This window comes from Vibrio sp. OPT41, assembly GCF_015163595.1.
Lineage (GTDB): Bacteria > Pseudomonadota > Gammaproteobacteria > Enterobacterales > Vibrionaceae > Vibrio > Vibrio alginolyticus.
The window spans coordinates 228,502-286,172 of the sequence record NZ_JADDYH010000016.1 but is presented as its reverse complement, the minus strand read 5'-3'; the positions used below and the strand labels follow the sequence as shown (position 1 = coordinate 286,172).

53 protein-coding genes and 1 other RNA gene (2 of these 54 only partly in view) are annotated in these 57,671 nt (G+C 45.2%); 18 read left to right on the top strand and 36 right to left on the bottom strand.

The window, feature by feature from the left end; translation table 11 throughout:
• The 7 genes from IQP38_RS10130 to IQP38_RS10100 all read left to right on the top strand — a co-directional run.
• Positions 1–793 carry the 3' portion of an FAD-dependent oxidoreductase gene (locus tag IQP38_RS10130; protein ID WP_005381833.1) on the top strand. The gene continues 620 nt to the left of window position 1, outside the view, so only the last 793 of its 1,413 coding nucleotides appear in the window; its start codon lies beyond the left edge, outside the window; it ends in the stop codon at positions 791–793.
• Positions 794–884: 91 nt separating this feature from the next.
• Entirely contained in the window at positions 885–1,313 is a 429-nt protein-coding gene (locus IQP38_RS10125) for a DUF1499 domain-containing protein (protein ID WP_017633627.1), read from the top strand.
• 63 nt (positions 1,314–1,376) lie between these two features.
• Positions 1,377–2,072 (top strand): 5'-methylthioadenosine/S-adenosylhomocysteine nucleosidase, encoded by a 696-nt coding sequence (gene mtnN, locus IQP38_RS10120; protein ID WP_193837550.1) that lies wholly within the window; start codon positions 1,377–1,379, stop codon positions 2,070–2,072.
• A gap of 11 nt (positions 2,073–2,083) precedes the next feature.
• Positions 2,084–3,037: a cobalamin biosynthesis family protein gene (locus IQP38_RS10115; protein WP_017633626.1), complete on the top strand. Its 954-nt coding sequence runs from the start codon at positions 2,084–2,086 to the stop codon at positions 3,035–3,037.
• Entirely contained in the window at positions 3,037–3,858 is an 822-nt protein-coding gene (gene btuF / locus IQP38_RS10110) for a vitamin B12 ABC transporter substrate-binding protein BtuF (RefSeq protein WP_017633625.1), read from the top strand. The genes IQP38_RS10115 and btuF overlap by 1 nt, the downstream gene beginning before the upstream one ends.
• A 69-nt stretch (positions 3,859–3,927) precedes the next feature.
• Positions 3,928–4,548 (top strand): TRIC cation channel family protein, encoded by a 621-nt coding sequence (locus IQP38_RS10105; protein ID WP_005387377.1) that lies wholly within the window; start codon positions 3,928–3,930, stop codon positions 4,546–4,548.
• 128 nt (positions 4,549–4,676) lie between these two features.
• Complete coding sequence (locus IQP38_RS10100) at positions 4,677–5,531, top strand: LysR family transcriptional regulator (protein WP_025998535.1); 855 nt, start codon at positions 4,677–4,679, stop codon at positions 5,529–5,531.
• Here the strand turns inward: IQP38_RS10100 and IQP38_RS10095 are convergent.
• Complete coding sequence (locus IQP38_RS10095) at positions 5,473–6,252, bottom strand: TSUP family transporter (RefSeq protein WP_017633623.1); 780 nt, start codon at positions 6,250–6,252, stop codon at positions 5,473–5,475. The genes IQP38_RS10100 and IQP38_RS10095 overlap by 59 nt on opposite strands.
• Before the next feature lie 304 nt (positions 6,253–6,556).
• Between IQP38_RS10095 and IQP38_RS10090 the strand changes: the two genes are divergently transcribed.
• Both IQP38_RS10090 and IQP38_RS10085 read left to right on the top strand, forming a co-directional pair.
• Positions 6,557–7,426 (top strand): hypothetical protein, encoded by an 870-nt coding sequence (locus IQP38_RS10090; protein WP_017633622.1) that lies wholly within the window; start codon positions 6,557–6,559, stop codon positions 7,424–7,426.
• Entirely contained in the window at positions 7,423–7,848 is a 426-nt protein-coding gene (locus IQP38_RS10085) for a hypothetical protein (protein WP_017633621.1), read from the top strand. The genes IQP38_RS10090 and IQP38_RS10085 overlap by 4 nt, the downstream gene beginning before the upstream one ends.
• 323 nt (positions 7,849–8,171) lie before the next feature.
• On the opposite strand, the gene carB is transcribed toward IQP38_RS10085, so the two are convergent.
• The 5 genes from carB to secA form a co-directional block, all read right to left on the bottom strand.
• Positions 8,172–11,405 (bottom strand): carbamoyl-phosphate synthase large subunit, encoded by a 3,234-nt coding sequence (gene carB / locus IQP38_RS10080; RefSeq protein WP_005381854.1) that lies wholly within the window; start codon positions 11,403–11,405, stop codon positions 8,172–8,174.
• 16 nt (positions 11,406–11,421) lie between these two features.
• Positions 11,422–12,561 (bottom strand): glutamine-hydrolyzing carbamoyl-phosphate synthase small subunit, encoded by a 1,140-nt coding sequence (gene carA / locus IQP38_RS10075; RefSeq protein WP_017633620.1) that lies wholly within the window; start codon positions 12,559–12,561, stop codon positions 11,422–11,424.
• 481 nt (positions 12,562–13,042) lie between these two features.
• The gene (gene dapB / locus IQP38_RS10070; RefSeq protein ID WP_005381860.1) at positions 13,043–13,852 is read right to left on the bottom strand and encodes a 4-hydroxy-tetrahydrodipicolinate reductase; all 810 of its coding nucleotides are present in this window, start codon (positions 13,850–13,852) and stop codon (positions 13,043–13,045) included.
• Between the two features lie 110 nt (positions 13,853–13,962).
• Positions 13,963–14,361: an 8-oxo-dGTP diphosphatase MutT gene (gene mutT, locus IQP38_RS10065; protein WP_005387387.1), complete on the bottom strand. Its 399-nt coding sequence runs from the start codon at positions 14,359–14,361 to the stop codon at positions 13,963–13,965.
• Between the two features lie 155 nt (positions 14,362–14,516).
• The gene (secA, locus tag IQP38_RS10060; protein WP_193837549.1) at positions 14,517–17,246 is read right to left on the bottom strand and encodes a preprotein translocase subunit SecA; all 2,730 of its coding nucleotides are present in this window, start codon (positions 17,244–17,246) and stop codon (positions 14,517–14,519) included.
• A gap of 407 nt (positions 17,247–17,653) precedes the next feature.
• Here secA and IQP38_RS10055 point away from each other — a divergent pair, with 407 nt between their 5' ends.
• A complete protein-coding gene (locus IQP38_RS10055; protein WP_033906094.1) occupies positions 17,654–18,112 on the top strand; it encodes a DUF721 domain-containing protein in 459 nt (152 codons plus the stop codon).
• A 113-nt stretch (positions 18,113–18,225) separates the two neighbouring features.
• On the opposite strand, the gene lpxC is transcribed toward IQP38_RS10055, so the two are convergent.
• From lpxC to rsmI, 16 genes are all read right to left on the bottom strand, one after another.
• On the bottom strand, positions 18,226–19,143 hold the full coding sequence (gene lpxC / locus IQP38_RS10050) for a UDP-3-O-acyl-N-acetylglucosamine deacetylase (protein ID WP_005381871.1): 918 nt from the start codon (positions 19,141–19,143) through the stop codon (positions 18,226–18,228).
• A gap of 101 nt (positions 19,144–19,244) precedes the next feature.
• Positions 19,245–20,483 carry a cell division protein FtsZ gene (ftsZ, locus tag IQP38_RS10045; RefSeq protein ID WP_017633617.1) on the bottom strand — a complete coding sequence of 413 codons (1,239 nt, stop codon included), beginning with the start codon at positions 20,481–20,483 and terminating at the stop codon, positions 19,245–19,247.
• 30 nt (positions 20,484–20,513) lie between these two features.
• Complete coding sequence (gene ftsA, locus IQP38_RS10040; protein WP_005372946.1) at positions 20,514–21,776, bottom strand: cell division protein FtsA; 1,263 nt, start codon at positions 21,774–21,776, stop codon at positions 20,514–20,516.
• Positions 21,769–22,551, bottom strand: coding sequence for a cell division protein FtsQ/DivIB (locus IQP38_RS10035; protein ID WP_005387393.1), 783 nt, complete (start codon positions 22,549–22,551; stop codon positions 21,769–21,771). The genes ftsA and IQP38_RS10035 overlap by 8 nt, the downstream gene beginning before the upstream one ends.
• A 192-nt stretch (positions 22,552–22,743) precedes the next feature.
• Positions 22,744–24,201 (bottom strand): UDP-N-acetylmuramate--L-alanine ligase, encoded by a 1,458-nt coding sequence (gene murC, locus IQP38_RS10030; protein WP_005387395.1) that lies wholly within the window; start codon positions 24,199–24,201, stop codon positions 22,744–22,746.
• Between the two features lie 23 nt (positions 24,202–24,224).
• On the bottom strand, positions 24,225–25,292 hold the full coding sequence (gene murG, locus IQP38_RS10025; RefSeq protein WP_047102003.1) for an undecaprenyldiphospho-muramoylpentapeptide beta-N-acetylglucosaminyltransferase: 1,068 nt from the start codon (positions 25,290–25,292) through the stop codon (positions 24,225–24,227).
• Positions 25,279–26,487: a cell division protein FtsW gene (gene ftsW / locus IQP38_RS10020; protein ID WP_193837548.1), complete on the bottom strand. Its 1,209-nt coding sequence runs from the start codon at positions 26,485–26,487 to the stop codon at positions 25,279–25,281. The genes murG and ftsW overlap by 14 nt, the downstream gene beginning before the upstream one ends.
• A gap of 18 nt (positions 26,488–26,505) precedes the next feature.
• Positions 26,506–27,819: a UDP-N-acetylmuramoyl-L-alanine--D-glutamate ligase gene (murD, locus tag IQP38_RS10015; protein ID WP_033906092.1), complete on the bottom strand. Its 1,314-nt coding sequence runs from the start codon at positions 27,817–27,819 to the stop codon at positions 26,506–26,508.
• 39 nt (positions 27,820–27,858) lie between these two features.
• Positions 27,859–28,941: a phospho-N-acetylmuramoyl-pentapeptide-transferase gene (gene mraY / locus IQP38_RS10010; protein WP_005372931.1), complete on the bottom strand. Its 1,083-nt coding sequence runs from the start codon at positions 28,939–28,941 to the stop codon at positions 27,859–27,861.
• Positions 28,941–30,305 (bottom strand): UDP-N-acetylmuramoyl-tripeptide--D-alanyl-D-alanine ligase, encoded by a 1,365-nt coding sequence (locus IQP38_RS10005; protein ID WP_172563375.1) that lies wholly within the window; start codon positions 30,303–30,305, stop codon positions 28,941–28,943. Before IQP38_RS10005 ends, mraY begins: the two co-directional genes overlap by 1 nt.
• Positions 30,302–31,783: a UDP-N-acetylmuramoyl-L-alanyl-D-glutamate--2,6-diaminopimelate ligase gene (gene murE, locus IQP38_RS10000; RefSeq protein ID WP_171344379.1), complete on the bottom strand. Its 1,482-nt coding sequence runs from the start codon at positions 31,781–31,783 to the stop codon at positions 30,302–30,304. Before murE ends, IQP38_RS10005 begins: the two co-directional genes overlap by 4 nt.
• 62 nt (positions 31,784–31,845) lie before the next feature.
• Positions 31,846–33,639: a penicillin-binding transpeptidase domain-containing protein gene (locus IQP38_RS09995; protein WP_086046525.1), complete on the bottom strand. Its 1,794-nt coding sequence runs from the start codon at positions 33,637–33,639 to the stop codon at positions 31,846–31,848.
• A complete protein-coding gene (ftsL, locus tag IQP38_RS09990) occupies positions 33,636–33,953 on the bottom strand; it encodes a cell division protein FtsL (protein ID WP_005372920.1) in 318 nt (105 codons plus the stop codon). The genes IQP38_RS09995 and ftsL overlap by 4 nt, the downstream gene beginning before the upstream one ends.
• 5 nt (positions 33,954–33,958) lie before the next feature.
• The gene (gene rsmH, locus IQP38_RS09985; protein ID WP_005372918.1) at positions 33,959–34,909 is read right to left on the bottom strand and encodes a 16S rRNA (cytosine(1402)-N(4))-methyltransferase RsmH; all 951 of its coding nucleotides are present in this window, start codon (positions 34,907–34,909) and stop codon (positions 33,959–33,961) included.
• Positions 34,910–35,084: 175 nt separating this feature from the next.
• An RNA gene (rnpB, locus tag IQP38_RS09980) (RNase P RNA component class A) lies at positions 35,085–35,515 on the bottom strand.
• A gap of 167 nt (positions 35,516–35,682) precedes the next feature.
• The gene (gene rsmI / locus IQP38_RS09975) at positions 35,683–36,546 is read right to left on the bottom strand and encodes a 16S rRNA (cytidine(1402)-2'-O)-methyltransferase (protein ID WP_005372907.1); all 864 of its coding nucleotides are present in this window, start codon (positions 36,544–36,546) and stop codon (positions 35,683–35,685) included.
• Positions 36,547–36,614: 68 nt separating this feature from the next.
• Between rsmI and IQP38_RS09970 the strand changes: the two genes are divergently transcribed.
• The 4 genes from IQP38_RS09970 to IQP38_RS09955 are packed head-to-tail and all read left to right on the top strand — an operon-like array spanning position 36,615 to position 40,065.
• Positions 36,615–38,426 (top strand): penicillin-binding protein activator, encoded by a 1,812-nt coding sequence (locus tag IQP38_RS09970; protein WP_005372905.1) that lies wholly within the window; start codon positions 36,615–36,617, stop codon positions 38,424–38,426.
• Positions 38,413–38,781, top strand: a complete 369-nt coding sequence (locus IQP38_RS09965) for a YraN family protein (RefSeq protein ID WP_005372903.1) — start codon at positions 38,413–38,415, stop codon at positions 38,779–38,781. Before IQP38_RS09970 ends, IQP38_RS09965 begins: the two co-directional genes overlap by 14 nt.
• Before the next feature lie 3 nt (positions 38,782–38,784).
• Positions 38,785–39,375 (top strand): phosphoheptose isomerase, encoded by a 591-nt coding sequence (locus tag IQP38_RS09960; RefSeq protein WP_005372901.1) that lies wholly within the window; start codon positions 38,785–38,787, stop codon positions 39,373–39,375.
• A 21-nt stretch (positions 39,376–39,396) separates the two neighbouring features.
• Positions 39,397–40,065 (top strand): BON domain-containing protein, encoded by a 669-nt coding sequence (locus tag IQP38_RS09955; RefSeq protein ID WP_017633609.1) that lies wholly within the window; start codon positions 39,397–39,399, stop codon positions 40,063–40,065.
• Positions 40,066–40,136: 71 nt separating this feature from the next.
• Here IQP38_RS09955 and sspB read toward each other — a convergent pair whose 3' ends face one another.
• The 8 genes from sspB to zapE all read right to left on the bottom strand — a co-directional run bounded on the left by sspB (position 40,137) and on the right by zapE (position 46,827).
• On the bottom strand, positions 40,137–40,622 hold the full coding sequence (sspB, locus tag IQP38_RS09950; protein WP_005387408.1) for a ClpXP protease specificity-enhancing factor: 486 nt from the start codon (positions 40,620–40,622) through the stop codon (positions 40,137–40,139).
• A 17-nt stretch (positions 40,623–40,639) separates the two neighbouring features.
• Complete coding sequence (gene sspA, locus IQP38_RS09945; RefSeq protein ID WP_005372897.1) at positions 40,640–41,275, bottom strand: stringent starvation protein SspA; 636 nt, start codon at positions 41,273–41,275, stop codon at positions 40,640–40,642.
• Positions 41,276–41,371: 96 nt separating this feature from the next.
• Entirely contained in the window at positions 41,372–42,109 is a 738-nt protein-coding gene (locus IQP38_RS09940; RefSeq protein WP_005372881.1) for a cytochrome c1, read from the bottom strand.
• The gene (locus tag IQP38_RS09935; protein WP_005372880.1) at positions 42,106–43,371 is read right to left on the bottom strand and encodes a cytochrome b; all 1,266 of its coding nucleotides are present in this window, start codon (positions 43,369–43,371) and stop codon (positions 42,106–42,108) included. Before IQP38_RS09935 ends, IQP38_RS09940 begins: the two co-directional genes overlap by 4 nt.
• The gene (gene petA / locus IQP38_RS09930) at positions 43,371–43,961 is read right to left on the bottom strand and encodes a ubiquinol-cytochrome c reductase iron-sulfur subunit (RefSeq protein ID WP_005372877.1); all 591 of its coding nucleotides are present in this window, start codon (positions 43,959–43,961) and stop codon (positions 43,371–43,373) included. The genes IQP38_RS09935 and petA overlap by 1 nt, the downstream gene beginning before the upstream one ends.
• 674 nt (positions 43,962–44,635) lie before the next feature.
• On the bottom strand, positions 44,636–45,028 hold the full coding sequence (rpsI, locus tag IQP38_RS09925) for a 30S ribosomal protein S9 (protein WP_005372876.1): 393 nt from the start codon (positions 45,026–45,028) through the stop codon (positions 44,636–44,638).
• Between the two features lie 15 nt (positions 45,029–45,043).
• A complete protein-coding gene (rplM, locus tag IQP38_RS09920) occupies positions 45,044–45,472 on the bottom strand; it encodes a 50S ribosomal protein L13 (protein ID WP_005372872.1) in 429 nt (142 codons plus the stop codon).
• Positions 45,473–45,723: 251 nt separating this feature from the next.
• Positions 45,724–46,827 (bottom strand): cell division protein ZapE, encoded by a 1,104-nt coding sequence (zapE, locus tag IQP38_RS09915; RefSeq protein ID WP_137281704.1) that lies wholly within the window; start codon positions 46,825–46,827, stop codon positions 45,724–45,726.
• A 195-nt stretch (positions 46,828–47,022) separates the two neighbouring features.
• Here zapE and zapG point away from each other — a divergent pair, with 195 nt between their 5' ends.
• The 3 genes from zapG to degS all read left to right on the top strand — a co-directional run bounded on the left by zapG (position 47,023) and on the right by degS (position 50,289).
• Positions 47,023–47,466, top strand: a complete 444-nt coding sequence (zapG, locus tag IQP38_RS09910) for a Z-ring associated protein ZapG (RefSeq protein ID WP_005379861.1) — start codon at positions 47,023–47,025, stop codon at positions 47,464–47,466.
• 200 nt (positions 47,467–47,666) lie between these two features.
• Positions 47,667–49,034: a Do family serine endopeptidase gene (locus IQP38_RS09905; RefSeq protein WP_025768400.1), complete on the top strand. Its 1,368-nt coding sequence runs from the start codon at positions 47,667–47,669 to the stop codon at positions 49,032–49,034.
• A 190-nt stretch (positions 49,035–49,224) separates the two neighbouring features.
• Positions 49,225–50,289 carry an outer membrane-stress sensor serine endopeptidase DegS gene (degS, locus tag IQP38_RS09900; RefSeq protein WP_017633606.1) on the top strand — a complete coding sequence of 355 codons (1,065 nt, stop codon included), beginning with the start codon at positions 49,225–49,227 and terminating at the stop codon, positions 50,287–50,289.
• 37 nt (positions 50,290–50,326) lie between these two features.
• Here degS and parC read toward each other — a convergent pair whose 3' ends face one another.
• The 6 genes from parC to nudF form a co-directional block, all read right to left on the bottom strand.
• Complete coding sequence (gene parC / locus IQP38_RS09895; RefSeq protein ID WP_130544765.1) at positions 50,327–52,612, bottom strand: DNA topoisomerase IV subunit A; 2,286 nt, start codon at positions 52,610–52,612, stop codon at positions 50,327–50,329.
• Between the two features lie 3 nt (positions 52,613–52,615).
• A complete protein-coding gene (gene parE, locus IQP38_RS09890; RefSeq protein WP_005387417.1) occupies positions 52,616–54,496 on the bottom strand; it encodes a DNA topoisomerase IV subunit B in 1,881 nt (626 codons plus the stop codon).
• Between the two features lie 249 nt (positions 54,497–54,745).
• Entirely contained in the window at positions 54,746–55,330 is a 585-nt protein-coding gene (gene yqiA / locus IQP38_RS09885; protein ID WP_161440773.1) for an esterase YqiA, read from the bottom strand.
• Positions 55,331–55,377: 47 nt separating this feature from the next.
• Complete coding sequence (cpdA, locus tag IQP38_RS09880; RefSeq protein WP_005387419.1) at positions 55,378–56,184, bottom strand: 3',5'-cyclic-AMP phosphodiesterase; 807 nt, start codon at positions 56,182–56,184, stop codon at positions 55,378–55,380.
• 61 nt (positions 56,185–56,245) lie between these two features.
• A complete protein-coding gene (locus IQP38_RS09875; RefSeq protein WP_017633603.1) occupies positions 56,246–56,689 on the bottom strand; it encodes a DUF1249 family protein in 444 nt (147 codons plus the stop codon).
• A complete protein-coding gene (gene nudF, locus IQP38_RS09870) occupies positions 56,689–57,339 on the bottom strand; it encodes an ADP-ribose diphosphatase (protein WP_017633602.1) in 651 nt (216 codons plus the stop codon). Before nudF ends, IQP38_RS09875 begins: the two co-directional genes overlap by 1 nt.
• 229 nt (positions 57,340–57,568) lie before the next feature.
• On the opposite strand from nudF, the gene tolC reads away from it, so the two are divergent.
• A protein-coding gene (gene tolC, locus IQP38_RS09865; protein ID WP_005379884.1) for an outer membrane channel protein TolC crosses the window boundary here: on the top strand, positions 57,569–57,671 show its beginning. The gene runs 1,226 nt beyond the window's last position; the window shows 103 of its 1,329 coding nt (coding positions 1–103); the start codon lies at positions 57,569–57,571; the stop codon falls past the right edge of the window.

The window sequence follows — 57,671 nt, the reverse complement described above, 5'->3', positions numbered from 1 at the left end:
TGAAATGGGCGTCGAGTTCCGCATGAACATGGAAGTAGGCAAAGATGTCCAAATGCAAGAGCTGCTTGATGAATACGATGCTGTTTTCTTGGGCGTTGGCACCTATAAATACATGCGTGCAGGTCTAGATAATGAAGATGCGCCGGGTGTGTATGACGCGCTGCCATTTTTAGTTTCGAACACCTACAAAGTCATGGATCTTGAGAGTAACCAACCCTTTATCGATATGGCAGGAAAGAAAGTCGTCGTACTGGGTGGTGGTGATACAGCAATGGACTGCGTTCGTACCTCAATTCGCCAAGGTGCCTCCAACGTAGTTTGTGCTTATCGTCGTGATGAGGCCAACATGCCGGGCTCTCGTCGCGAGGTAAAAAACGCAAAGGAAGAAGGCGTGAAGTTCATGTTCAACCTTCAGCCTTTGGGAGTTGAAGTGGATGCGTCAGGCAAAGTCTCGGGGGTCAAAGTGGTGAAAACCGCACTTGGTGAACCTGATGAAGCGGGTCGCCGACGCCCAGAGCCCGTTGAAGGCAGCGAGCACGTTCTACCAGCAGACGTTGTTATCATGGCGTTTGGTTTCCAGCCGCACAAAATGGACTGGTTAGCACCGTTTGATGTCGATTTGGATCAGTGGGGTCGTATCAAAGCCCCAGCTAAGCAAGAGTTCCAGTTCCAGACCAGCAACGAAAAGATCTTCGCGGGTGGCGATGCGGTACGAGGTTCTGATCTTGTCGTAACCGCAATTGATGAAGGACGAAAAGCGGCAGAAGGCATTCTCGATTACCTCGAAGTTTAATCACTGTTAACGTCTCAAAAAGGATCCTACTATTGGATCCTTTTTTCTTTTATTACATATAATTAAATTCCTATGATAAGGGATAAAACCAATGAAAAAAGCCGCTCTCCTTTCCATTACTTTGCTCGGCTTAACCGCTTGTAGCCAAGGAGTCAAAACCATGACGGATCGTTCTCAATCACCTTGTGGTGACAAACCAAACTGCGTCTCCACCCAAGACACGCGAGAAAAATACAACCTAACGCCATTCATCTTAGTGGATTCAGCGAACATCGACGCTATTGAGCAAGTCGCGCTTGAACTGCCAGGCGCGAAAACCGCGGTGAAAGAAAGCAACTACCTTCGTATCGAGTGCACATCTAAAATCATGCGCTTCGTGGATGACCTCGAACTAAAAATAGCAGGAGACCAACTGATTGTGCGCTCGGAATCTCGTGTGGGCTACTCTGACTTTGGCGTAAACAGAAAGCGCGCCGATCAATTACGAGAAAAGCTCACTCAAGCTAAGCTCATCAAATAGAAAACTGCCAACGGGGAGTGCTATACTCTCGGCCAACTAAAATATTTACCTAAAGAGAGTGTTATGAAAGTTGGTATCATCGGTGCGATGGAACAAGAAGTGACCATCCTGAAGCAAGCAATTACAAACTGCAAAACTGTAAATAAAGCAGGTTGTACGTTTTTCTCTGGTCAAATTAACGATGTCGAAGTCGTCGTACTACAATCGGGCATCGGTAAAGTTGCAGCAGCAGTGGGCACGACAATCCTTCTTGATGAATACCAACCAGACGTTGTGATTAACACAGGCTCTGCTGGCGGTTTCGATTCAAGCTTAAACCTTGGCGATGTAGTTATCTCTACAGAAGTTCGTCATCATGATGCAGACGTAACCGCTTTTGGTTATGAGATTGGCCAAATGGCCGGTCAACCAGCTGCATTCAAAGCGGATGACAAGCTAATGGACTTAGCCGAAAAAGCCCTAGCACAAATGGAAAACACTCATGCGGTTCGCGGCCTAATTTGTACTGGCGATGCGTTTGTTTGTACTGCTGAGCGTCAAGAGTTTATTCGTAAACACTTCCCGTCAGTTATCGCTGTAGAAATGGAAGCATCTGCTATCGCTCAAACTTGTCACCAATTCAACACACCGTTTGTTGTTGTGCGTGCAATCTCTGATGTCGCTGATAAAGAATCACCAATGAGCTTTGATGAGTTCCTGCTTCTAGCAGCAAAAAGCTCTTCCGAAATGGTATTCAAAATGCTGGAACTCATTAAGTAAACGACTCATTCATGGAAGAAGTTTTTCAGTCATTTTATGCCAACGGTGCGCTCCTCATTATGTGGGGTGCACTGATCTTGCACCTTTTAGTGCCAATCCCCCATTCAGCGCACCCCATCACTTTATGGCGAAAGCTAGCAGAGCAGCTAGCTAACAAAGTGAACAATAATCACAATTACTCACAGAGTGTAATCTCAGGCAGTCTTGCATTAGGCTTGATGCTGTTTCCTTGCTTGATATTACTGATTGCAGTAAAGCCATTTGTTTGGCAAATCCCTTTATATGAACTGGTTCTATTGATCATTGCGCTAGACTGGCGTAACAGCGAAACGTTAACGAAACAGCTCATCACAAGTATCTCTTCGGAAGACAAAGCTCAGTGTCGAGCATTACTGAGACCATATCTTAATCGCGATACTGGTAACCTCTCGATCGTTGGCATAGGTAAAGCTGGCTCAGAAACCCTGATTATGGGATACAGCCGCAACGTGATCGGCGTGCTATTTTGGTACGCACTAACAGGTGGTATTGGTGCGTTAATGTATCGACTCACAACAGAATTAGCGCGAGTGTGGTCCCCTAGCCGACGCCAATATTTGCCCTTTGGTAAACCTGTGATTCAACTGGTTGCTACTCTGGATATTATTCCACTTCGTCTCTTTGCCATACTTTTAGCTGCCGGAAAGAATACAAGTAATGTGCTCTCTGGAATACAACAGCAAGCGAAGTCTTGGCCCTTACCAGGACCTAGCTGGGTGTTATGTACTATCGGACACAAACTACAACTGTCTTTATGCGGCCCTGCTATCTATCAAGGTGTGCGTGCAGAGCGCGCAAAAATCGGTGGGCGCATTGCGCCATCGGCTATTCACCTTTCACAAATACATACGCTGCTCGTTTGGCGCGTCCTGGCTTGGATCGCAATCCAAAGTTTGCTTTTAGGAATAATTTATCAAGGATTATGATGAATAAATTATGCTTCGCATTAACGCTGTTTGTTTCGACAGCGACCTTCGCTCAACCCGCTCAACGCATTATAAGTTTAGCTCCACATGCCACCGAAATTGCCTTTGCAGCAGGGCTAGGAGAGCAGCTTGTTGCTGTCAGCGAAATGAGCGATTATCCAGAACAGGCAAAGCAGCTAGAAAGAGTCTCAAATTATCAAGGAATTAAATTAGAGCGCATTATTGCTCTTCAGCCGGACTTAGTGATTGCTTGGCCAGCCGGAAACCCTGCTAAAGAGTTGGAGAAAATTAAACAGTTCGGTATTCCTATCTATTACTCCACTACAGGTTCATTAGAAGATATCGCCAATAATATCGAGCAACTCAGCCAATACAGCGAAACTCCACAAGTAGGAAAAAAGGCCGCTGAAGATTTTAGAACGCAACTGAGTACACTAAAAGAACAGTACAACACGAACGAGAAAGTTAGTTACTTTTATCAGTTGAGTGAAAAGCCTATCATCACTGTCGCCGGAAAGAACTGGCCAAGTGAAGTCTTTACTTTTTGCGGTGGTGAGAACATTTTCGCCGCATCTAGCGCGCCTTATCCTCAAGTTAGCATCGAGCAAGTCATTACTCGCCAGCCAGAGGTTATTTTTACTTCTCGTCACGCAATGAGTAACGATGGTATGTGGGCTGAGTGGAGTAATGAGCTTCTTGCTCTTAAAAACAAACACATCTGGTCCCTAAACTCTGATTGGATTAACCGTCCCACACCACGCACATTGAACGCGATCAAGGAAGTGTGTGAGCACTTTAAAAGCGTTCGTCAAAAACGCTAACGATTTCGTGGCAAATACCGTACAATTTCCGCCCATTTTTTCTCACACTATTTAAAGGTACTAAGTAACATGGACTCCATGCTGCTTTATATGATCGATTTGTTCGGTACCGCTGTTTTCGCTATCTCTGGCGTATTACTGGCGGGCCGTTTAAAAATGGATCCATTCGGCGTTATCGTGCTCGGCAGTGTGACTGCTATAGGTGGCGGAACAATCCGAGACATGGCGCTTGGTGCCACTCCCGTATTTTGGATAACAGATACGACTTACTTATGGGTGATATTTGTTACGTGTCTACTAACCATGCTTGTTATTCGAAGACCCAAGCGACTCTCATGGTGGGTATTACCCGTTTGTGATGCCATCGGTCTCGCTGTATTTGTAGGAATAGGAGTAGAAAAGGCACTCGCCTACAATGCTTCTGGGATGGTCGCGGTGATAATGGGGGTTATTACTGGCTGTGGCGGTGGCATTATACGAGACGTGCTGGCTCGCGAAGTTCCTATGGTATTAAGAAGTGAAGTCTATGCTACGGCATGTATTATTGGCGGCATCTTCCATACGATGGCGGTAAACATGGGTTATGACCACTCAACGGCTTTACTCGCTGGTGTAATCTCAACGCTCATTATACGTCTCGGTGCGATTCGTTGGCATCTATCCCTGCCAACTTTCGCCATTAACCGTTAAACACCAACAACATCACTCATCATGGAGTCGACCAAGTGTCGGCTCCTCTCATTTATGCTCATTTGATTCGCCAATTCTTGGGCAATTCGCTAAATTATCTCAACCATTCCTAACTTTCATTAATCATTATGTTGCTTGAAGGTATTGAAACGTTACTTGTCCTCAGTAAAGAAAAAACCATGAGCCGCACGGGCAGTCAACTCTATATTAGTCAGTCTGCCGTGAGTAAACGTATTTCAAATCTAGAGAAGAAGTTAGGAAAAAAATTGATAGAGCCAAATGGTCGGCACATAAAGCTGACCTCCGATGGCCTTGCGCTCATCAACACGATCGAGCCAACGTTCAATGAGTTAAGAGGAAAAATCTACGATCAACAACAAATAGAAGATACTTCTTTGATCAAGATAGACTGCTCTGAAACCTTAGTCGCTGGATACCTCAGCATGATCATGGCAGAACACTTTGCCCATGATCAGTACATACGAATATCGACCAATCATACGCCACGCATTATTGAGAATGTGAAATCAGGCAAAGCAACATTGGGATTTTGCGCTGGCTATCTACCACCTCATCATGGATTAATGAGCCTTCACCTCGCCGATGAACCTTTCTCAATTGTCAGTCGACATTCACTTTCACAACTACCTAAAGCTATTTTGACCAATGACCTAACTAACCCTGCCAACACATATCAACAAGCTATTTTATCCATACACGGAATCGAACCTTTGATGGAAATGGATTCGTATACTGCGGCAGCACAACTGGCTTTGGGAGGTATGGCTCCCGCTTTAATCCCTAAATCTATCCTAACGACACTTAATATCACATCTAAGTTCTGCTATGACTTTGAAGAGCTAGATCAGTTAGTTCGACCAATACATATCTGCTTACGTCACAGCACATATCGTAGCGAACGAGTTAAAGCACTGACAGAATCCATTGCTGATGTTGTTGCCAAAGAAGTTTCGTTGCCATGAGCATCGACATTACTATAACTAGAGGACGAATCCATTTTTGCCCTTTACTTACCACGACCTTCGCCCCTAACTGAGCACCAAGAAAACCGCCAACAGCCATAGTTAAGCCAAGCTTCCACACTGGCAACCCAGCTAAGATAAAAAAGAGTAGTGCCGCTATGTTTGACGTGAAATTGAGGATTTTGGTTCTAGCTGTGGCTTCGACCAAAGAAAAGTGACCTAGTGCAACAAAACAAACAGTAAAAATAGATCCAGTCCCAGGGCCAAAAAAGCCATCATAGAAGCCGATCCCAGCACCAATGCATAGCGCAAACATCGCTTCAGATAACTTTGGTTCTCCATCGATTTTTCGCGTACTTGGCGCGAGTAAAAAATAGAGGGAAATGGCTATCAAAAGAACAGGGATCAAACTGGTGAGTACGCTAGCATCAATAAACTGCACAGCCTCGGCACCGATTGCAGCACCTATAAAAGTGCAGAGTATCGCAAAACGCATTTCCTTTAAGCTGACAATACCGTTACGCACGAAATACCAGCTAGCAGAGAAACTGCCAAACGAACTTTGTAACTTATTGGTTGCTAGAGCTTGAGTCGGACTCAACCCCGCAGCCAAAAGCGCAGGGAGCGTAATGAGCCCTCCCCCACCAGCCATCGCATCAATAAAGCCTGCGGCAGTCGCAACCAAAAATAAGGCCAACAAAATCTCAACCGTGATTTCCACTACACTTCCTTTTTGAAGAGGTATCAAAGAGGAAGAAACGGTAGCACTTATTCACAAAACTACCAATGGAAAGTCAAGACACCAATCTATTCCTAATTTTCATAGAATTAATGCTTAAACTTGACTCCAAACTTTTACATAAAATTTAGTTGTCAGAAAGAATTGAATCACTGTCACAAATCTATTCCTGATAATGAGATCAAACGCTTACCTTTAAATATAAAACTAGACGAGTATGAAAGATCTGTTCAGCATGTAGAGTTTACATTGTCAGCGCTCAAGGCCCGATATCTGAGGAAAATACATGACTAGCAACTACCCTTTATCACGACATCAATCCTCAAAAAATAGTGGTAGTATAAGCACCTACCCACTTTATAAATCAAATCATCAACATCGAAATCAAGAAACCATTATCTTATCTATCGAGAGCTTCGATATCGTTGTCAAGAACAATGTAAAAGATAAAGCGAAATTAGAACGTTGGGAAAAGATAAAGGGAATGTTTGAAAATACAGCAAACTATTATGCTACAGGACAGGACTTAGTTTTTATAACCAACTTATCAAACTATTTGTACGGAAATAATAGCTCTGTTATCGTTAAAAATTATTCTGGAGCTCCACATATCATACTCACAGGCTCCCCTGCTATGCACTCAAAGCTTTCTGGATTAGGAAAATTTCTTCCCACTCCAACTGTGGCAAAGTTCGCTGTTGGACCAGAAGGGGCATTACAATCCATTAGAAGTGGGGGCATAATAACAATTATCTTAATATCCACATACAGAGTGATTGACTTTTTCCTCAATGACCGTCAAACCTTAGCCAAACTATTTGGTACTTTAGCTAGTGATATAATCACTATCGGGCTATCGTCAGCTGCAGCAGCTATATTTGTAAACTTTGCCGCAGCAGTGGGTGGCAGTGTTGTAACTTTAAGTGCTGGCCCATTATTAGGGGCTATTTTGATAAGCTCGGCTGTAGGTCTTTTATTGAATAGAGAAAATGATAAACGAGGTTTAACACAGAAGTTAATAGCCTCTATAGATATTTACTTAAAGCAAAGAGATATAGAAGCAAAGAGAAGAGCAAAAGAAGAATATAATGAGATTCAACGTAAAACTCAAAGTATGATTTTCTCGCAAGAAATACAGCGAGGTTTGTTACGATGAAAAAAGGGAGTTACGACCGAACGCAAGTGTTTTTTTATTTAATAATTTTATTAGCATCAGCAATATCACTGTTAATATATGGTTTTGATGGATTGTCAGACTTTTATCTTAACATCTATAATAATGAAAGTTATTCATCTTTTGATCAGGCTGATATTTTGATTATAGGCTCTAGTTTGATCTTATTTGAATGCTCTAGAATGTCCGTAAAAACATTAAAATCAAATAATTTCCTAACTAAAAGTGAGTTTAAAAGCTCTAGTAAGATATTCCTAACTATATCGGTAACTAGTTTTTTTCTTCTTTATCCCTCGCTACTAGCAGCAGATGTTTTTGCAAAAAGTAACGGATACTCTCTTGATACTGAAGAATCAACTTATAACTTAGTCTTAGAAAAAAGAACCTATCGAAGCACTCCATAGTTAGTATGTTTTTAAGCTCGACACTGCTTATTTTAACTTTTTCTAATTACCTATCTGCTTAAAGAGTTATGGTCGGCTTAATACCTCAGTCCTACAGCATTAATTTTGTTGCAGCAAGTGGTAGTACTATTTCTTCATCTTTGGGTACATCGCTTGCCATCATTAGCTTGATGATCTTCAAAAGCGAAGCATACCAATCGTTCCTAGCACACTTTAATGCTCTTCATTTTAGAAAAACCTCGATATAAAAAAGCCCGCTCAAATGAGCGGGCAATGAGGTTGTCATGTAAGCCCTGATTAATGAGCTTACTGATTTTTATCTGTTACGCGTCTAGGCTCGCTTTCACTTTAGCGTGTAACTCTTGAACCGAAGTTACTGACGCTTTTGCGTCTGCAGTATGAGACATACATGTAGCGAACGCTGCATTCAGTGTCGTTGTGTAGTTCACTTTTTCTGCCAGTGCACCACGTCGTAGAACTTTCGAATCTTCAATCGCTTGACGACCAGCAGCCGTGTTTACGATGTAGGTGTATTCGTTGTTCTTGATGCGGTCAAGAATGTGTGGACGACCTTCGTGTACTTTGTTTACCAAACGTGGGTTAATACCCGCTTCGCCCAGAATTACAGCAGTACCGTGTGTCGCATCCAACTGGTAACCCAGTTTCACTAACTTAGAAGCTAGGTCAACAACACGCTCTTTATCACCTTCACGTACAGACAGTAGCGCACGACCACCTTCAGGATAAACCGCACCACAACCTAGCTCTGCTTTAGCGTAAGCTTCTGCGAACGTTGCACCCACACCCATTACTTCACCTGTTGAGCGCATTTCAGGGCCCAATAGAGGGTCAACACCAGGGAATTTGTTGAACGGCAGAACCACTTCTTTCACTGAGTAGTAAGGAGGGATAATCTCTTTAGTAAAGCCTTGTGACTCTAGAGATTGACCCGCCATTACACGTGCAGCGATTTTCGCTAGAGGAGCGCCTGTCGCTTTCGATACGAATGGTACCGTACGAGCAGCACGAGGGTTCACTTCAATTAGATAAACGTCGTTATCTTTCACAGCAAACTGCGTGTTCATCAAACCGCGTACACCGAGTTCGAATGCTAACTTCTCAACTTGCTCACGCATCTTGTCTTGAATTTCCTGACTTAGCGTGTACGCAGGCAGTGAACATGCAGAGTCACCAGAGTGAACACCCGCTTGTTCGATGTGCTCCATGATACCGCCGATAACGACGCGTTCACCGTCACAGATAGCATCAATATCAACTTCGGTTGCATCATCCAAGAAACGGTCTAGCAGAACTGGAGACTCGTTCGATACGCTTACTGCTTCGTTGAAGTAGCGACGCAGGTCTTGCTCGTCGTATACGATTTCCATCGCACGACCACCGAGTACATAAGATGGACGAACAACTAATGGGAAGCCAATTTCTTTCGATTTCTCAACCGCTTGCTCCATCGTTGTTACTGTCGCGTTTTCTGGCTGAAGTAGACCTAAACGGTCAACAGCGGCTTGGAAGCGTTCACGGTCTTCCGCACGGTCGATAGCATCTGGGCTAGTACCAATGATTGGCACACCAGCCGCTTCTAGAGCACGAGCCAGTTTAAGTGGCGTTTGACCACCGTACTGAACAATCACACCTTTTGGTTTTTCAACGCGAGCGATAGACAGTACATCTTCCAGAGTTACTGGCTCGAAGTACAGACGATCAGACGTATCGTAGTCAGTAGATACCGTTTCTGGGTTACAGTTAACCATAATGGTTTCGTAACCGTCTTCACGCAGCGCAAGTGATGCATGAACACAACAGTAATCGAATTCGATACCTTGGCCGATACGGTTTGGACCGCCACCAAGAACCATGATCTTATCTTTGTCTGTTGGGTTTGCTTCACATTCTTCATCGTAAGATGAGTACATGTAAGCCGTGTCAGAAGAAAACTCTGCTGCACATGTATCCACACGTTTGTAAACCGGATGAATATCAAACTGCTCACGAGCACGGCGAATTTCACTTTCAGCGACACCAAGCAATTTAGACAAGCGAGCATCAGAGAAGCCTTTGCGTTTCATCTGACGAAGCACTTCTTTGGTCAAACCTGCGTAGCCGCCCGCCTTGACTTGTTCTTCGAGTTTTACAATTTCTTCGATTTGAACCAGGAACCAGCGGTCGATTTGAGTCAAGTTGAACACACCGTCGACTGACATACCCGCTCGGAATGCATCGGCGATGTACCAGATACGCTCTGCACCTGCTTCTTTAAGTTCGTGACGAATCTTAGTCAGTGCATCTGGCGCTTCCAGATCGACCATCTCATCAAAACCAGTTGCGCCAACTTCTAGGCCACGCAGTGCTTTGTGAAGAGATTCTTGTTGGTTACGACCAATCGCCATTACCTCACCAACCGATTTCATCTGAGTTGTCAGACGATCGTTTGCACCAGCAAATTTCTCGAAGTTAAAGCGAGGGATCTTAGTTACGACGTAGTCGATAGTTGGTTCAAATGACGCAGGTGTTGCACCACCTGTGATGTCGTTTTGTAGTTCGTCTAGCGTAAAGCCAACAGCCAGTTTCGCTGCAATTTTCGCGATTGGGAAGCCTGTTGCTTTTGATGCTAGCGCAGAAGAGCGAGATACACGCGGGTTCATCTCGATGATGACCATACGACCATCTTTCGGGTTGATACCAAACTGTACGTTTGAACCACCTGTTTCAACACCAATCTCACGTAGAACGGCTAGCGATGCATTACGCATAAGCTGGTATTCTTTGTCAGTCAGTGTTTGTGCTGGAGCAACCGTGATTGAGTCACCCGTATGGATGCCCATTGGGTCAAAGTTCTCGATTGAACATACGATGATACAGTTGTCCGCTTTGTCACGAACGACTTCCATTTCGTACTCTTTCCAACCGATGAGTGACTCATCGATAAGAAGTTCGTTGGTCGGAGATAAGTCCAGACCGCGACGACAGATTTCTTCGAACTCTTCTTTGTTGTACGCGATACCACCACCAGTGCCACCCATGGTGAACGATGGACGAATGATACAAGGGAAGCCAACCATATCTAAAACTTTGTAAGCTTCTTCCATGCTCTTCGCTGTATCTGCGCGAGGACACTCAAGGCCGATAGACTTCATCGCTTTATCAAAACGAGAACGGTCTTCCGCTTTGTCGATTGCATCAGCCGTTGCACCAATCATCTCTACGCCAAACTCTGCGAGAACGCCGTGCTTCTCTAAATCTAACGCACAGTTAAGTGCTGTCTGACCACCCATAGTTGGCAGAACTGCATCAGGACGTTCTTTCTCGATGATCTTGCGTACAACTTCCCACTGAATCGGCTCAATGTAAGTCGCATCTGCCATCTCTGGGTCAGTCATGATGGTTGCTGGGTTAGAGTTAACCAGGATAACTCGGTAGCCTTCTTCGCGAAGAGCTTTACACGCTTGTGCGCCAGAGTAGTCAAACTCACATGCCTGACCGATAACAATCGGACCAGCACCAAGAATTAGAATACTTTGAATGTCAGTACGTTTTGGCATTATCTACTACTCCGAATTAAGCGCTGTGTTTTTTGATTAGTTCGATAAAGTGGTCAAATAGCGGTGCCGCGTCATGTGGACCTGGGCTCGCTTCTGGGTGACCTTGGAAGCTAAATGCTGGCTTGTCTGTGCGGTGGATACCTTGCAAAGAGCCATCAAATAGCGATACGTGAGTAGCACGTAAGTTTTCCGGTAATGTTGCTTCATCTGCCGCAAAGCCGTGGTTTTGCGAAGTGATCATCACAACGTTACGCTCTAAATCTTTTACTGGGTGGTTTGCACCGTGGTGACCAAACTTCATTTTCACCGTTTGCGCACCTGATGCTAGCGCCAGAATTTGGTGACCTAGACAAATACCAAAAATTGGCAAGCCTTTTTCTAGGAACACTTTGGTTGCTTCAATCGCGTAAGTACATGGTTCTGGGTCACCAGGGCCGTTCGATAAGAATACGCCATCTGGATTTAGTGCCAGAACTTCTTCCGCTGACGTTTCTGCAGGTACAACCGTTAAGCGGCAGCCGCGGTCAACCAACATTCGTAAGATGTTGCGTTTTGCGCCAAAGTCGTAAGCGACAACGTGGTATGGCAGCTCGCTGTCATCTTTCGCCTCTGGAAGTCCACCTTCAAGCGTCCACGAACCTTGCTTCCATTGATACGCTTCTTTTGTTGTAACTTCTTTCGCAAGGTCCATTCCTTTTAAGCCTGGGAATTCTTTTGCTTTCGCTAGTGCCAAAGCTTCGTCTAGGTTGTTGCCCGCAACAATACAGCCGTTTTGAGCACCTTTTTCACGCAGGATACGAGTGAGCTTACGAGTATCGATATTAGCGATGCCAACGATATTTTGAGACTTAAGATAATCAGAGAGGGATTGTTCGTTACGGAAGTTAGAAGCGATTAGAGGAAGATCGCGAATCACAAGGCCTTGTGCATGAATGGAAGAGGATTCTTCATCTTCGGAAGTGGTTCCGGTATTGCCAATGTGAGGATAAGTGAGAGTGACGATTTGCTGAGAATAGGAAGGATCAGTGAGGATTTCTTGATACCCCGTCATCGAGGTATTAAAAACGACTTCACCAACGGAAAGACCATCTGCCCCTATGGACACTCCGCGGAACACTGTCCCATCTTCTAGGACCAACAGTGCTAATTTACCCAAGACAACCTCCAGAATAAAAATGCAAAAAAAATAAATCAAACTGCAAACATGCCTTCCTTTACCTATAAAATCTACATAAATAGGTATTTCAGACAAATTGGCGGTATTCTAAAGTTGGACTCGAAACCTGTCAACCTACAATCAAAAATAAATGATTAATTTCTAGCGAGTAAGGTCATTTTGAATCAGTAAGGCCCAAAAAGATAACTTTTACATGCTATTACATAGAGAGGCATAGAGGTTTAATGAATTTTACAAATTTGAACTTTTTAGAGATCACAAAAAAGTATGAGTTTTTCACGCAAACGTTCACTCAACAAAAAAGATATTAGTTTTTAGACATTAAAACCAAAAACACCCACAAAACAACTAAAACAACAACAAAAGTAAGCACCAAAATACTTTCTGTTAGAATCATTTCATTTACAAATAATTCTATAGATATAAAAAAGCCGGCTACCGCCGGCGAATAATTATGTATTTAGAGTTCATTCAATCCCAAAACATCTGTCATGGTATAAAAGCCCGCTGGTTTGGCACTCAACCAAACAGCGGCCTTGACGGCGCCATTAGCAAACGTCATACGATCGGTCGCTTTGTGCGTTATCTCCACTCGTTCCCCAATATCAGCAAACATGGCTGTGTGCTCACCGACAATATCGCCAGCGCGAATTGTAGCAAAGCCGATCTCATCTTTAGTACGTTCACCTGTGATACCTTCTCGCGCATAGACAGCTACATCATTCAGCTTGTTGCCCATCGCACCAGCAATGGCTTCGCCCATCCCGATAGCGGTACCAGAAGGAGCATCAACTTTATGACGATGATGTGCTTCGACAATCTCAACATCACAGTAGTCGCCCATCACTTTGGCTGCTTTCTCAAGAAGCTTAAATACTAGGTTCACACCAACAGAGTAGTTAGGAGCCATGACAACAGGCACTTGCTTAGCGGCTTCGTCAATTAGTTCACGCTCTGCATCACTGAAACCAGTCGTCCCAATCACAATACTCTTTCCATGCTTCTTACACAGTTCAAGATTCGCCAACGTACTTACTGGGGCAGTAAAATCGATGATTACATCAAAATTATCGACGTCTTTAGCAAGATCATCCGTTAAGAACACATCGAATTTGCCTTCACCACAAAGTTCACCGATATCGACACCGACAAGTGAGGACTCAGGTCGTTCTGATCCCGCGCTCACTGTCGCCTCTGGGTTAAGGTGTGAAGCTTTAACCAAATTACGGCCCATTCGGCCTGCTGCTCCTGCGATTGCAATACGAACCATTGCGCTTTCTCTCCTTCTCTGGATAACGAGGTTTGCTCTCGTTCTCTCGTTTCGCTTAATCTGTTTAAACTAACAACATACCGTGGTTACCACAAGCAAGTTCATCAGGCTTAAGCGAACTCTTTTACGACACGCTCCAAGATAGGCACGTTCGCTTCAGGAAAGGCATAGTTACCCAATTCTCTTATCTCAACCCAGCGACCTTCTTGACCTTCTCGGCCGTAAGGCTCATTACTGAACTTAGATACCGTAATAAAATCAAACTTAAGTGATTTGTCTGGATAGTCATATTCCAAATGCTCGAAAAGGGCTTGCTCAGTAACTTCAATTCCTACTTCTTCTTCAAGTTCTCTTGCTAGAGCATGTTCAATACTTTCTCCTGACTCGACTTTCCCGCCGGGAAACTCCCAAAACCCGCCTTTATGCTTGTCGTCTGGACGCTTTGTAATAAAAATTTTTGATTTGTCTTGGTTAAAAATAATAGCCGCGACTATGTGAATTCTTTTCATAGGGGTTCCTAACTCTCAAGCCGTTACACTTCAACGGTCTTTGCATCTCTAAAACTATCCGATGCTATCAAAACTTATGAAATTCGACAGCCACAGAATTTGCTTAAAAAAAGAGCCGCCTAGGCGACTCTTTAAAAAATTATCTGACTAATACGTTAGTCGATCTTGCCGTGGCACTGTTTATACTTCTTACCACTACCACAAGGGCAAGGCTCATTGCGACCTACTTTACGTTCATCACGTACCATTGGCTGACTTGAACCTTCTTCAGATTCTTCACCTTCAGAAAGAGGGTTTTGTGCTGCTGCGTGTTGCGCTTGAGCACGACGAGCGGCCTCTTCAGCTTGCGCACGACGTTGCTCTTCCATACGTTCAACTTCTTCTTGTTGCTGGACTCGAACGCGAGATAGAACAGTAATCACATCAGTTTTCAGCGCTTCTAGTAGACCTTCAAACAGTTCAAACGATTCACGCTTGTATTCCTGTTTCGGGTTCTTCTGCGCATAGCCGCGTAAGTGAATACCCTGACGCAAGTGATCCATTGCTGCCAAGTGCTCTTTCCAAAGCGTATCCAGAGTTTGAAGCATAACCGATTTCTCGAAGTTACGAAGCACTTGCGCACCCACCACTTCCTCTTTCTCTTTATACACTTCAACGGCTAGATTGATGATCTTCTCGCGTAGCGCCTCTTCGTAAAGCTTATCGTCTTCTTCAAGCCATTGCTTCACTGGCGCATCAAGATCGAAGTCTGCTTTCAGGCGCTCTTGCAGACCTTCAACGTCCCACATATCTTCTAGTGATTGTGGCGGGATGTACTCATCAACAACCGCTGTTAGCACATCTTCACGGTTTTGCTCGATCATACCGCTGATGTCTTCAACGTTCATCAATTCGTCGCGCAGCTCGTAGACAACCTTACGCTGATCGTTCGCCACATCATCGTATTCTAGTAGCTGCTTACGGATATCAAAGTTACGACCTTCCACTTTACGCTGTGCTTTTTCAATTGAGCGAGAAAGCATTTTCGATTCAATTGCTTCACCTTCTTCCATACCACTTTGGATAAGGCTCGCCATACGATCAGAAGTGAAAATACGTAACAAAGAGTCTTCCATAGATAGGTAGAAGCGAGATGAACCCGCATCTCCTTGACGACCAGAACGACCACGTAGCTGGTTATCAATACGGCGAGATTCGTGGCGCTCAGTACCAATGATGTGTAGACCACCAGCATCTAGTACTTGATCATGTACCACTTTCCACTCTGCTTTAATCACATCGATTTGTTCTTGAGTTGGGTTCTCCAAAGCTTCCACTTTTGATTGCCAACTACCGCCAAGCACAATGTCCGTACCACGACCGGCCATGTTGGTCGCGATAGTTACCGCACCAGGCATACCCGCTTCAGCAACAATTTCCGCTTCCTTTTCATGGAATTTCGCATTCAATACGTTGTGTTTGATCTTCGCTTTCTTCAATGCGTTAGAAAGAAGTTCTGATTTTTCAATCGATACTGTACCAACCAATGTTGGCTGACCTTTCGCAACGCGCTCTTTGATATCTTCAATGATTGCAGCAAACTTCTCAGCTTCGGTACGGTACACCACATCCGGCATATCGTTACGAATCATTGGTTTGTTGGTTGGGATAACCACCGTTTCCAAGCCATAAATAGATTGGAACTCAAACGCTTCAGTATCCGCAGTACCTGTCATACCAGACAGTTTTTCGTATAAGCGGAAGTAGTTCTGGAAGGTAATCGAAGCCAAAGTTTGGTTTTCGTTTTGAATCTTAACGCCTTCTTTCGCTTCTACTGCTTGGTGAAGACCTTCAGACCAACGACGACCTGGCATTGTACGACCAGTATGTTCATCAACAATTACTACTTCACCTTCGTCAGTCACGATGTAATCAACGTTGCGCTCAAACAACACATGAGCACGCAAAGCGGCATTCACGTGATGTAACATGCTGATGTTAGTCGGAGAGTAAAGTGTGTCACCCTCTTCCATAAGACCATTTTTCACCAACAGTTCTTCAACGTACTCTTGGCCCGTTTCTGTGAGGTATACTTGCTTTGATTTCTCATCAACAGTGTAGTGACCATCACCACGATATTCTTCAGAGTCTTCTTTGTCTTGCTTTTTAAGATACGGGATCAAAAGGTTGATTCGGGTGTATAGCTCAGAGCTATCTTCAGCAGGACCAGAAATGATTAAAGGGGTACGAGCTTCATCAATTAGGATTGAGTCCACCTCATCGACAACTGCAAAGAAGCGTTCACGTTGTACGCGATCTTCGCTACGGAAAGCCATATTGTCACGAAGGTAGTCAAAACCAAATTCATTGTTCGTTCCGTACAAGATGTCAGCTTGGTACGCTTCTTTTTTCTCTTGAGGAGGCATGTTTGGCACGTTTACGCCAACAGTCATACCTAAAAATTCAAATAGAGGGCGGTTTGTCTCTGCATCACGTTTAGCTAGATAATCGTTCACTGTTACAATATGAACGCCTTTACCAGCTAGGGCATTTAGGTAAGCAGGAAGCGTTGCCGTCAGCGTTTTACCTTCACCCGTACGCATTTCAGCGATTTGACCCGCATTTAGAACCATACCACCGATAAGCTGGACGTCGAAGTGGCGCATACCGTAGACACGCTTAGATGCTTCACGAACCGTAGCAAAAGCTTCTGGAAGTAGTTTATCAAGAGTTTCACCCTTATCTAGGCGCTCACGGAATTCAACCGTCTTTGCTTTTAACTCTTCGTCACTTAGAGCCTCGAATGTTGGCTCATAGTTATTAATTTCTTTTACAATTTTTCTAAGGCGGCGCAGTGTTCGGTCGTTGCGACTGCCAATCACTTTTGTCAGTAGCTTAGTTATCATTTTTCGTGAATCTCTCTTTATTCAGACCGTTCCCGATCTACTCATAATGCCTTCAGTCTCTGCCAGTTTGGAACTAAGAATACTGAGATAAATCATTTATCAAAGATATTGAGTTCAAACATCCATATTTCAAGGCTAAGTTTTGAAACAATGTGGCTTAGTGTAAGGATTTTTAATCGATACAACCATAAATAGACGTATTTGTTTGAAGCACTCTGAAGTTTTTACTTAAAGTGGTGACTGATTAGCCGATATTGCATACCGCAATATGTGTAATCCATCCAGAGCAAACTTTGCTTTTTACCTTGCTACATTGTAAAACTGAAGCTAAAGACGTTAATGTAAACTATACCTTGATAGAAAGCTGCTCTAGAATAGCTATATCTCAACAAAATTAGATTTTACCTATGCGTGATCACCGTCCAACCTCGACTGAAGATGTTATTGCTGAGTCACAGTTCAAGCAGATTCAAGAACATGCTGGAGAAATCTTACAGCTTAACCAAGCTTTGCAAGAGGTCTTACCCACGGGGACGGCCGATCATTGCCGAGTAGCGAATGTTCGTAACGGCCATCTATTGATCGATGTCTCTAGTGCCGCGATCAAAATGAAGATCGATTACGATCGCCTCATGATCCTAAATAAACTTCGTACTCAAGGCTTTGCCAAGCTGATGAGCGTTGAAGTGAGGATCAATCCTTCACTATATCGAAACCGCTTTCAACAAGACGACAGACCTAAGCGTCCACCACTAACCGAATCTGCAGCAAAGTCATTAATGACGATTGCCGACATGGCGCCACCGAAAATTCAAGAGCGTTTAAAACGATTAGCCGATATGGCAGAAAAGGAAGATCGTAAGTGAACGTTATTTCAATATGCTGAAAGCTTGAATGTTATTGATAAATCCAGGATTAAAGCCAAATAGCAAAAAACCAGGCATAAGCCTGGTTTTTTATTAATTCTAATGCCAAGTATTTACGCAAGCACCATATTTGGTTCTGCGAATGCTACTGGTGAGCCGACTTCTTCTTCGAATGTAGTCCACTCCCACGCTTCCTGATCTGCAAGAACAGCACGTAACAGTTGGTTATTTAAACCGTGGCCAGATTTAAAGGCACGGAATTCACCAATGATTGGGTGGCCACACATGTAAAGGTCACCAATCGCATCCAACACTTTGTGAGTCACAAACTCATTTTCAAAGCGTAGACCTTCTTCATTAAGAATACGGTAATCATCCAAAACGATAGCATTGTCAAAACTACCACCCAAAACTAGGTTTTGAGATTGTAGATATTCGATATCACGCATAAAGCCAAACGTACGTGCTCGAGAAATCTCACGAACAAAGCCTTTTGACGAGAAATCAAACAGCAAACGTTGCTCGTCTGATTCAATCGCTGGGTGATTAAACTCAATTTCGAAGTCCATACGGAAGCCGTTAAATGGTACAAATTCTGCCCATTTATCACCATCTTCAAAACGAACTGGCTTTTTGATGCGGATGAAGCGTTTTGGCGCATTTTGCGTTTCGATACCTGCTTGTTGTAGCAAGTATACAAATGGGCTTGCACTACCATCCATGATCGGAATTTCAGGTGCGTCTACTTCGACAACAATGTTATCGATGCCCATACCAGCAAGTGCCGCATTCAAGTGCTCAACAGTTGAAATACGCACACCTTCATCGTTTACCAATGCAGTACAAAGCATGGTGTCACGAACCGAAGCTGGATCAGCTGGAAAATCTACAGGTGGATTTACATCTGTACGACGGTAAATGATACCTGTATTTGCAGCAGCCGGGCGCAGAGTAAGTGTGACTTTACGACCAGAGTGGAGACCCACACCAGTTGTTTTCACTATTTCTTTCAGAGTACGTTGTCTGATCATCTGCTTGCCTCTCAAAAATTTGCTACAAAACACGGCCGTCTGTAACGTCGACCGTGAATGCTACCATAATTTTGAGCCATGTCAAATTTATGGGTTAAAGATTAATCAGCCTGACGACGCAAAAATGCCGGTATATCTAAATAACCACTTTCCTTTTCTTGCTTTGGAGCCGCAGAACTTTGGCTCGACGAAGCTGGAGAAGAAGGAGCAGTGTTTGTCGGCTGAGGAGTTACCTGTGGCTTCTCTTGCACTTGATTATTTTGCAAGGTCTGTGCCGGTTTTTCTTCAGCTTGCGTTGCCGCTGCTTGTTGCTGTGGTTGAGCTTGCGGCGTCGGTGCCACTTTAGCTTTACCACCCGCAACTAGCGTGATATCTGGCTTTTTCTCATTACCAATACCTGTCGCTACAACTGTTACGCGGATTTCGTCAGTCATATCAGGGTCTAGAGAAGTACCGATAACAACAGTCGCATTGTCAGAAGCGAATGCCTTCACTGTATTACCAACCGTCTCAAACTCGTCAAGACGCATATCCAGACCAGCAGTAATATTGACAAGAACACCACGAGCGCCCGCTAGATCGATGTCTTCCAGAAGTGGGCTAGAAATTGCCATTTCAGCCGCTTCTTCAGCACGGTCTTCACCTTTGGCGATGCCGCTACCCATCATTGCGTGACCCATTTCAGACATTACAGTTCTTACGTCCGCAAAGTCGACGTTGATCATGCCAGGGCGAGTAATTAGCTCAGCAATACCTTGAACGGCATTCTTAAGAACATCGTTAGCGCTTGCAAAAGCTTCTAGTAGTGTTACACCACGACCAAGTACTTTAAGTAGCTTTTCGTTTGGAATCGTGATCAAAGAGTCAACATGCTTAGACAGCTCATCGATACCTTGCTCAGCAAATGCCAAACGCTTTTTACCTTCAAAACTAAACGGTTTAGTTACTACCGCTACTGTTAGAATGCCAAGCTCTTTAGCCACTTCAGCAATAACAGGCGCTGCACCAGTACCGGTACCGCCACCCATACCAGCTGCGATAAACACCATATCGGCGCCAGTCAGGGAATCTTTAATTCGATCTCTGTCTTCGAGAGCTGCGTCACGGCCAACCTGTGGATTAGCACCTGCACCCAGACCTTTAGTGATATCACCACCGATCTGAATAACATTGCCAACGCTTGTCTTACGAAGTGCTTGCGCATCAGTGTTGACGCTGATGAATTCCACACCTTCGATGGATTCACGCACCATGTGTTCAACGGCGTTACCACCGCCGCCACCAACCCCAACGACCTTGATTACTGCATCGTCAGACATTTCCATCATCGGTTCAAACATGTGTTGTCTCCGTTTATCCTGCAACTCAGGTTAAAACTCTTTTTGTATCCAGTTACGCAATTTATCGAAAAAGCCAGTTACAGATGAGCGTTTAGGTTCATTATAATCGCTATCGTCGCTAGACTGCATGTCTCTTGCGTAATGAAGTAATCCAACTGCCGTAGAATGGTACGGCTCTTTTACATAGTCAGTTAATCCGCTGACTTCGAGCGGTTTGCCGACCCTTACTTGATTGCGGAATACGCGTTCCGCACATTCTACCACTCCGTCCATTTGCGCAGCACCGCCGGTGAGTACAACTCCCGCAGCCAGATGGTGCTTGATACCCTCTTCGCGCAATTTTGCTTGTACAGAGTCGATAGTTTGGTTAACCAGTCCCATAAGCTCAGAGTAGCGTGGCTCAATCACTTCTGACAACGTTTGACGTTGCAGGCTACGTGATGGTCGTCCACCTACGCTTGGTACATTAACCGTGTCATCCTTACTGACCAGTTCACTCAAAGCACAGCCATATTTGACTTTTATTTCTTCAGCATCGCTCACTGGCGTGCCAAAAGCAAAAGCAATATCACTGGTTACAGCATTTCCTGCGTACGAAAATACTTCTGTGTGACGTAACGCACCGCCAGTCCAGATGGCCACATCCATCGTGCCGGCACCAATATCAACCACACAAACTCCAAGCTCTCTTTCATCCTCGGTGATTACTGCATTACTAGCAGCAAGCCCAGAAAATACGAGTTGTTCTACTTTAAGGCCGCAGCGTTCTACCGCCTTAATAATGTTGCGTGCCATGTCATTATGGCATGAGATAAGGTGGACACTCACTTCCATTCTTACCCCAGATAAACCAAGCGGATTTTTGATTCCTTCTTGGTAATCAATGGTGAACTCTTGCGGGATCACATGAAGAATTCGCTGTTCATCACCGATTTTAATCGATTTTGCGGTATGGATAGCGCGATCCATGTCTTCTTGAGACACCTCTTCATCAGAAATCGTGCCCATACCTTTTTCAATTCGGCTTGCGATATGCTTACCAGACAACGAAATGAAGACTCGGCTGATCTGGCACTCTGCCATTAATTCAGCTTGATCAATTGCACGTTGTACTGATTTTACAACCGACTCCAAATCATTCACGCCACCTTTATCCATGCCGCGTGAGGGGCTACTACCTGCGCCAATAATATTAATTTGACCGTCTGGTAAAACCTCACCCACTAGAGCCGATACGGTTGCAGTGCCTATATCAAGACCAACAATAATGTTGTCATCAGCGGCCTTAGTCATCTGTACTCTCTTCTAACTCTTGTTCAGGAAACCAACCAACTGCGGCTCCTGTATCGTACCTAAGATCGATATAACTGATTCTTTGCGTGTCACTGCCAAGCTTGTTATAGAGCTTAAAAAAGCGCTCTATACGCTCAAGAAGAGACTCTTTTCCGAGCTCTAATCGAATACCGTTATCAAGGATGATTTGCCAAGCTCGTCGCTCGTTTAATACCAGAGACGATATCGCTAAACCCAATTGCTGAAACTTAGGACTCAAATCACGGTAAGTCTGTAAGACTTCCGGTCCGCTATCTTTGGGTCCGTACAGCTTCACTTTTTCTTCTTGCAACAGAGCAACATCTCCATCAAAAACGAACCCGTTTTTATCTAACAGTTCGTTGCCATTCCAAATGGCTTCTGGTTGATGCTCCGTCAAAAAAACTTTTACTGTATCCGGCCACTGCTTTCGGATTGCGGCATGCGCTACCCATGGCAGAGCTTCGACACTTTGCTGTAATACATCAATATCCTGAGACATAAATGTACCGATGTGATCAATTCGACTAAATGCAGCCTGCACATCGTCAGCTTGGACATACTCCAGTTTCCCCTGAAGTACTATTTTGGAGAGAGGTAACCTTTGGTCATCCCACATCCAACTGATCGCCGCGTACAAAACAGAACTAATTAAAGTCACAACCACAACGAAAAATAACGCACCCAAGATTTTTTCTTGGCGACCACGGTTGTTACCCGTGTTTGGTCGCTCGTCATTCAGTGCAATATTCAACAACGTCTTCGTTTCCTGACTTTTGTCGTGTACTTTTTACCCATATAATTACGCAGAGGTAAAAGTCTTGACTTTAACCTTGGGATTATACTGAGCTCTTGTAAACTATCAAACACTGATAGCAATAAATCACAATGATATTGACGCAAAATCGAGATCTGAGTCTTTATCTGTCCTTCGCATCAACAATATGTGTCAGCCAAGCATCTTGTTTATATTCAATTTAAGACCTGCCAGCTGTTTCGCCACTTTACCAATATCACCCGCACCTTGCGTTAAGATTAGGTCGCCGTCTTGTATAACGTTAGCTAAAACTGAAGGTAATTGCTCGATTTCTGGAACAAAAATCGGATCTACCTTGCCTCGGCTGCGAATTGTGCGACATAAAGCGCGCCCATCAGCACCTGCAATCGGCTTTTCACCCGCTGCGTAAACATCCAGCATGATCAATACATCCACCTGTTCAAGCACATTCGCGAAATCATCGTATAAATCACGAGTACGGCTATAACGGTGCGGTTGGAAAATCATCACCAAACGCTTGTCTTGCCAACCACTGCGTGCTGCATTAATGGTTACATCCACTTCTGTTGGATGATGGCCGTAATCATCAACAAGCATTGCATGGCCGTTGCCAGTATCAAACTCGCCAAGGTGATCAAAACGTCTTCCCGTACCTTGCGTACCAGCCATTGCCTTTAGGATCGCATCGTCTTCAATGTCATCTTCAGTAGCAACCGCAATCGCAGCAGACGCATTCAATGCATTGTGACGACCTGGAATATTCAGCGTGATATCTAAGTTAGCTCGCCCTTTACGTACTACCGTAAATTTGCCTTGCTGCCCCTCTTGACGATAATCTTCAATACGTACGTCGGCATCTTCAGAAAAACCGTAAGTTATCACTTGACGACTAATACGTGGGATTAACTCTCGAACCACAGGATCATCAATGCAAACAATTGCTTGGCCGTAAAACGGTAGATTATGAAGGAAATCGATGAAGGTTTGCTTTAAGGTTTCAAAGTCACCACCATAGGTATCCATATGATCGGCTTCGATATTGGTAACAATGCTCACCATTGGTTGCAAGTGCAGGAATGACGCGTCACTTTCATCTGCCTCTGCAATTAGAATACGACTCGAGCCTAGACGCGCATTTGTACCTGCGCTTTTCACCAAACCGCCATTCACAAACGTTGGATCAAGACCGGCTTCAGAATAGATTTGAGTGACAAGAGCGGTCGTCGTGGTTTTACCGTGTGTACCCGCAACGGCAATACCGTGACGGAATCGCATCAATTCAGCCAACATCTCTGCGCGGCGTACAATAGGGATGCGTAATTCACGTGCCGCCATCACTTCTGGGTTTTCTTCGTTGATCGCCGTTGACACAACAACCACACTTGCTTTTTCTACATTACTGGCTTGATGACCAATAAATACCGTCGCACCTTTTGATACCAAACGCTCTGTCACAGCGTTCTCTGATAGATCAGAACCTGTGATTTGGTAGCCTTCGTTCAACAGCACTTCTGCAATGCCGCTCATGCCCGCACCACCAATACCGATGAAGTGGATGGATTTCACGCGGCGCATCTCTGGCACCATTGCGCGAATCTGAGCTAAGTCTTGTGTATGTTGGATTGTCATCAATTCTATTCTCAATAATTCGGTTAACGCTTTTCGGTCAAAGCGACAATGGCTTGTGCGACAACTCGGTCAGCATTCAATTTTGCAGCGCCACGCGCTTGCTCAGCCATTGTAAGTAAAGCTTGGCGATCCAATTGTTGGATCTGCTGAGTCAGAGACTCAACGGTTAAATCTGGTTGTTCAATCATTTTCGCCGCGCCGCAATCCACCAAGTGGTCTGCATTAAGTGCTTGCTGGCGGTCTTTGTGCATGAATGGAACAAAAATAGCGCCTACACCTGCCGCCGAGACTTCAGAAACGGTTAACGCTCCAGAGCGACAAACTAAAAGGTCAGCCCATGCGTAAGCTTCTGCAACGTCATCAATGAATTCCATTACTTCTGCATTTACCACACCATTAGCTTGGTATGCTGCATTCACTTCTTCGGCGGCACCTTTGCCCGCTTGATGACGAACATAGTAATCTTCGCCCAATTTCGACATCACTTCTGGCAGAGTTTGGTTAAGAATACGTGCGCCTTGGCTGCCACCCATCACCAAAATGCGAATTGGACCTTGGCGCTCTTGCATGCGCTCAATTGGCGCTGCTAATTGAGTCACATCTTCACGAACAGGGTTCCCAACCACTTCGGCATTTGGAAAAGCGCCTGGGAAAGCCTGAAAAACCTTCTTAGCGATTTTCGATAACCATTGGTTCGTTAAACCTGCTACTGCATTTTGTTCATGCAGAACAACAGGAATGCCACTCATCCAAGCGGCAATACCGCCCGGGCCGCTAACATAACCGCCCATACCAAGCACTGCGTCTGGCTGCCAGCGTTTCATGTGAGCACGAGCCTGCATAATGGCATTGATAATTTGAAATGGTGCTGCAAGAAGACGTTTAACGCCTTGACCTCGTAACCCTTTCACTTTGATAAAGTCGATTTCAATGCCATGTTTTGGCACCAAATCCGCTTCCATTCGATCCGCCGTACCTAACCAACGGATCTCCCAACCTTGCTCTTGAAGCTGTTTTGCTACCGCCAAACCTGGGAATACGTGACCGCCAGTACCACCAGCCATCACCATCAAACGTTTATTTTGTTTCATTAGCTTGTTGTTCTGATTGTTGTTCTGATTGTTGTTGCTCGCGTTTCAAGCGGCATTCGTAATCGATACGCAGTAGTATGGACACTGCGACGGACATAATTATTAGACTAGAACCACCATAACTGATGAGTGGAAGTGTTAAACCTTTAGTTGGAACAATACCGGCGGCAGCTCCAACATTAACCAAGGTTTGAAACGCAAACCAAATACCAATTCCGAAAGCCAGATAACCTCCGAACATTTCGCCTTCTTCAAATGCACGCTTGCCGATGTAAACCGCTTTTAGCACCAAGCTAAAAATCAGCATTAAGACCAGCACTACGCCTACGAAACCAAGCTCTTCAGCAAGTACGGCAAACACAAAGTCGGTATGCGCTTCCGGTAGATATTCCAGTTTTTGAATTGAATTACCGAGACCTTGTCCGAACCATTCACCACGACCAAACGCCATCAAAGACTGAGTCAACTGATAGCCACTGCCAAATGGATCTTCCCACGGGTCAAGGAAGGAGGTTACTCGTCGCATACGGTATGGCTCGACGAGAATCAAACCTACTACAGCGCCGATACCAGCCACCATCAAGGCGAGAAACTGGGTTAGTTTTGCACCTGCGATAAAAAGCATGCCAAACAGCGTGACCAGCATCACGACGACCGTCCCCAAGTCTGGCTGACCAAGTAGTAATACTGCGAAGAAGGCAAACACCATGATTGGCTTCATAAAGCCACCAAAGAACGTTTGTCGTACTTCGTCTTGCTTTCGAACTAAGTAACCAGACATGAAGATAAACAGCGATAGCTTCGCGACTTCCGCTGGCTGAAGGTTAAACAGCCCAAGGGGAATCCAACGAGACGCACCATTAACCGACTTACCCGCCAAGAGCACGATGATCAACAGTGCGAAAGAAGCCCAAAGTAAGTAATGGCTCTTCTTAAACCACTCTTGCAAAGGCACTTGCAAAATAACAGCGGAGGTCCCTAACGCCAGCACGAGAAACGTCGCATGACGAAACATAAAGTGGAACGGCTGTTCCGTTAATCGAGAGCTGATTGGAAATGATGCAGAGGTTACCATGACCAAACCAGTCAACATCAAACCCAGTGCAATCCACACTAACTGACGATCAAACATCGCCTCTGGGGCTGGATGCTTGAGCCAATTGCCAATACTGCGTTTAACGTTACCTAAACCCACGAAGTGTGTAACCTTTAATTATGCATATTTCTGAGCAAGAGCAGCGAAAGCATCACCTCTTGCCATAAAGTTGTCGAATTGATCAAAGCTAGCACATGCAGGAGACAGCATCACCATATCACCTGGTTTTAACTGCGAAGATACTTGTTGAATCACATCTTCCATAGTGTCGAAACGTATTGCAGATTCATGCAGTGGCATAAATTCATCGCCATCAGCGCCAAAGCAACACAGTTGCAAGTTAAGCGTCGCGAAGATCGGTTTTAATGGCGAGAAGTCAGCACCTTTGCCAACACCACCAACGAGTAAGTAGAGCTTGCCTGTCGATTCCAAACCAGATAGCGCAGCCATAGTGCTGGCAATATTAGTTGCTTTAGAGTCATTCACCCATTTGACGCCTTGATTATCCGCAACCACCTGGCATCGGTGTGTCAGTCCCGTGTAATTTTTAAGTGCATTCAATGCTTTGTGATAGTTTACGTCCGCAGCTTTTAATAGCGCTAAAGCAACCAGAGCGTTAGATAAGTTGTGCTTACCAACCAACTTAAGCTCATCACTTGCGACAACTCGTTGACCGTGATCGAGCAGCCAAGTACGGTTGCCATCCACCTCGAGACCAAAGTCCTGATTGTCGCTGCCAAATGTCACCAATGGCATCTCTGCGTCTGGGAAGGTTTCTTGATCATCACGGTTCACGACTGCAAGAGCAGCATGGTTAAAAATACGCAACTTAGCTTGTCGATAGTCAGACATGCCTTGATAACGATCCATATGATCTTCAGAAAGATTCAGAAACGCAGCGGCTTTGAGCTTTAAGCTTGACGTCGTTTCTAACTGGAAGCTCGAGAGTTCGAGTACATATAGGTCTGCGTCTTGTTCTAACAAATCCAGAGCAGGCACACCGATGTTACCACCAACGCCAACATCCAAACCTGCAGCGTTAGCCATCACACCTGTGAGGTCGGTTACTGTGCTCTTACCGTTTGAGCCCGTAATCGCAATCACCGGTTTCTGCACCGCCCAAGCGAATAACTCGATATCACCTACTACTGCCGTACCTTTTGCTAATACGGCTTGGATCTCTGGTGTCGCTAGCGCAATACCAGGGTTGGTCACGATAAGATCCGCGTCAGAAAGCCAGTCTGTATTCCAACCACCACTATGCAGTTGAACATCTTCCGGCAAGCGCTCTGCACCCGGAGGATTTACGCGAGTATCAATGACTTTGACCACAAGCTGTGGCTGATTTTTTCTTAGGTGTTTAACGACAGAGAGCCCGGTAATACCGAGCCCTACGACGACAACACTATGTATGTTTTGCCAACGTTCCATATTTGATCACACTGTAAATCTTGTTCTTGGAAAGTGCGATTAACGCACTTTCAATGTCGCAAGACCAATCAGAACAAGAACCATAGAAATAATCCAGAAACGCACGATTACGCGAGGTTCTGGCCAACCTTTCAATTCGTAGTGGTGGTGAATCGGTGCCATACGAAAAATGCGCTGACCACGCAGTTTGTATGAACCCACCTGTAGAATTACCGACAGCGTTTCCATCACAAACACACCGCCCATGATCACCAACACCAACTCTTGACGAACGAGAACAGCAATAGTGCCTAACGCGCCGCCAAGCGCTAGTGAGCCGACATCACCCATGAACACTTGTGCTGGATACGTGTTAAACCACAAGAAACCAAGGCCTGCACCGACGATTGCTGTACATACGACAACCAACTCAGAAGCATGTGGTAAGTATGGAATATGAAGGTATTCAGAGAAGTTAACGTTACCGGTCGCCCATGCAATAACCGCGAAGCCTGCTGCAACAAGAACCGTTGGCATGATTGCCAAACCGTCTAGACCATCAGTCAGGTTAACCGCGTTACTTGTACCTACAATGACAAAGTAAGTCAGAATGATATACATCAAACCAAGCTGCGGCATGATGTCTTTAAAGAATGGCACCACTAGCTGAGTTGCTGCTGTGTCTTTACCGTAAGCATACAATGCGAAAGCGACGACAAACGCGATCAACGACTGCCAGAAGTACTTCCAACGCGCGATCAAGCCATCGGTATTTTTGCGTACCACTTTACGATAATCATCAACAAATCCGACCGCACCGTAGCCAAGTAAGACTGTCAGTACCGCCCATACGTAAGGGTTGGATAAGTCTGTCCATAGCAAAATCGTGATTGAGATGGCCGCTAAGATCATGATACCGCCCATTGTTGGGGTACCACGCTTACTAAAGTGAGATTCAGGACCTTCGTTACGCACTACCTGACCAATTTGCAGCATTTGCAAACGCTTGATCATGATTGGTCCCATCCATAATGACAGACCTAGAGCGGTTAATACGCTTAGGATTGCTCGAAAAGACAAGTATTCAAACAATCGGAAAAAAGACAGGTATGGCTGTAGCAGCTCGGCAAGCCAAATAATCATTAATAATACTCCTTCAAAGCAGCAGCGACTTCAAACATACGTGCACCATTCGCTCCTTTCACCAATATCGTATGGTTTTCAGGAACGGCTTGGTCTAGATGCTGCTTGATGTATTCAATCATCTCTTGGTGCGTCTCAAAATGAATGCCTTGGCAAAGATCACTGATCACCTTGGCGTCTGCACCATATGTGAGAACATGTTCAAATTTTTGTGGGGCAGCATGTTCCCCGACTTGACGATGAAGTGCAAGACTTTCCTCGCCCAATTCCGCCATATTACCTAAAATCAGCCAGCGTTGACCTGGGAAAGCGGCCAATAAATCAACTGCCGCTTTCATGGCTGGCACGCTCGCGTTGTAGCTGTCGTCAATCAATTTTATCTTTTCGCTCAGCGCTTCAACCTCGACGCGACCTTTCACTTTGTTCAAATGTTTAAGGCCAGCACGAACCTCTTCTAATGTGGCGCCCATTTGTAACGCAATAATAGAAGCAGCGATCGCATTCGCAACGTTGTGTTGACCTATAATACCCAGAGACAGTTCAATTTCTTGTGAGCTTGCTGCGATATGTAAGTCAAAGCTTGCTTCACCTGCGACGTTCAATACAATGTTAGAAGCGAAGAAGTCTGCATCAGTATTACTTTGTGAAAAAGTAATGACTTTCTTATCTGCTAACACTTCATCCCACTTGGCTTCACCATTGCTGTCTAGGTTAACAATCGCAATACCACCAGCTGAAAGGCCTTGGTAGATTTCACCTTTGGCTTGTTTCACGCCATCGATAGAACCAAAGCCTTCAAGGTGAGCGGCTGCTACATTGTTCACTAACGCGATATCTGGTTTTACTAACTGAGTCGTGTAAGCAATTTCACCTATATGGTTAGCACCAAGCTCAATCACGGCATAATCATCATCCTGCTGTGAGCGTAATAATGTCAACGGAACACCAATATCATTATTGAAGTTACCCGCCGTGAATAGCACTTTGCCTTTCAATTGCAGGATACTCGCAACCATTTCTTTTACGGTCGTTTTACCGCAACTTCCGGTGATGGCAACGGTAGGTGTTTGGCATGCTTGATGCACCCAAGAAGCAAATTCACCCAATGCAAGTTTGGTATCCGACACCACAATTTGCGGCACATTCACATCTAAGCGTTTTTCCACGAGTAAAGCACCGGCACCTGCATCTACCGCTTGTTGGCAAAAGTTGTGCGCATCAAAGCGCTCCCCTACTAACGCCACAAATAGAGCCCCACGCTCAATCGCTCGTGTATCAGTAGAAACCGCGTCGATAAGTAGATCGTCGCCGAATCGCTCGCCACGTGTGATGTCTGCAATTTGAGATAACGTTACTTTGATCATGAGGTCAATCCTAAAAGTTGCATTGCGGACTCGCGGTCGGAGTAATGAATCGTTTCGCCATTACGAATCTGATAATCTTCATGACCCTTCCCAGCTAACAAGATAATGTCGTTTGGCGAAGCATTTTCAATGGCATAAGACAGTGCTTTGAAGCGGTCATGCTGAACAATCGCTTCAGCAGGTTTTGACAGCCCAGCTAACATGTCTTTCACAATCTGAACCGGGTCTTCGCTGCGTGGGTTATCGTCAGTCAACACCACTCTGTCGCCTAGACGCTCTGCAATTTCCGCCATCATTGGGCGCTTACCTGCATCGCGATCACCACCGCAGCCAAAAATAGCCCACAGCTGGCCTTCACAATGAACTCGTAAAGCTTGCAGCGCTTTTTCTAAAGCATCAGGAGTATGGGCATAATCAACCACGACTTTGGCACGATCCTCAGTTTGGAATAACTCCATTCGGCCGAGTACAGGTTGCAGTTGACCTGCGGTTTCGAGTAACGCTTGTTTCTCTTTACCTAAGCTTAATAAGGTCGCAAAAGCGAGCATTAAGTTGGTTGCATTAAACTCACCAATCAATGGCGCGTGCAATTCACCTGAGCCAAATTTACCATCGAACTTAATAGTAATCCCTGACTCCGCGTAACTGACTTCCGTCGCCCAAATTGCGCTTTCAAATTCAGTATTCGGTTTGAGCGAAACAGCGACCGCATTACTTAACTGCGACGCCCATTGATGACCTACTTCATCATCAACATTGATAATGGCACGTTCACATTGGTGTTGCGTGAACAACCCAAGCTTTGCATTGGCATACTCTTCCATCGTGCCATGGTAATCAAGATGGTCACGACTTAAGTTAGTAAACACGCTCGCCGCAAATGATAATGCTTTGACACGACCTTGCGTCAGGCCATGGGAAGATACTTCTAGCGCGGTGTATGTGGCTTGTTGATTTGCGAGAGAGGAGAGCGTTTTCTGAATTTCAACGGCATTCCCCGTTGTATTCGCAGCTTGTTGCAAGTTATTGAGGAAGCCATTTCCTGTTGTTCCCATTACCGCCGCTTTATGGTCAAGCAGTTCTAGCCATTGCGCTATTAACTGGGTAATGGTGGTTTTGCCGTTGGTGCCGGTGACACCAATCAAATCCATATCAGGGTAAGCATAAAGCTTTCCAGCAATTGCGGATAAACGTTGGTCCAACCTATCAATGTAAATGACGGGAACATCATCAATGATTTCCACCGTACCATGTGTTTTGACATCGCAGGCTTGCGCCAGGGCTGCATTTGCACCTTGCTCAATTGCAGAGGCAATGAATTTACGCCCATCCACAACATGGCCAATCACTGCTACAAACGTGGTTCCAGGTTGAACTCTTCGGCTGTCGAGCTCCAATTCAGAAACAAGAACGGACGATAAGCTAGGGCAATCCACCCAAGGGGAAAGCAGCACGTCCATACTGATGGCTTTAGTCATATTTGTTCTCCGAGCTTTGGCTCAGGTTTTCTTAATTTTGTTTGCTCAGTAAACCACAGGGCTTACTGTTGGAATTTGTTTTCGTCAGGTGCAACATTGAGTATTTGTAGCGCGCCTTTCATGATTTCAGAGAAGACAGGAGACGCTACCGAACCACCATAGTAGTCATCGCCTTGAGGCTCGTTTACGATCACTACTAAAGCAATTCGCGGATCGCTAACCGGAGCAAGCCCAGCCGTGTAGGTGATGTACTCGTCGCTGTACCCACCGGCAGAAGCTTTACGTGATGTACCCGTTTTCGCTCCTACTCGATAACCAGGAACTGCCGCTCTGCGAGCCGAGCCCCCTTTTTGAGTTACGGTTTCCAACATGTCTAATACTTGACGCGCATACTTCGCACTCACCACTTGACGTGACATGTCATGATCATTGCTTTCAATAATATGAATAGGCTCGTATTTGCCAAGGTTTCCAAGCGTCGCATAAGCATGGGCTAGCTGGATTGGTGTAATTGATAGACCGTAACCAAACGCAATCGTGGCGCGTTCAATTGGCGACCAACGAGTTCGTGTAGGAAAAATACCCGTCACTTCCCCAACTAGGTTTAGGCCAGAAAGCTCACCAAAACCCACTGAACTGTACAGCCCAAGAAGCGCCTCTACCGGCATTTGCATTGCTAGCTTCGTCACACCGATATTACTCGACTTTTTAAGGATCGTGGTCAAGCTCGCTTTGCCTACGCGAGAGACATCTCTGACTCGACTACCACCTAAACGTAGGACACCATTACCGGTATCTACGATGGTATCTTTATCGGCTATCCCATTTTCTAAGGCGGCTAAAATAACGAAAGGCTTAATGGTCGAACCAGGCTCCATTGAGTCCGTGATCACTCGGTTACGCATTTGATAGCTTTGCCAATCGCTACGATTGTTAGGGTTGTAAGAAGGAGCATTAACCATGGCCAATACGGCGCCCGTTTTTACATCCAACATGACAACGGAACCTGAAGTGGCGCGGTGGTCCGCAACGGCTTGCTTAATCGCACGATACGCAATCGCCTGTAGGCGCTGATCGATGGTTAACTGAAGTGATTTACCTTCTTGCTTGTCTTGCCAAGCAATGTTTTCCACAACACGACCATAACGGTCTTTACGAATAGTTTTCTTACCCGCCGCGCCAGTGAGCCATTCATCGTAGCTACGCTCCACACCTTCTAGGCCATGCCCGTCAATGCCTGTTACACCGACTAAGTGAGCACTAACCTCACCTGCAGGATAATAACGACGAGATTCCGACTTAAGGCCAACACCTGGCAGCTTTAGCTCACGAATATAGTTCGCCATGGCCGGACTGACCTGGCGCTGCAAGTAGATAAAGCGGCGTTTTTCATTGCGCTTGATTTTGTCTATTAACCCTTGTCGGTCAATACCAAGAACATCCGCTAATGCATGCCAACTTTTGGTCTGGCTTAACGCGTTTTCTTTAAATATCGTGGCAGGATCTGCCCAAACCGCCTCAACCGGTACACTGACAGCAAGCGGCTCACCATTTCGATCCGAAATAATACCGCGAGCAGAAGGAATGGATTTAACACGAACCGAACGTAGGTCACCTTGTTTAATCAGGTTATCTGGCTCAATGATTTGGATGTAGGCTACGCGTGCCACCAAAAGGGCAAATGCACAAAAAACAAAAAACAGTAATAGATGGAAGCGCCAACGAATCAAGAAAGATTCTTCGACCGCCACTTTCACTGCTTTGTTATCGGTTTTCTTATCCCCCGTAGCCGCTTTCTCTTTTGCTACAGGTTTACGCTTATTGGCTTGTTTCGTGTTGGATTTTTTTCTAATCATTTGAGCGTGACAACCACTTCTTTATCGCCATCAGGTCGTTTCATTTCAAGTTCTTTTTTGGCAAGGTCTTGAACACGACTGTGTTCCGCGAGGGCAGTTTCTTCCAACATTAAGTTACGCCATTCGCTATCTAATCGTTCTCGTTCAACCAACGTATGGTCTTTCTCGGTGATCGCTTGACGCGCATGGTGGGTAGCAAATACCACTCCCATTGCCGATGCCACGATCAATAGCAACAACAGTAATGGCCAGCGACCAACAGTGAGGAGATCCGTTGCAATCAACTTAGCAAGATTAGGAGTGGATTTCGTCATAATAATTAAAGCTTTTCTGCAATTCTTAACACAGAGCTGCGCGAACGAGGGTTCATTTCAATTTCTTGTTTGCTTGGTTTAATCGCTTTGCTCACCGCTTTCATATTCGCACTACCAAGAGCACGAATTTGCTCTTCCGTCATTGGAATACCGTGTGGCACTTCAGGCCCTTTGCTCTCTTTACGGATAAAACGTTTGACCATACGGTCTTCCAGAGAGTGGAAGCTAATCACAGATAAACGGCCTTCAGGAGCAAGAATGCTCGCCGCGCCTTTAAGTGCCGTATCAATTTCTTCTAACTCACTGTTGATGTAAATACGAAAAGCCTGGAAAGCACGAGTCGCAGGGTGTTTTTTCTCTTTAAAACTTTTCGGTGCGGCATCTGAAATCAATTTTGCCAGCTGACCAGTGCGAACCATTGGCTCATTTTCTTCATCTTCACGGTAGGCAACAATCGCTTTTGCAATACGGCGCGCATGTTTATCTTCCCCAAACTCGCGAATGACCCAAGTGATATCATCGAGGTCTGCTTCCATCAACCATTGAGATACTGGAACACCTGATGTCGGGTCCATACGCATATCTAGCGGACCGTCTTTCATAAAGCTAAAGCCACGCTCTGCGTCGTCTAACTGAGGAGAAGAAACGCCTAAATCCAGCAGAACACCATCCACTTTTCCAACTAGCCCATACTCTTCAGCATACTCAGCAATACCAGAAAATGGACCATGAATAATGGTGAAGCGAGGGTCATTGATTTTGCCTGCCTCAGCGATCGCTTGAGGGTCACGGTCGATACTGTACAGTCGGCCATTTTCACCGAGTTTAGATAGAATTGTCCGGCTGTGACCGCCACGGCCAAATGTTCCATCAATATAGACGCCGTCTGGTTTGATAGCTAAGCCATCAATGGATTCATTTAATAACACGGAAATATGTTGGAAGGTTTCGGTCATAGCTTTCTCGTTGAATGATCTTGAGGCGATTCTTTAGTGTACTGATTTCCTACATCATCGCCACCACAAGTCTAAAGTTAGACGTGATTTACGCCAAGTTTATTGGTAATGACATAGTTTGCGTCAATTAAATGCAAAAAACCCATCACTACCGAAGTAGAGATGGGTCTCGAATAGGTGGAGCCGACACATAAGCCGGGTTCTGTTCCGCTTGCACGGCGGTAGCCATTCGTCTAGGCCAGCAATCACTCACTGGCTCGAGCAACCTACCCGCCTCCTTACGCGAGCAACGCAATGTGGAGGCCTATTTGGTCTTGCTTCAGGTGGAGTTTACCCTGCTACGAACTATTGCTAGTCGTCCGGTGCGCTCTTACCGCACCCTTTCACCCTTACCTGTACCCTTACGGGCCATCGGCGGTCTTCTCTCTGCTGCACTTGTCGTAGGCTTGCGCCCCCCAGGCGTTACCTGGCACCTTGCTCTATGAAGCCCGGACTTTCCTCCCCTTTGTCAGTCTCCCGAAGGACGTCAACGTCAGTCTCCCAAAGGGACTTCGACGTCAGTCTCCCGAAGGACATCAACAAAGCAGCGACTACCCAGTCAGCTCCGAGGGCGGATTGTATAGAGTTCTCACTTCAGAGTCTAGTTAGATCACAGATATGATGAAATGAATGCACTAAGTGATGACTTTTTAGTCAACGTGCCAAAAATAGATAATAAAAAGGCCGATGCCTAAACATCAGCCCTCATTGACCATTTATCTCGCTAGCGGCACTTAGTCTAAGTTTTCTAAGCCCCATTTATATAGCGCATTCTTCTTCAAGTTATGTATTTCTGCCACCAAAGCAGCTGCTTTTTTCAAAGGCAGCTCTTTGGTCAAAATCCCTAACGTGCGTAAAGCATCTTCAGGTAGTGAGTCGTCTGTTGTTTCACGATGGCCATGTACCAACAATACCATTTCACCACGCTGTTGGTTATCGTCACTTTTCACCCATTCAATCAGCTCACCTAACGGCATGCCTTGAATGGTTTCAAAGGTTTTTGTTAGCTCTCTTGCCAACACAACTTCTCTATCTGGGCCAAGAACGTCTAACATGTCTTGTAGAGAGTCTAAAATACGGTGCGGTGACTCGTAAAAAATACACGTACGCTCTACCGAAGCAATCTCTAGGAATTTATCCTTACGACCTTTGCTTTTCGGTGGTAAAAAACCTTCGAAGCTAAAGCGATCCGATGGCAAGCCAGAGGCACTTAACGCCGTAATGACCGCACAAGCACCTGGAAGAGGCACAACTCTAACGCCCGCTTGACGACATTTTGTCACCAAATGGTATCCTGGGTCGCTGATAAGTGGCGTACCAGCGTCAGAAACTAATGCGATAGACTGACCGGAAAGCAGCTTTTCTACCAAAACTTGTGCTTTTTGCTGCTCATTGTGGTCGTGTAGAGCAAAAGTTTTGGTTTGAATATTGAAGTGAGACAGTAATTTGCCCGTATGTCGAGTATCCTCAGCGGCAATGATGTCCACAGTCGACAGAATTTCGATAGCACGTTGGGTGATATCCGCTAAATTTCCGATTGGAGTCGGTACGATATAGAGAGTTGGCCCCTCATTCGGCAACTTATTTTTATCTGTCATTTGTTTACCATCACTTCAACGATTAATATAGAGACAATTTTGTACAAAATTATAGAGAACTCACGGCAATGATTAACCATAAGAGACTCAGTGTACCACGCATACTTACTCCTGTTGCACTAGCAATTACGCTCGCCGCCTGTTCTTCAGGTCCAAGACAGCCTGATGGCGTTGATGTAACACTTGAGCCTACTCAGTCTGTTCAGAACTATATGATCCAAGCTGATAGCACGGAAGGCAGTTTACAAAATGACTGGTTGATCATGGCAACCAAAGCCGCGATTCAAGCAAACCAGTTTGATCAAGCAGAAATGTTGATCAAGCGCCTGGCTCGTCAACAGTTAACCGAAGTTCAGCAAGCAGAGTGGCAACTAGCGCGTGCGACCATACAGCAAAAACAGGGTAATTACTCTCAGTTGCTGCAATTGTTGAATTTTAAACCTTGGTGGAAGTTGCCAAATGAGCAATGGAAAGACTATTACTTGATGCGTGCCGACGCTTATCAAGGTCTTAACCAAGCGTTTGAGGCAAACCGCCAACTGGTTGCATTTGGCCAATATGCATCGTCCGCGGAGCAGAGAGAGATTTCTAGCCGTATTTGGATGAACTTTGGCAGCTACTCCGAGTACGAACTGACCTCATTAGAAACAGAGCCAAATGAAGATGTTTTGGATGGTTGGCTACAACTCGCTATTTATGCGAAAACGCTGTCGGGCAACTTATCCCAACTAAAAAATACCCTAGAACGCTGGTTAAACGAGAACCCATCGCACCCAGCCGCTATCTACACACCAGAAGAGATTCAAAACATTCTCTCTCTAGACATCGTTAAACCAAACAACACCGCTTTGTTACTGCCGCTTACTGGTAAGTTCTCGCCACAAGCGCAATTAATTCGTGATGGTTTTGTGTTTGCTATGATGAATGATCGTAACCGTGATCCAAGCGCTACCCTCACGGTAATAGACACTAATGCGTATAACGCCGACCAAATTAAACAACGTTTGATCAATGAAAACATCGACTTTGTTGTTGGTCCCCTAGAAAAAGAAAACGTTGAGCTATTGCACACAACCATGGATGGCTCAGAAAATGGTCCTACGATTCCAGCCCTTGCGCTAAATATTCCCGAAGATGTGCAACCAGATAGCAATATTTGCTACTTGGCATTATCACCAGAACAAGAAGCCGCACAGGCAGCGAAACACTTGTTCAGCGAAGGCTATAACTTCCCTCTGATTCTGGCACCAAAGGGCAGCTTTGGTGAGCGTGTAACTGAAGCGTTCAACAAAGAATGGCGCAAGTACAGCTCTAATAAAGTCGCAGCAAGTTATTTTGGTGACAAGCGCCAACTTCAAAAAGACATCAATGAAGTATTTGGTCTGCAAGAAAGCAAACAACGTATTGCTCAGATGCAATCACTAATGCGTATCAAGCTTGAAACACAGCCACGTAGCCGTCGTGATGTCGATGCGGTTTATATTGTTGCTAGAAGCACGGAACTGACTTTGATCAAGCCGTTTATTGAGGTAGCGATTAACCCAGACGCCAAAGCGCCACAAATTTTCTCTAGCTCGCGTAGCAACAGTGGCGGCGCGACTTACGAAGATCTAACAGGCATCATCTACAGCGATATTCCATTACTGATTGACCCAGACCCTAGCGTGACCGCTGAAATGAACGAGCTGTGGTCAGAGCAATCTAACATGGAAAAACGTTTGAAAGCACTGGGTATGGATGCGTATAAATTGATTGGGGAGCTGCCACAAATGAAGGTCGTTCCGGGCTACTCAGTTGGCGGCCAAACCGGTATTTTAAGTATCGACAATAATTGTGTTGTACAGCGTGAGCTAAGCTGGGCTGAGCGTGGGGCTCTTTAGCAAGCGACAAATCGGAAATCAATATGAAGCTCTGGCGAAGCAGTATTTACAACGCCAGGGCTTGAACTTTATTGAACAAAATTTTCTGACTAAGGTCGGTGAGATTGATTTAATCTTCCAACAAGGTGAAACTATTGTGTTTGTTGAAGTCAAATACCGTAAGAACAATCACTTTGGCTCGGCAGCAGAAATGGTGACGCACGCTAAAATGCGCAAGCTAGTCAAAACCGCACAAGTTTGGCTTAGCCAACAAAAGCGCTTAAAACACAATATCGATTATCGATTTGATGTCATCGCCATTCATGATAATGGGCGAGATATCAACTGGATAGAAAACGCAATCTCTGAAGGATAAGCGATGCTAGACAGCATTAAAGACAGCTTTACAGAAAGTATTCAAATTCAAATCGCAGCAGCAGAGGCGCTGCCTGATGCCATTACTCATGCAGCTCAAGCGATGGTGTCGAGCCTGCTTAATGGCAATAAAATTTTATGTTGTGGTAATGGCGGCAGTGCTTCAAACGCTCAACAATTTGTTTCTTGTCTTTTAAACCGTTTTGAAACTGAGCGCCCTAGCTTACCAGCAATGGCCTTAACCGCCGATAATACCACCCTAACCGCAGTGGCCAACGATTACCACTACCAGGAAATCTTCTCAAAACAGGTACGAGCGTTTGGTCAACCAGGCGACATTTTGCTTGCCATGTCGACTAGCGGTAACAGTAAAAATATTATCAAAGCGATGGAAGCAGCCGTAACTCGAGACATGACGATTATCGCGCTAACAGGAAAAGATGGCGGAGAGATGGCAGGACTGCTCGGTGAGAACGACGTCGAAATTCGTATTCCATCACACCGCACTGCACGTATTCACGAAGTACATATGGTAACACTCCATTGTCTTTGTGATCTTATTGACCAGGTGCTTTTCCCTGCTCACGAAGAGTAACCAAGACTGAGAGTCAGAATTATGATACGTAGCCTCGTTATCTTATTAACAGCATTGAGTTTAAGTGGTTGCGCAGGTTTGTTTATCGCAGGTGCAGCAACCACAGCGAATATTGTCACGGACACACGCACGACAAAACAAATCTGGCAGGACAATAACATCGAATTCGAAGTTGCGGCGATCGGCAATAAAGCACCGTTTAAAGGTGAAGTTCGTGTCGTTGCCAGTTCATATAATGGGACTGTAGTCCTTATGGGACAAGCTCCGACACAAGACCTTATCCTTGCTTTAGAGCGAAGGGCTCGAGAAGTTAGTGGTGTAAAAGTCATACACAATCAAATCAAACAAAAAGAGCCACTCACTGTTACCCAGATTAGCAATGACAGCTGGATCACAACCAAAGTAAAGTCAGCTTTGCTTACTGATTCTGAGCTTAATGGTGTTAAGGTTAAAGTGATCACCGAAGATGGCGACGTTTTTCTGTTTGGTTATGTCACGCCAGAGCAAGGCGATCGAGCGACAGAAATCGCGCGTAATATCTCAGGCGTAAAACAAGTCATTAAAGGGTTCCAATACGGCGAAATGGAGCCTGTTGAAGTAGACTTACCGAGTGACGGTGTACAAACAATAGAAAGTGAGGCAAGTACAGAAAGTGAAGAGAACGTCGAAGTCTTTACGATTAGTGAGTAATTTCCAAAGTCTGGCTTGAAATCATCTTCAACAAGTTAAAAAGAAAAAAGCAGCGTTACGCTGCTTTTTTATTATTTAATCACTCTTAAGCTTGGTTTGCCTTTTGGTCGAGGAGCATCGTCCTCTTCGGCATCTGAATCAGAAACTAACTCAGAAGGCTCATCGCTAACCGTTGTGAACGATGGGGATGATTCTTCCTCGGTCATCGCTTCTTCTTCGATGTGAGTGTACGCTTCTTCTGGTTCAAACATAGTACCAGCACCATTCTCACGTGCATAAATAGCTTGAACAGCATACACAGGCACGATCACTGAGTGCGGACGACCGCTAAAGCGAGCATGGAAGGTAATCGCATCATTACCTAACTCAAGATTACCCACTGCACGTGGCGCAATATTCAAAATAATTTGACCATCTTGAATAAATTCAACCGGGACACGCACCCCTGGCATTGTTGCATCCACAACCAAGTGAGGAGTCAAGTCATTGTCTACTAACCAGTCGTAAAATGCGCGAAGCATATACGGGCGGCGAGCAGTCATTTTTGCAATATCCATAACGTGTTTTAAATCGCTTAGCGAACTAGGCGCATTTCACGTTCAGCTTCAGTCAAAGAAGCAAGGAACGAATCACGTTCAAATACGCGGTTCATGTATACCTTGATTTCTTTTGAACCAGGGCCAACAAGATCGATACCAAGTTGAGGCAAACGCCACAATAGTGGAGCTAGGTAACAATCGATCAAGCTGAATTCTTCGCTCATGAAGTACTCATATTCAGCAAAAATTGGCGCTAACGTCAGAAGATCATTACGCAGCTTTGTGCGTGCTTTTTCTGATTCTTCCGCATTACCTTTCATCACTTTTTCAGCGAGTGAATACCAGTTGCGTTCGATACGGTACATCATCAAGCGGCTGTTGCCACGAGCAACAGGGTAAACCGGCATTAGAGGTGGATGAGGGAAACGCTCGTCCAAGTACTCCATGATGATTTTTGAATCGTAAAGAGCTAGCTCACGGTCAACAAGAGTTGGCACTGATTTATATGGGTTTAGCTCAACAAGCTCAGCAGGAAGGTTTGCTTCGTCAACAAGCTCAACTTCAACACTTACGCCTTTTTCAGCTAGTACAATGCGAACCTGATGGCTATACAAATCTGATGCACTTGAGAAAAGAGTCATCACAGAACGTTTATTGGCAGCTACAGCCATGGAGCCCTCCAGTACACTTACAAATAAAAACAATGGAGGCTAAGCCTCCATTGTACATCAATTAAAATTGGGAATTAGCACGGTATTTTAGCACAATTAATGCACATCGCGCCAATACTCTTTCTTGAGCATCACAACAACGATGGTTAGAAGCACTAAGAAGCCCATTACCCACCAGCCTAGAGCGTGACGCTCAAGCTGCACTGGGTCACCTGAATAAACTAAGAAGTTAACGAGATCGCCAACCGCTTTGTCATATTCGCCTTCACTCAGCTCACCCGTGCCATCGGTTTCAGTACCAACAACAACTTGTACTTCTTCGCCATCTACGATTTTCGTATCGTAAATCGGCGTCGGGATGCCCTGTAGCTCTTCAAGCACATGCGGCATACCAACACTCGGGAAGACGATATTGTTCACGCCGAATGGACGAGATGGATCAACATAGAAAGAGCGTAAGTAAGTGTATAACCAATCAGCACCACGAACTCGTGCAACCAACGTAAGATCTGGTGGTGGAGCACCAAACCAGTTTGCAGCTTGCTTCGGTGGCATAGCATTGACCATTAGATCACCGATTTTCGCTTCAGGATTGAAAATCAGGTTTTCTTTCATTAAGTCTGTTGGAATTTCCAAGTCTGTTGCTACACGCTCGTAACGCTGGTATTGCGTAGAGTGACAAGCAAAACAGTAGTTCATGAACAACTTCGCGCCGTTTTGTAGCGAAGCTTTATCCGTAAGGTCAACATTCGCTTTATCCAGCGGAACATTGGCCCCAGCTGCCATCGCTAGTGATGGCAACATAGCAAATAGAATTACAATCCACTTCTTCATTTGAATGTCACCCTCTCTGGTAATGGTTTGGTTGCTTCATTTTTGCTGTAGAAGAACAGCAACACAAAGAACATGAAGTAACACAAGCTAAAGATCTGAGATAGTAGTGTGTACGTTGGTGTTGCAGGTAACGCACCTAAAATACCCAGAGCGATAAAGGCGATAGTGAACTGTACAATATTCAATAGATGAAGTTTGCTACGGTAACGGTATGAACGAACTTTACAACGATCCAACCAAGGTAGAACAAACAGCACTGCAATTGACGCACCCATTAGGATAACACCTAATAGTTTGTCTGGAACCGCACGTAGGATTGCGTAGAACGGCGTGAAGTACCATACCGGAGCAATATGCTCTGGTGTCTTCAGTGGGTTTGCAGCTTCAAAGTTAGGCGGCTCAAGGAAATACCCACCCATTTCTGGGTTAAAGAACAGCACGTAACAGAAGAAGAACAAGAAACCAGCAACACCGACCAAGTCCTTAACCGTGCCGTACGGATGGAAAGGAATAGAATCAATGATGTCATATTTCTTCGTGTAGTAATCGTGGAACTTGAATTGCGTTTTGTAATCGTCGCCCATTGAGCCTTTTGGCAGCTTAGTTTCGATACCATCCGGGTTGTTTGAGCCTACTTCGTGCAGCGCCAATACGTGCAGAACAACAAGAAGAAGCAAAACGATAGGCAGTGCAATAACGTGTAGTGCGAAGAAACGGTTTAGCGTTGCACCAGAGATGATGTAGTCACCACGAATCCAAAGCGTTAGGTCATCACCGATAACAGGAATAGCACCAAACAGGGAAATGATTACCTGCGCACCCCAGTATGACATCTGACCCCATGGAAGTAGGTAACCCATGAACGCTTCAGCCATGAGAACAAGGAAGATCAACATACCGAAGATCCACAATAGTTCACGAGGTTTTTGGTATGAACCGTAGATCAAACCACGGAACATGTGAAGATACACAACAACGAAAAACGCTGACGCGCCAGTGGAATGCATGTAACGCAGAAGCCAACCGTACTCTACATCACGCATAATGTATTCGATAGACGCAAATGCACCGTCACCTGAAGGAACATAGTTCATCGTTAGCCAAATACCCGTTAGGATTTGGTTAACAAGAACCAGCATCGCCAGAGAACCGAAAAGGTACCAAAAGTTGAAGTTCTTAGGCATTGGGTATTCAGACAAATGCTTTTTATAAGCATTCATTGCAGGAATACGCTTTTCAACCCAATCTAACATTGCTTGCATTATGCATCTCCCTCATCAACACCCACAATGAGCTTTGTATCGCTCAAATACATGTGCTTAGGAACGACAAGGTTCAACGGAGCAGGTACTCCTTGGAACACTCGACCAGCCATGTCGAACTTAGAACCATGACAAGGACAGAAGAAGCCAGATCTTACGCCCTGCACCTGCTCTGAGAAAGAGTCAGGTAGATAGGTTGGTGAACAACCTAAGTGGGTACAGAAACCAACTGCGACGAAAAACTCTTCCTTAATCGAACGAAACTCATTCTGAGCGTACTCAGGCTGCTGCTCCATTTCAGATTGTGGATCGCGAAGCTTATCACCGATCGATTTTAAGTTATCCAGAACGCTTTGAGTGCGGCGAACAATCCATACAGGTTTTCCCTGCCACTCAACACGAACCAGCTGACCTGGTTCAATTTTACTTATATCCACTTCCACCGGTGCGCCCGCCGCTTTGGCTTTAGCACTCGGATTCCATGATTTGATAAAAGGCACGGCGACGGCGACTGCCCCTAACCCACCAACAACTGCCGTTGTAGCGGTTAGAAAACGCCTGCGACCGTTATTTAAAGGCGCGTTGCTCATCCAAACATTCTCCCATTTGCTCCCTTTGGATCGTTATTATTCCGCTTATAAGAGCATGGCTAACAAATAATGAATTTAGTTCTATTTATTGGAGGGAAATGATAAAGAAAACCCTACTTTTTGACAAGATAAAGCTACCTTTTTGTAACATTTGTGAGGCAAATCGCTCGCGTCGTCACAAAAGCGGCAGAATTATAAAAAATTGATGTGATTTGTAACAAGAAAGCACCACATAGAAGCCCCGCTGAAAGCAGATAAAACCTTTTATCTTGGTAGTTTTCAGTTAATTACACAGAGAAATATTTCGTATTACGCGTTCAGCTTACTGTGTTTATATTTTCAATTTTGTAGCACGCAGAATGCTCAAAAAGGAGCGTAAGTCATTTTAAAACATGTTACAGGAAGAATAAGATACAAAGACATTCTTGCTGATGAATACATCTATGCTGCATCGCAAGAGAAAGCGTGGTGAGTCGCGATTAAATAAGGCACACATATAAAACGGCACTGGCAACCTTTCGACGAAGAGGACGAATAAGAAGGCCTGCTCGGAGTGTGATGATAAGTGAAGGCTGTTCGTTGCTTTAAATACAAAAAAGCCCGGCATAGAGCCGAGCTTTTGGTACACAGTTTCCAGAGTAACTCTGAAAAGCATAATTCCCGATAAGAGGAAATTAACGCTTAGAGAACTGTGGACGACGACGTGCTTTACGTAGACCAACTTTCTTACGTTCAACGCAACGAGCGTCACGAGTAACGTAGCCAGCTGCGCGTAGAGCAGGACGTAGAGACTCATCGTATTCCATAAGCGCGCGAGTGATACCGTGACGGATAGCACCAGCTTGACCAGAAATACCGCCGCCTTTAACTGTTACGTAAAGGTCTAGCTTTTCAGTTAGTTCAACTAGCTCTAGAGGTTGTTGTACAACCATACGTGCTGTTGGACGACCGAAGTATTCGTCAAGGTTACGCTTGTTTACTACAATGTTACCGCTGCCTGGTTTAATGAAAACACGTGCAGCTGAGCTTTTGCGACGGCCAGTGCCGTAGTATTGATTCTCTGCCATTTTCGAAATCCCCAATTAGATGTCTAGTACTTGTGGTTGTTGAGCAACATGGTTGTGCTCAGCGCCCGCGTAAACTTTTAGCTTACGGTACATAGCACGGCCTAGAGGACCACGTGGAAGCATGCCTTTAACTGCAAGCTCAAGAGCCATCTCAGGTTTACGATCGATCAACTTTTCAAAAGTGATAGATTTTAGACCACCTGGGAATTCAGAGTGACGGTAGTACACTTTGTTCTTAGCTTTGTTACCAGTTACAGCAACTTTCTCAGCGTTGATAACGATGATGTAATCACCAGTGTCAACGTGAGGAGTGTATTCAGCTTTATGTTTGCCACGTAGGCGAGATGCAATTTCACTTGCTAGACGGCCAAGAGTTTTACCTTCAGCGTCTACAACGTACCAGTCGCGTTTTACAGTTTCTGGTTTAGCAACGAAAGTTTTCATGCTAACAATAACCCGTTAATTAAATTTTAAACTTTAAAGGAACACCCAATAGTGCTCCCACACTGTCTAAGAGCCCAGTCATCACCCCTTCGAGTCGTTGGTACTCTCGACCTTCAATTTCGAAATAACTTCGATAATCAGGTCTGCAGTAACGGTGGGTCGCAGGATTATAGAGAAGAGCGAAGAAAAAATCACCTTTTTTTGCGCCAAATCACTAATTTTTTCTTCACTTTTTTAAGACCCCATTGGATCTAGGCCAAATGTTCACGCGCGAGATACTCATGACTTTGCATCTCAGTAAGCCGAGACAAACAGCGCTTAAATTCGAACTCTAACTGCCCGTCAGCATATAAATCGGCCATTGGCACTTCAGCAGAAATAATCAACTTAACATTGCGCTCGTAAAACTCATCGACCAGCGCGATAAAGCGTCTCGCCGCATCATCTATTTTTCGGTTCATTTGTTGAACATCTGCCAGTAATACCGTGTGGTAAATACGAGACAATTCAATGTAGTCATTTTGACTGCGAGCAGTTTGACACAACTGAGCAAACGACGCATGCAGCACCCCATCGCTTGCTTCAATCACCGCTAGTTGACGGTGGTTAACTTCGATTTGATGAGCAACAAACTGACGCTCTCCAGTCAGCTGCTGATAATATTTGTTAAGGTTTATGCTAGCCTGCTCATCAAGCGGGTAATGGTATATTTCAGCCTGTTCTAACGTTCTTAAGCGATAATCAACGCCACTATCGACATTCAACACTTCACAACGTGCCAAAATCATATCGATCGCGGGCAAAAAGCGCGCTCTTTGCAAACCGTTACGATATAAGTTCTGCGGCTCAATGTTTGAAGTCGCGACTAGGATCATCTGCCGCTTGAACATTTCTTGAAGTAGCGTTGCAAGGATCATCGCATCAGTAATGTCGGAAACAAAAAATTCATCAAAGCAAACCACATCGGCTTCTTCTTTAAATTTATCCGCCACTTTTGATAGCGGATTTTCGACATCACCTAACAGCTTCAACTCATCATGTACTCGATACATAAATCGATGGAAGTGGACGCGCATTTTTCTTTGGGTCGGTAAAGCATCAAAAAATGCGTCCATAAGGTAGGTTTTACCGCGACCTACCCCACCCCAAAAGTAAAGGCCTTTTGGTGGTTCAGGCTTGTCGATTTTTTTCCCCATTAGCTTTTGCCATTTGGAAAGCTGAGGCACAGGCGCTGACTGAAATTCAACGATAGCATGGTAAAGCTTGTCTAATGCAACGACCGCTTGATACTGAGCTTCATCACGCTGAAACCCGTGTTCTGCTATGTCTTTTTGATATTGTTGTAGTGGTGTCATCGTATTAAGTCGTATAGAGGTATAGAGAAAAGGGTTACCTCGGGGTCAACTTTGAGAATAGAGAGAAGTAGTTATCAGTCCCCGAAGACATACTGCTATTTTTCTTTATCGGCTGTTCAAGCCATAGTAACATGGACGAGCACCGCGTGTAACTAAGTAGTAAAAGACTTGTTAAAACAACTATAAGGAGCAGTTATGCCTTGGATTTATGCCATTGTGGGTTTGCTGGTCGGTACAATCGTAGGCGTAGTCATTAGTAGACTAACCACCCCTGAATACAAGAAACAAAAGTCTGTGCAGAAAGAACTTGAAGCGGCCAAGTTTGAATTAGAGCAACAACGTCAAGAGCTCGTCGATCATTTTGCACAAACCGCAGAAATGTTGGACACCCTAGGTAAAGATTACACCAAGCTATACCAACATATGGCCAAGACCTCTTCTGAGCTTTTGCCAAACTTACCAGAACAAGACAACCCGTTTGATAAGAAAACGGCAATGTCGTCTGAAACTATTGCAGAAGATCAACCAGAGTTTAACGAACAACCAAAAGACTACGCTAATGGCGCCACCGGTCTTTTGAAGGATCAAGAGAAAGAAATCATTAATGCTCCCGAAGCGGTAACCGCAAAAGCATCATAATCCTCTCTTACTTCTATCTAGGGCCGATACATTTGTATCGGCCCTTTTTTGAACTTTTTCACCTCACCTTCGCTCTAACTTGGATGTGCACTGCCTCCCCTTTTGATTGTCCGAACTAGACCCTATATTAGTTATTAACAAAGTGAACTAACCGTTCGGATATTTCTTTTTGGCAGACATGTTTCAAGAGGAGTTATTGGATGAAAAAACCACTGCTTGCGCTCACCGTTCTATCTCTGAGTTTGGGTTCGATTATTGCCCCAGTTCAAGCCACTGCCGCATTACCTTTGAATGTGGATGGCCAACAGTTACCTAGCTTGGCACCAATGCTTGAGAAGGTGACCCCAGCTGTTGTGAGTATTGCTGTAGAAGGTAAACAAGTACAAACCAGCCGCATTCCCGAGCAATTTCAATTTTTCTTTGGCCCAGACTTTCCTATGGAACAAAGGCGAGAGCGCCCGTTCAGAGGTTTAGGGTCTGGTGTCATTATTGATGCGAAGAAAGGCCATATTGTCACTAACTACCACGTGATCAAGGGCGCAGATGAGATTCGAGTTCGCCTCTTTGACGGGCGCGAGTATGACGCTACGCTCGTTGGCGGTGATGAAATGGCCGATGTTGCGTTACTTAAATTAGAGAAAGCGAAAAACTTAACGCAGATTAAAGTCGCGGATTCCGACAAACTGCGTGTCGGTGACTTTACGGTTGCGATTGGTAACCCATTTGGACTCGGTCAAACTGTGACTTCGGGTATTGTTTCAGCCCTTGGTCGTAGTGGCTTAAACGTTGAAAACTTCGAAAACTTCATCCAAACCGATGCCGCAATTAACAGCGGTAACTCTGGTGGTGCATTGGTCAACCTTAATGGTGAGCTGATCGGTATTAATACTGCGATTTTAGGCCCTAACGGCGGTAATGTGGGTATTGGCTTTGCGATTCCATCAAACATGATGAAAAACCTCACCGATCAAATTCTAGAGTTTGGTGAAGTCAAACGCGGCATGTTGGGTGTGCAAGGTGGCGAAGTAACCTCTGAGCTAGCTGATGCATTGGGTTACGAATCGAGTAAAGGGGCCTTTATTGGTCAAGTCGTACCGGACAGCGCAGCCGATAAAGCAGGGTTAAAAGCCGGTGACGTAATTGTATCGGTGAACGGCAAAGCGATTAATACTTTCTCAGAGCTCCGCGCAAAAGTGGCAACACTGGGCGCAGGTAAAGAAATCACATTAGGTGTGGTTCGAGATGGTAAGAATAAAACCTTTGATGTAACGCTTGGCGAATCTACGAATATGAAAGCTAAAGCGGAGACATTACATGAGGGACTCAAAGGTGCGGAGTTAAGCAATACAACACCAAGTGATGTAATCCAAGGTGTTAAAGTATCGAGCGTTGCAGATAACTCTCCGGCTGCTCAATATCAATTACAACAAGGTGACATTATTATCGGTGTGAACCGTCAACGAGTGAAAAACCTTGCCGAGCTTCGTACAATCGTAGAGAAACACAAAGGTGTACTGGCTCTTAATATTCAACGTGGTGAGCGTACTATTTATCTTGTCATTCGTTAACCACTTTCAAAGTGATAGAAAATAAGGTTTCCGATGCATAGTACTGAGTGATAAGGCTCGATCACTTTTCCTTATCGCTCAATAACTAATGAAAAGGGCAGCGCGATGACGTGCTGCCCTTTTGTTATTTTTCAATGTAATGCTATTCTTCATCTTCGATGCCATTTTGGCGCTCACGCATGGAGAGGATATGCTCAGCTTTTTATTACGTTCTGTCTTTTTAGGCTTGGCTACTGCCGCAGTGGTATTACTGGCGGTTCCATCTTTGCGCAACAACGTAATTCCTGCCGCGCTTGATCCTCAACCTGTTAATATCGCATCAGTCGAGTTGACGTTTAATCAAGCGGTCCGAAGAGCAGCGCCTGCCGTAGTAAACATCTACAGTCGTAAGTATGTTGAGAATGATCGCAGTAAACTCTCGACTCAAGGTCTGGGGTCAGGGGTCATTGTTAGTGAGAAAGGCTACATCATTACTAACTATCATGTGGTTGCTCAAGCTGATCAAATTGTTGTGGCATTACAAGACGGCAGAGCCGCAGCGGCTCAGCTCGTGGGGACAGATAAGCGTACTGATATAGCCGTGCTGCGTGTCGAAGGTTCGAATTTGCCCGTAATCCCTCTGAACTCTAATTACAAACCACAAGTGGGCGATGTAGTACTAGCCATCGGTAACCCATACAACCTTGGACAAACCACAACGTTCGGCATTATTTCTGCCACAGGTCGTTCATCTATTAGCGATGGTCGTCAAGCATTCATTCAAACCGATGCCGCCATCAATGAAGGTAACTCTGGTGGAGCCCTAGTGAACACACAAGGCGAGCTCGTCGGCATTAATACCGCCTCTTTTCAGCAAGCGACAGATTTAGAAACTTACGGGATCTCTTTTGCGATCCCTGCGCCGCTAGCCAGTAAGATCATGCAGAAAATCATCGCTGATGGCCGCGTGATTCGTGGTTATATTGGAATCGACGGCCAAGACATTAATGCGGTCACTGCTCGCCTACTTGGAAATGAACACATAGGTGGTATTGTCGTACTTGGTATTGATCCAAATGGTCCTGCCAATGCGGCTGGCTTTCAAAAACAAGATATCATTATCAGTATTGATGGCAATAAGGTTCAGGGGCGTCAGAGCGTTATGGATATCGTCACCGATTTACGGCCTGGCACCACCGTGGATGTCGGCATTATTCGCAAAGGAAAAGAGATGACCTTGAAAGTCACCATTGCTGAAGACAAGCAAGAAGCATAAAAAATCCCAGCCATTGGCTGGGATTTTTATTTGTGCGTTACTCGCTATCGCTCAGTGTTTCCGTCGTATCGGAATCATCTAGCTCAACTTCAATGCGAGTGACTCGCTGCAAACCTCTCGGTAATAACCCACCTCGGCGACCACGTTCGCCACGGAAGTTATCAAGGTCAGACGGTTTAAGACCCAACTTTCGCTTACCCGCGTACAGCGTTAACGATGCACCTTTTGGTAAAGACATTAAGTGAGATAGTACTTCTTCTCGCTCTTTTGCTTTAGCAGCAGGAATGTTGATGATCTTATTCCCTTTACCTTTCGCCAGTTGTGGCAAGTCTTTGATTGGGAACAGCAGCATGCGACCTTGGTTAGTGATTGCTAAGATTTCATCAGAGTCTAAATCTTCAATCTCTTTTGGCGTCATGATCTCAGAGTTGGCAGGTAAAGTGACGAGCGCTTTACCACTGCGGTTTTTAGACAGCAAGTCCGCGCCTTTACATACAAAGCCGTAACCTGCATCTGAACCCACCAGCCACAGCTGATCTTCTTCACTCATGATGACTTGGCGAATACTGCTACCAGCCGTAATATTCAAGCGACCGGTAATCGGCTCACCTTGACTACGAGCAGAAGGCAGTGAGTGCGATTCCAGAGAGTAACTTCGACCGTCACTACCTAGGAATACCGCAGGCTGATTACTCTTACCTCGAGCATGCGCTAAATACTTATCACCCGACTTATAGTTTAAGCCTTCGGCATCCACGTCATGGCCTTTCGCGTGACGAATCCAACCTTTCTCAGAAAGCACAACCGTGATTGGCTCACTTGGTACGAGGTCACGTTCAGTCAGCGCTTTTGCTTCTGCACGCTCAACCATTGGAGAGCGACGGTCATCACCGTATTTCTCTGCGTCTGCTTTGATTTCTTTTTTCAGTAGTGTATTCAGACGACGCTCAGAACCGAGTAGCTGTTCTAGCTTCTCACGCTCTTTCTCTAGCTCGTCTTGCTCACCACGGATCTTCATCTCTTCTAGTTTCGCTAGATGACGAAGTTTGGTATCTAAAATTGCATCCGCTTGGATATCGGTAATACCAAAGCGTTCCATCAGCACCGCTTTTGGATCGTCTTCAGTACGGATGATCTCAATCACTTCATCTAGGTTGAGGTAAGCAACCAACAAACCTTCCAAGATGTGTAGACGAGCCATGACTTTGTCTAGGCGGTGTTGTAGACGACGACGCACAGTCGTACGACGGAACTCGATCCACTCAGACAGAATTTGCACCAGACCTTTAACTTGAGGACGGTTATCCAAACCAATCATGTTCAAGTTAACGCGGTAACTGCGCTCAAGATCCGTTGATGCGAACAAGTGGTTCATCAACAAATCACAATCGACGCGGTTTGACTTAGGCACCACAACGATACGCGTTGGGTTCTCGTGATCCGATTCGTCACGAAGATCGTCAACCATTGGCAGCTTCTTCGCACGCATCTGGTTAGCGATTTGCTCAAGCAGTTTGGCACCCGATACTTGGTGAGGCAAAGAAGTGATAACAATATCAGAACCTTCTTTATGCCAAACCGCGCGCATTTTGATGCTGCCACGACCGTTGCGGTAAATCTTCTCGATATCCGCTTGCGGCGAGATAATTTCTGCTTCTGTTGGGTAATCCGGACCTTTGACATACTGCATCACGTCCGGCAGTTCTGCTTTCGGGTTGTCGATCAAATGAATAGTCGCATCTGCGATTTCACGAACGTTGTGCGGTGGGATGTCTGTTGCCATACCAACGGCAATGCCGGTTACACCGTTGAGCAGGATGTGAGGCAGACGTGCTGGCAACATTTGTGGCTCTTTCATTGTGCCATCAAAGTTAGGTTGCCATTCAACCGTTCCCTGGCCAAGTTCGCCAAGCAATACTTCAGCAAACTTAGACAGTTTTGCTTCGGTATAACGCATTGCCGCAAATGATTTCGGATCATCTGGCGCACCCCAGTTACCTTGACCATCCACTAATGGATAGCGGTAAGAGAATGGCTGAGCCATCAATACCATCGCTTCGTAACACGCTGAATCACCGTGCGGATGGTATTTACCTAGCACGTCACCAACGGTACGTGCAGATTTTTTGTATTTTGCTGATGCAGAGAGACCAAGCTCTGACATCGCATAAATGATGCGTCGTTGAACCGGCTTTAAGCCATCACCAATGTATGGCAAGGCGCGGTCCATGATTACGTACATCGAGTAGTTCAGATAAGCGTCTTCAGTGAACTTGCGCATTGGCAATTGTTCGACGCCATCGTAGGTAATTTCTGTAGACATCCGTTACACCTCTGCCAAGTCGCCGTTGTTTTGTAGCCAAGAACGACGGTCATCTGCACGCTTTTTACCTAGCAGCATGTCCATCATTTCCATGGTCGCCGTAGAGTCGTCAATGGTTAACTGCACTAAGCGACGCGTGTTCGGATCCATGGTGGTTTCACGCAACTGAAGTGGGTTCATCTCACCCAGACCTTTGAATCGTTGCACGTTGATTTTGGCTTTCTTCTTCGACAAGCGCTCTAAAATGCCATCTTTTTCATCATCATCGAGGGCGTAGAACACTTCTTTCCCGCAGTCGATTCGATACAGAGGCGGCATCGCCACATAGATATGACCCGCTTCCACTAGTGCGCGGAAGTGACGAGTAAATAGAGCACAAAGCAGCGTTGCGATGTGAAGACCATCCGAGTCCGCATCGGCAAGGATACAGATCTTACCGTAACGAAGACTCTCGAGGTTGTCGCTATCTGGGTCAATACCCAAAGCAACGGAGATATCGTGTACTTCTTGAGACGCAAGAACTTGATCGGCAGAGACTTCCCAAGTGTTCAAGATCTTACCACGCAGTGGCATCACGGCTTGGAATTCACGGTCACGTGCCTGTTTTGCCGAGCCACCCGCAGAGTCACCCTCCACAAAGAAGATTTCCGTGCGACTTAAGTCCTGTGCAGAACAGTCGGTCAACTTACCTGGCAGTGCCGGGCCAGAAGCCACTTTCTTACGTACGACTTTTTTCGCCGCTCGCATACGACGATGCGCGTTAGCGATACAGACTTCTGCCAATTGCTCTGCGAGCTGAGGCTTTTCGTTCAACCAAAGACTGAACGCATCTTTTACAACGCCAGAGACAAATGCCGCGGTTTGACGAGAAGAGAGACGTTCCTTGGTCTGGCCTGCAAATTGTGGATCTTGAATTTTAACCGACAGCACGTAAGAACAGCGGTCGAAAACGTCATCACCCGTTAGCTTCACACCACGAGGTAATAGATTACGGAACTCACAGAATTCGCGCATCGCTTCCAACAAGCCTTGGCGTAAACCATTAACGTGTGTACCACCTTGAGCGGTTGGGATCAGGTTAACGTAGCTTTCGGTGATCATCTCACCGCCTTCTGGCTGCCAAATTACCGCCCAGTTTGCCGCTTCAGTATCCGCCAAGAACTCACCAGTAAATGGTTCTTCAGGAATAACTGGATAGCCTTTTACACCTTCCGCAAGATAGTCTTTCAAACCATCTTCGTAGTACCACTTATAGTCTTTGCCATTAACTTTGTCGGTTAATGTGATTTCTAAACCCGGACACAAAACCGCTTTTGCGCGCAGGTTGTTGACTAAGCGCGTCACAGAGAAGTTAGCCGAATCGAAGTACTTCGCATCAGGCCAGAAATGTACGCTGGTACCGCGATTACGACGACCACATGTGCCAGTTACGGTCAGATCAGACACTTTCTCGCCGTGTTCAAATGCAATTTCATACACTTGACCATCACGACGAACTGTTACTTCAACGCGTTTTGACAACGCGTTTACTACAGATATACCTACCCCGTGCAAACCACCAGAGAATTGGTAGTTTTTGTTAGAGAACTTACCACCCGCATGTAGCTTACATAGAATTAGCTCTACGCCTGATACTTTCTCTTCTGGGTGGATATCAACAGGCATGCCTCGACCATCATCGATCACTTCGAGTGATTGGTCAGCATGTAGGATGACTTGTACTTTTGAGGCATGTCCGGCTAGCGCTTCATCGACACTGTTGTCGATAACTTCTTGGCCCAAATGGTTTGGGCGCGCTGTATCCGTATACATCCCTGGTCGGCGACGTACTGGCTCTAAGCCATTCAGTACTTCAATGGCACCAGCATTATATTGTTCAGTCATAATACGGAATTATTCTCAAAGTTTACTTGTTGCCTGAGTATCACCAATGGGCGTACCCATACTCAGGAAACGAAAAAGCCACCCTGTTCACATCACTAAGAGTTTGTAAACATGATGCATAACAAAGTAGCCAGGGTCCTCGACCCTTAAGATCTTTTGGCAAAACATAGTCGGAAAGCATACCGCCCATGTCAAGAAACGGTTGGATATATCAATAAAAACTATGAGCCTTTTCCAATCGCTTTCGAATTACAGTTCTAGAAACTCGATAATCTGTGCAGGATAACGCTCAAAGCCTACAAAACTGTGATCACCGCCTTGTTCTACTGTTTGCTTAGCGTCTGCAAACTTATCTACCGCTTGTCGATAGTCTAAAACCTCATCTTCTGTTTGTTGCAATAACCAAAAAGAATGTGGCGACGCGATGCTTTGTACATCAAGAGCTTTTAACTCGTCAATATGACAAGCTTCAAGTGTATAGGTTTCATGCGTATATGGGTTAGTTTGCTTACCCAAATAATCTACTAGCAACTCATAAGGCTTGACTGCGGGGTTGACCACTACCGCTTTAAACCCAAACTTGTCATTTAGCCACGTTGACATAAAACCGCCTAATGAGCTGCCCACTAGACCAATTTTATAGTCGTCTTTATATTGCTCGAGAATATCCAACAACATTTTCGCCGCTTGCTGAGGATAACAAGGTAACTGGGGAACAATCACCTTAATATCAGGCCTATGTTGCTCGCAGTAGGCTCTCATCACATTCGCTTTCATGGAGAGTGGAGAGCTATTAAAGCCATGGATATAGAGAAGAAGTGAAGGTTTACTCATAGATATCTCGCACAAAAAAGCGAGCCCGAACAGAGAGCTCGGGCGCGTTAGTAGCCGTTAGAAGAGAAGTCTGGTTGGAACTGGCCATCGGGAAGCCGACCTACTTGGGTCGTAATATCGCCACAAGCGTGTAGTTGCAGCTCCCGCCAACCAGGCGAAGTGGTATCAAGGGCAAAATCATCCGAGTTAGGCTTAAACTGAACACAAGTTGAGGGTGTTGCCATCACTCGAATGCCCTTGTGAAGCACATTCATATCTTGATGAACATGACCACAGAGAATGCCTTTCACGTTATCAAAACGCTCGACAACCTGCCAAAACGCTTCGGCATCTTTTAAAGTATGTTGATCAAGCCACGCGCTTCCCACCAGTAACGGGTGATGATGCAACAAAACAAGTGTGTGTCTTTCTGGGTGTTCGGCTAGCTTTTCTTCGAGTAGCGTTAATTGCTGATCGCTCAAGCGCCCATGAGGAACGCCAACCACTTGCGAGTCTAAAAGAATTAACTGCCAATGCTCGCCAAGCAACACATGCTCTGCGGCTTTGATTTGTGGCGAAGGCAAAACACTGCCCATATTAGGCTTGTAATCATGATTACCAGGTAGCCAAAAACAGTCTTTCTCTAGCGGTTCAATGCCGTTGGCAAAGCGCTGATAAGATTCTGCACTATGGTCTTGGGAAATATCCCCCGTCGCCAAGATGTAATCAAACGCCACGTTGCGGCGTAAAACATCAGCAACAACAGCATTGAAGCTATCGACTGTTTTTACGCTTAGCAAACTTCCCTCATCGGCAGCAAACAGATGAGTATCCGTAATTTGTAAAAGTTTGATGCTGTCACTAGATGATTGCAAAATGAAAACCTGATTCGTCCACTATATCGTTATTTGTTATTTTCCTTTAGTGACGTGACGATCAATTGAAGGCAAGTGGTGTTCTACTGATACCACTTCGTAAACAAAACGTCAGCCATTCACCGAGGAATGTGTTTAATTGATGCTTTTCATCTTTCTGCATCAGTTGGTCATTGGGATAATCATACTTAGCTTTTATGCGAGAGAACTCTCCGCTTGAGCATACTTCGGCTACTCTCGCATCATGATAAAGCCTGACAGACATCGTCGGTAAAGGAAACACTGGCGTTTCATCACTCTGACATATCTCAACAACTGTGGTGTATTTTGTGATTTCATTCACGGTCAATTGGTAAACCATGTTCGCCGCTTGGTAGCAACGTACATCCCCAACTTCGGCAGAAGCAGGCAATAAGGCGTTCAACTTAGCGTAGTTGGTCTCATACGTTCTCATAAGACCAGCTAAATCAACATGATATTGTTGTTTTTCAGCCAATTGTGCCATTACTCACTCTCCACCGTTTGGGATAGTCCCCATTCTGACTTTAACTCTTGATGGTGTAATTGCAGCCATTGCAACGCAATAATCGACGCACCATTTTCAAATTTTCCGTCCTTCACCCATTGATACGCCGTTTCACGACTCATGACATGAACGCGGATATCTTCATTCTCATAGTCTAAACCATGAATGCCGTGCGCTTTAGACGCATCCACTTCACCAACAAAGACGTCTAGCTTTTCCGAGCAACCACCAGCCGAAGGATAATAAGAAGTAACAGGTACAACGCGCCCCACCTGAATCCCCGCTTCTTCGACAGCCTCTCGACGAATTACGGCTTCAGCAGATTCATCGCGGTCAATCATACCGGCGACAATTTCTAGCTGCCAAGGGTGTTCATGTTCCAACGCGCCAATACGAATCTGTTCAATGATTACGACCTGGTCCGTCTTTGGATCATAAGGAAGCATCGCTGCTGCGTGACCACGCTCGAACATTTCTCGTTCGACAACTCCACTCCAACCACCAGCAAATAGCCTATGCTGAAAGCGGTATTTCACCATTTTGAAAAAACCTTCAAATAAGGTTTCTTTCGAGATGACTTTTACATCTCGCGAAGTAAAATCTTGTTGTTGTTTGTCACGCTGTTGCATTCAACACCTCTCTGAGTGAATCCTGTAGTTTACTCATTGTTATTCGCTTGCTCAAAGGACTTGGCTCAACTTTTTGTATAATAGTTACAAATTAATTTAAGTCTTCGCTAAAAATTTATTGCACAAGTGGATAATTACGTGTAAAAAAGTGCAAACTTTAGAGTAAATATCGTGCAAATTGAGTTAAACTACTGAGAATTAACCAATCTATGGACCGCGGGAATAGAAAATGAAAAAATTGCTTCCACTATTTATCAGTGCAGCGCTAGGTAGCATGAGTACGTCTGCGTTCGCAGACTCTTTGGCTGAAATCTACGACTTGGCAAAACAAA

Excerpts from the sequence above, each read along its gene's own strand:
- IQP38_RS10100 (WP_025998535.1), top strand. The coding sequence starts at position 4,677 with ATGTTGCTTGAAGGTATTGAAACGTTACTTGTCCTCAGTAAAGAAAAA.
- IQP38_RS10055 (WP_033906094.1), top strand. The coding sequence starts at position 17,654 with ATGCGTGATCACCGTCCAACCTCGACTGAAGATGTTATTGCTGAGTCA.
- IQP38_RS09995 (WP_086046525.1), bottom strand. The coding sequence starts at position 33,639 with ATGATTAGAAAAAAATCCAACACGAAACAAGCCAATAAGCGTAAACCT.
- IQP38_RS10125 (WP_017633627.1), top strand. The coding sequence starts at position 885 with ATGAAAAAAGCCGCTCTCCTTTCCATTACTTTGCTCGGCTTAACCGCT.
- IQP38_RS09960 (WP_005372901.1), top strand. The coding sequence starts at position 38,785 with ATGCTAGACAGCATTAAAGACAGCTTTACAGAAAGTATTCAAATTCAA.
- parC (WP_130544765.1), bottom strand. The coding sequence starts at position 52,612 with ATGTCTACAGAAATTACCTACGATGGCGTCGAACAATTGCCAATGCGC.
- ftsA (WP_005372946.1), bottom strand. The coding sequence starts at position 21,776 with ATGACTAAGGCCGCTGATGACAACATTATTGTTGGTCTTGATATAGGC.
- btuF (WP_017633625.1), top strand. The coding sequence starts at position 3,037 with ATGAATAAATTATGCTTCGCATTAACGCTGTTTGTTTCGACAGCGACC.
- secA (WP_193837549.1), bottom strand. The coding sequence starts at position 17,246 with ATGATAACTAAGCTACTGACAAAAGTGATTGGCAGTCGCAACGACCGA.
- yqiA (WP_161440773.1), bottom strand. The coding sequence starts at position 55,330 with ATGAGTAAACCTTCACTTCTTCTCTATATCCATGGCTTTAATAGCTCT.
- rsmH (WP_005372918.1), bottom strand. The coding sequence starts at position 34,909 with ATGACCGAAACCTTCCAACATATTTCCGTGTTATTAAATGAATCCATT.
- murE (WP_171344379.1), bottom strand. The coding sequence starts at position 31,783 with ATGACTAAAGCCATCAGTATGGACGTGCTGCTTTCCCCTTGGGTGGAT.
- degS (WP_017633606.1), top strand. The coding sequence starts at position 49,225 with ATGCTCAGCTTTTTATTACGTTCTGTCTTTTTAGGCTTGGCTACTGCC.
- murD (WP_033906092.1), bottom strand. The coding sequence starts at position 27,819 with ATGGAACGTTGGCAAAACATACATAGTGTTGTCGTCGTAGGGCTCGGT.
- murC (WP_005387395.1), bottom strand. The coding sequence starts at position 24,201 with ATGACAATCCAACATACACAAGACTTAGCTCAGATTCGCGCAATGGTG.
- IQP38_RS10115 (WP_017633626.1), top strand. The coding sequence starts at position 2,084 with ATGGAAGAAGTTTTTCAGTCATTTTATGCCAACGGTGCGCTCCTCATT.
- zapG (WP_005379861.1), top strand. The coding sequence starts at position 47,023 with ATGCCTTGGATTTATGCCATTGTGGGTTTGCTGGTCGGTACAATCGTA.
- rplM (WP_005372872.1), bottom strand. The coding sequence starts at position 45,472 with ATGAAAACTTTCGTTGCTAAACCAGAAACTGTAAAACGCGACTGGTAC.
- IQP38_RS09970 (WP_005372905.1), top strand. The coding sequence starts at position 36,615 with ATGATTAACCATAAGAGACTCAGTGTACCACGCATACTTACTCCTGTT.
- zapE (WP_137281704.1), bottom strand. The coding sequence starts at position 46,827 with ATGACACCACTACAACAATATCAAAAAGACATAGCAGAACACGGGTTT.
- mtnN (WP_193837550.1), top strand. The coding sequence starts at position 1,377 with ATGAAAGTTGGTATCATCGGTGCGATGGAACAAGAAGTGACCATCCTG.
- murG (WP_047102003.1), bottom strand. The coding sequence starts at position 25,292 with ATGAAACAAAATAAACGTTTGATGGTGATGGCTGGTGGTACTGGCGGT.
- ftsL (WP_005372920.1), bottom strand. The coding sequence starts at position 33,953 with ATGACGAAATCCACTCCTAATCTTGCTAAGTTGATTGCAACGGATCTC.
- mraY (WP_005372931.1), bottom strand. The coding sequence starts at position 28,941 with ATGATTATTTGGCTTGCCGAGCTGCTACAGCCATACCTGTCTTTTTTC.
- IQP38_RS09875 (WP_017633603.1), bottom strand. The coding sequence starts at position 56,689 with ATGGCACAATTGGCTGAAAAACAACAATATCATGTTGATTTAGCTGGT.
- parE (WP_005387417.1), bottom strand. The coding sequence starts at position 54,496 with ATGACTGAACAATATAATGCTGGTGCCATTGAAGTACTGAATGGCTTA.
- sspA (WP_005372897.1), bottom strand. The coding sequence starts at position 41,275 with ATGGCTGTAGCTGCCAATAAACGTTCTGTGATGACTCTTTTCTCAAGT.
- nudF (WP_017633602.1), bottom strand. The coding sequence starts at position 57,339 with ATGCAACAGCGTGACAAACAACAACAAGATTTTACTTCGCGAGATGTA.
- carB (WP_005381854.1), bottom strand. The coding sequence starts at position 11,405 with ATGCCAAAACGTACTGACATTCAAAGTATTCTAATTCTTGGTGCTGGT.
- sspB (WP_005387408.1), bottom strand. The coding sequence starts at position 40,622 with ATGGATATTGCAAAAATGACTGCTCGCCGCCCGTATATGCTTCGCGCA.
- lpxC (WP_005381871.1), bottom strand. The coding sequence starts at position 19,143 with ATGATCAGACAACGTACTCTGAAAGAAATAGTGAAAACAACTGGTGTG.
- IQP38_RS09935 (WP_005372880.1), bottom strand. The coding sequence starts at position 43,371 with ATGCAAGCAATGTTAGATTGGGTTGAAAAGCGTATTCCTGCAATGAAT.
- petA (WP_005372877.1), bottom strand. The coding sequence starts at position 43,961 with ATGAGCAACGCGCCTTTAAATAACGGTCGCAGGCGTTTTCTAACCGCT.
- IQP38_RS10105 (WP_005387377.1), top strand. The coding sequence starts at position 3,928 with ATGGACTCCATGCTGCTTTATATGATCGATTTGTTCGGTACCGCTGTT.
- IQP38_RS09905 (WP_025768400.1), top strand. The coding sequence starts at position 47,667 with ATGAAAAAACCACTGCTTGCGCTCACCGTTCTATCTCTGAGTTTGGGT.
- mutT (WP_005387387.1), bottom strand. The coding sequence starts at position 14,361 with ATGAAAAGAATTCACATAGTCGCGGCTATTATTTTTAACCAAGACAAA.
- ftsZ (WP_017633617.1), bottom strand. The coding sequence starts at position 20,483 with ATGTTTGAACCGATGATGGAAATGTCTGACGATGCAGTAATCAAGGTC.
- dapB (WP_005381860.1), bottom strand. The coding sequence starts at position 13,852 with ATGGTTCGTATTGCAATCGCAGGAGCAGCAGGCCGAATGGGCCGTAAT.
- IQP38_RS09940 (WP_005372881.1), bottom strand. The coding sequence starts at position 42,109 with ATGAAGAAGTGGATTGTAATTCTATTTGCTATGTTGCCATCACTAGCG.
- IQP38_RS10005 (WP_172563375.1), bottom strand. The coding sequence starts at position 30,305 with ATGATCAAAGTAACGTTATCTCAAATTGCAGACATCACACGTGGCGAG.
- IQP38_RS10085 (WP_017633621.1), top strand. The coding sequence starts at position 7,423 with ATGAAAAAAGGGAGTTACGACCGAACGCAAGTGTTTTTTTATTTAATA.
- rpsI (WP_005372876.1), bottom strand. The coding sequence starts at position 45,028 with ATGGCAGAGAATCAATACTACGGCACTGGCCGTCGCAAAAGCTCAGCT.
- IQP38_RS09955 (WP_017633609.1), top strand. The coding sequence starts at position 39,397 with ATGATACGTAGCCTCGTTATCTTATTAACAGCATTGAGTTTAAGTGGT.
- IQP38_RS10090 (WP_017633622.1), top strand. The coding sequence starts at position 6,557 with ATGACTAGCAACTACCCTTTATCACGACATCAATCCTCAAAAAATAGT.
- rsmI (WP_005372907.1), bottom strand. The coding sequence starts at position 36,546 with ATGACAGATAAAAATAAGTTGCCGAATGAGGGGCCAACTCTCTATATC.